This is a genomic window from Modestobacter sp. SYSU DS0657 (assembly GCF_054050925.1).
The window spans coordinates 57,672-110,248 of sequence record NZ_JBJHAG010000001.1 but is presented as its reverse complement, the minus strand read 5'-3'; the positions used below and the strand labels follow the sequence as shown (position 1 = coordinate 110,248).

General features: G+C 75.9%; 65 protein-coding genes and 1 riboswitch (1 of these 66 only partly in view). Of the genes, 43 read left to right on the top strand and 22 right to left on the bottom strand.

Annotated elements, in window-relative coordinates:
- The first annotated feature begins 37 nt into the window (after nucleotides 1-37).
- Nucleotides 38-871, top strand: coding sequence for a sulfurtransferase (locus tag ACI79A_RS00595; RefSeq protein ID WP_457078814.1), 834 nt, complete (start codon nucleotides 38-40; stop codon nucleotides 869-871).
- Nucleotide 872: 1 nt separating this feature from the next.
- A complete protein-coding gene (locus ACI79A_RS00590) occupies nucleotides 873-1,166 on the top strand; it encodes a DUF1416 domain-containing protein (RefSeq protein WP_457078812.1) in 294 nt (97 codons plus the stop codon).
- 103 nt (nucleotides 1,167-1,269) lie between these two features.
- On the opposite strand, the gene ACI79A_RS00585 is transcribed toward ACI79A_RS00590, so the two are convergent.
- Entirely contained in the window at nucleotides 1,270-1,956 is a 687-nt protein-coding gene (locus tag ACI79A_RS00585) for a TetR/AcrR family transcriptional regulator (protein ID WP_457078810.1), read from the bottom strand.
- Between the two features lie 127 nt (nucleotides 1,957-2,083).
- Between ACI79A_RS00585 and ACI79A_RS00580 the strand changes: the two genes are divergently transcribed.
- The 3 genes from ACI79A_RS00580 to ACI79A_RS00570 all read left to right on the top strand — a co-directional run bounded on the left by ACI79A_RS00580 (nucleotide 2,084) and on the right by ACI79A_RS00570 (nucleotide 5,450).
- Nucleotides 2,084-3,052, top strand: coding sequence for an NAD-dependent epimerase/dehydratase family protein (locus tag ACI79A_RS00580; protein WP_457078808.1), 969 nt, complete (start codon nucleotides 2,084-2,086; stop codon nucleotides 3,050-3,052).
- 119 nt (nucleotides 3,053-3,171) lie between these two features.
- Nucleotides 3,172-3,744 (top strand): FABP family protein, encoded by a 573-nt coding sequence (locus ACI79A_RS00575; protein ID WP_457078806.1) that lies wholly within the window; start codon nucleotides 3,172-3,174, stop codon nucleotides 3,742-3,744.
- Between the two features lie 2 nt (nucleotides 3,745-3,746).
- Nucleotides 3,747-5,450, top strand: a complete 1,704-nt coding sequence (locus tag ACI79A_RS00570) for a DUF885 domain-containing protein (RefSeq protein WP_457078804.1) — start codon at nucleotides 3,747-3,749, stop codon at nucleotides 5,448-5,450.
- A 64-nt stretch (nucleotides 5,451-5,514) separates the two neighbouring features.
- Here the strand turns inward: ACI79A_RS00570 and ACI79A_RS00565 are convergent, their stop codons facing one another.
- From ACI79A_RS00565 to ACI79A_RS00555, 3 genes are all read right to left on the bottom strand, one after another.
- Complete coding sequence (locus tag ACI79A_RS00565; RefSeq protein ID WP_457078802.1) at nucleotides 5,515-6,240, bottom strand: hypothetical protein; 726 nt, start codon at nucleotides 6,238-6,240, stop codon at nucleotides 5,515-5,517.
- A gap of 339 nt (nucleotides 6,241-6,579) precedes the next feature.
- A complete protein-coding gene (gene nhaA, locus ACI79A_RS00560) occupies nucleotides 6,580-7,977 on the bottom strand; it encodes a Na+/H+ antiporter NhaA (protein WP_457078800.1) in 1,398 nt (465 codons plus the stop codon).
- Nucleotides 7,978-8,086: 109 nt separating this feature from the next.
- Nucleotides 8,087-8,932, bottom strand: a complete 846-nt coding sequence (locus ACI79A_RS00555) for an aminotransferase class IV (protein WP_457078798.1) — start codon at nucleotides 8,930-8,932, stop codon at nucleotides 8,087-8,089.
- A gap of 38 nt (nucleotides 8,933-8,970) precedes the next feature.
- On the opposite strand from ACI79A_RS00555, the gene ACI79A_RS00550 reads away from it, so the two are divergent.
- From ACI79A_RS00550 to ACI79A_RS00515, 8 genes are all read left to right on the top strand, one after another.
- Nucleotides 8,971-9,450 (top strand): Fur family transcriptional regulator, encoded by a 480-nt coding sequence (locus ACI79A_RS00550; protein WP_457078796.1) that lies wholly within the window; start codon nucleotides 8,971-8,973, stop codon nucleotides 9,448-9,450.
- Nucleotides 9,447-10,571, top strand: a complete 1,125-nt coding sequence (ygfZ, locus tag ACI79A_RS00545; RefSeq protein WP_457078794.1) for a CAF17-like 4Fe-4S cluster assembly/insertion protein YgfZ — start codon at nucleotides 9,447-9,449, stop codon at nucleotides 10,569-10,571. Before ACI79A_RS00550 ends, ygfZ begins: the two co-directional genes overlap by 4 nt.
- Nucleotides 10,568-11,446 (top strand): 3-keto-5-aminohexanoate cleavage protein, encoded by an 879-nt coding sequence (locus ACI79A_RS00540; RefSeq protein ID WP_457078792.1) that lies wholly within the window; start codon nucleotides 10,568-10,570, stop codon nucleotides 11,444-11,446. The genes ygfZ and ACI79A_RS00540 overlap by 4 nt, the downstream gene beginning before the upstream one ends.
- Nucleotides 11,443-12,006 (top strand): RsiG family protein, encoded by a 564-nt coding sequence (locus tag ACI79A_RS00535; protein WP_457078789.1) that lies wholly within the window; start codon nucleotides 11,443-11,445, stop codon nucleotides 12,004-12,006. The genes ACI79A_RS00540 and ACI79A_RS00535 overlap by 4 nt, the downstream gene beginning before the upstream one ends.
- The gene (locus ACI79A_RS00530; protein WP_457078787.1) at nucleotides 12,003-12,971 is read left to right on the top strand and encodes an asparaginase; all 969 of its coding nucleotides are present in this window, start codon (nucleotides 12,003-12,005) and stop codon (nucleotides 12,969-12,971) included. The genes ACI79A_RS00535 and ACI79A_RS00530 overlap by 4 nt, the downstream gene beginning before the upstream one ends.
- Nucleotides 12,972-13,127: 156 nt before the next feature.
- Complete coding sequence (locus ACI79A_RS00525; protein WP_457078785.1) at nucleotides 13,128-13,634, top strand: helix-turn-helix domain-containing protein; 507 nt, start codon at nucleotides 13,128-13,130, stop codon at nucleotides 13,632-13,634.
- Nucleotides 13,631-14,485 carry a hypothetical protein gene (locus ACI79A_RS00520; protein ID WP_457078783.1) on the top strand — a complete coding sequence of 285 codons (855 nt, stop codon included), beginning with the start codon at nucleotides 13,631-13,633 and terminating at the stop codon, nucleotides 14,483-14,485. The genes ACI79A_RS00525 and ACI79A_RS00520 overlap by 4 nt, the downstream gene beginning before the upstream one ends.
- Before the next feature lie 149 nt (nucleotides 14,486-14,634).
- A complete protein-coding gene (locus tag ACI79A_RS00515; protein ID WP_457078781.1) occupies nucleotides 14,635-14,925 on the top strand; it encodes a DUF2516 family protein in 291 nt (96 codons plus the stop codon).
- A 9-nt stretch (nucleotides 14,926-14,934) separates the two neighbouring features.
- Here ACI79A_RS00515 and ACI79A_RS00510 read toward each other — a convergent pair whose 3' ends face one another.
- The 3 genes from ACI79A_RS00510 to ACI79A_RS00500 are packed head-to-tail and all read right to left on the bottom strand — an operon-like array spanning nucleotide 14,935 to nucleotide 16,915.
- Entirely contained in the window at nucleotides 14,935-15,138 is a 204-nt protein-coding gene (locus ACI79A_RS00510) for a PspC domain-containing protein (protein WP_457078779.1), read from the bottom strand.
- Between the two features lie 59 nt (nucleotides 15,139-15,197).
- The gene (locus ACI79A_RS00505; RefSeq protein ID WP_457078777.1) at nucleotides 15,198-16,073 is read right to left on the bottom strand and encodes a spermidine synthase; all 876 of its coding nucleotides are present in this window, start codon (nucleotides 16,071-16,073) and stop codon (nucleotides 15,198-15,200) included.
- Nucleotides 16,070-16,915, bottom strand: coding sequence for a class I SAM-dependent methyltransferase (locus ACI79A_RS00500; protein WP_457078775.1), 846 nt, complete (start codon nucleotides 16,913-16,915; stop codon nucleotides 16,070-16,072). Before ACI79A_RS00500 ends, ACI79A_RS00505 begins: the two co-directional genes overlap by 4 nt.
- Before the next feature lie 40 nt (nucleotides 16,916-16,955).
- On the opposite strand from ACI79A_RS00500, the gene ACI79A_RS00495 reads away from it, so the two are divergent.
- Nucleotides 16,956-17,984 (top strand): UDP-N-acetylmuramate dehydrogenase, encoded by a 1,029-nt coding sequence (locus ACI79A_RS00495; protein ID WP_457078773.1) that lies wholly within the window; start codon nucleotides 16,956-16,958, stop codon nucleotides 17,982-17,984.
- The gene (locus tag ACI79A_RS00490) at nucleotides 17,981-18,265 is read left to right on the top strand and encodes a hypothetical protein (RefSeq protein ID WP_457078771.1); all 285 of its coding nucleotides are present in this window, start codon (nucleotides 17,981-17,983) and stop codon (nucleotides 18,263-18,265) included. Before ACI79A_RS00495 ends, ACI79A_RS00490 begins: the two co-directional genes overlap by 4 nt.
- Before the next feature lie 8 nt (nucleotides 18,266-18,273).
- Here the strand turns inward: ACI79A_RS00490 and ACI79A_RS00485 are convergent, their stop codons facing one another.
- Nucleotides 18,274-18,465, bottom strand: coding sequence for a hypothetical protein (locus ACI79A_RS00485; RefSeq protein ID WP_457078769.1), 192 nt, complete (start codon nucleotides 18,463-18,465; stop codon nucleotides 18,274-18,276).
- Nucleotides 18,466-18,568: 103 nt separating this feature from the next.
- Nucleotides 18,569-18,634: riboswitch (guanidine-III (ykkC-III) riboswitch) on the top strand.
- Nucleotides 18,635-18,644: 10 nt separating this feature from the next.
- On the opposite strand from ACI79A_RS00485, the gene ACI79A_RS00480 reads away from it, so the two are divergent.
- Nucleotides 18,645-18,959, top strand: coding sequence for a DMT family transporter (locus ACI79A_RS00480; protein WP_457078767.1), 315 nt, complete (start codon nucleotides 18,645-18,647; stop codon nucleotides 18,957-18,959).
- Nucleotides 18,960-19,046: 87 nt separating this feature from the next.
- Here ACI79A_RS00480 and ACI79A_RS00475 read toward each other — a convergent pair whose 3' ends face one another.
- Both ACI79A_RS00475 and ACI79A_RS00470 read right to left on the bottom strand, forming a co-directional pair.
- The gene (locus ACI79A_RS00475; protein WP_457078764.1) at nucleotides 19,047-19,169 is read right to left on the bottom strand and encodes a hypothetical protein; all 123 of its coding nucleotides are present in this window, start codon (nucleotides 19,167-19,169) and stop codon (nucleotides 19,047-19,049) included.
- Between the two features lie 203 nt (nucleotides 19,170-19,372).
- Complete coding sequence (locus tag ACI79A_RS00470) at nucleotides 19,373-20,158, bottom strand: SDR family oxidoreductase (protein WP_457078762.1); 786 nt, start codon at nucleotides 20,156-20,158, stop codon at nucleotides 19,373-19,375.
- Between the two features lie 85 nt (nucleotides 20,159-20,243).
- Between ACI79A_RS00470 and mshA the strand changes: the two genes are divergently transcribed.
- From mshA to ACI79A_RS00455, 3 genes are all read left to right on the top strand, one after another.
- The gene (mshA, locus tag ACI79A_RS00465; RefSeq protein ID WP_457078760.1) at nucleotides 20,244-21,611 is read left to right on the top strand and encodes a D-inositol-3-phosphate glycosyltransferase; all 1,368 of its coding nucleotides are present in this window, start codon (nucleotides 20,244-20,246) and stop codon (nucleotides 21,609-21,611) included.
- The gene (locus ACI79A_RS00460) at nucleotides 21,608-22,123 is read left to right on the top strand and encodes a YbjN domain-containing protein (RefSeq protein WP_457078758.1); all 516 of its coding nucleotides are present in this window, start codon (nucleotides 21,608-21,610) and stop codon (nucleotides 22,121-22,123) included. The genes mshA and ACI79A_RS00460 overlap by 4 nt, the downstream gene beginning before the upstream one ends.
- Nucleotides 22,124-22,330: 207 nt before the next feature.
- Nucleotides 22,331-23,614 (top strand): aminotransferase class I/II-fold pyridoxal phosphate-dependent enzyme, encoded by a 1,284-nt coding sequence (locus tag ACI79A_RS00455; protein ID WP_457078756.1) that lies wholly within the window; start codon nucleotides 22,331-22,333, stop codon nucleotides 23,612-23,614.
- Nucleotides 23,615-23,634: 20 nt separating this feature from the next.
- On the opposite strand, the gene ACI79A_RS00450 is transcribed toward ACI79A_RS00455, so the two are convergent.
- Complete coding sequence (locus tag ACI79A_RS00450) at nucleotides 23,635-24,402, bottom strand: class I SAM-dependent methyltransferase (protein ID WP_457078754.1); 768 nt, start codon at nucleotides 24,400-24,402, stop codon at nucleotides 23,635-23,637.
- Between the two features lie 38 nt (nucleotides 24,403-24,440).
- Between ACI79A_RS00450 and ACI79A_RS00445 the strand changes: the two genes are divergently transcribed.
- Together ACI79A_RS00445 and ACI79A_RS00440 are read left to right on the top strand one after the other, a co-directional pair.
- Entirely contained in the window at nucleotides 24,441-24,743 is a 303-nt protein-coding gene (locus tag ACI79A_RS00445; protein ID WP_457078752.1) for a hypothetical protein, read from the top strand.
- A 24-nt stretch (nucleotides 24,744-24,767) separates the two neighbouring features.
- Nucleotides 24,768-25,535 carry a phosphoglyceromutase gene (locus ACI79A_RS00440; protein ID WP_457078750.1) on the top strand — a complete coding sequence of 256 codons (768 nt, stop codon included), beginning with the start codon at nucleotides 24,768-24,770 and terminating at the stop codon, nucleotides 25,533-25,535.
- Here the strand turns inward: ACI79A_RS00440 and ACI79A_RS00435 are convergent.
- The 3 genes from ACI79A_RS00435 to phoU form a co-directional block, all read right to left on the bottom strand.
- On the bottom strand, nucleotides 25,513-25,725 hold the full coding sequence (locus tag ACI79A_RS00435; protein WP_457078748.1) for a hypothetical protein: 213 nt from the start codon (nucleotides 25,723-25,725) through the stop codon (nucleotides 25,513-25,515). The genes ACI79A_RS00440 and ACI79A_RS00435 overlap by 23 nt on opposite strands.
- A complete protein-coding gene (locus tag ACI79A_RS00430) occupies nucleotides 25,722-25,847 on the bottom strand; it encodes a hypothetical protein (RefSeq protein WP_457078746.1) in 126 nt (41 codons plus the stop codon). Before ACI79A_RS00430 ends, ACI79A_RS00435 begins: the two co-directional genes overlap by 4 nt.
- Nucleotides 25,848-25,949: 102 nt before the next feature.
- Entirely contained in the window at nucleotides 25,950-26,615 is a 666-nt protein-coding gene (gene phoU / locus ACI79A_RS00425; protein ID WP_457078743.1) for a phosphate signaling complex protein PhoU, read from the bottom strand.
- A 258-nt stretch (nucleotides 26,616-26,873) separates the two neighbouring features.
- Between phoU and ACI79A_RS00420 the strand changes: the two genes are divergently transcribed.
- Both ACI79A_RS00420 and ACI79A_RS00415 read left to right on the top strand, forming a co-directional pair.
- Nucleotides 26,874-28,169 carry a sensor histidine kinase gene (locus tag ACI79A_RS00420; RefSeq protein ID WP_457078741.1) on the top strand — a complete coding sequence of 432 codons (1,296 nt, stop codon included), beginning with the start codon at nucleotides 26,874-26,876 and terminating at the stop codon, nucleotides 28,167-28,169.
- Nucleotides 28,166-28,846, top strand: coding sequence for a winged helix-turn-helix domain-containing protein (locus ACI79A_RS00415; RefSeq protein ID WP_457078739.1), 681 nt, complete (start codon nucleotides 28,166-28,168; stop codon nucleotides 28,844-28,846). The genes ACI79A_RS00420 and ACI79A_RS00415 overlap by 4 nt, the downstream gene beginning before the upstream one ends.
- Before the next feature lie 208 nt (nucleotides 28,847-29,054).
- Here ACI79A_RS00415 and ACI79A_RS00410 read toward each other — a convergent pair whose 3' ends face one another.
- Both ACI79A_RS00410 and ACI79A_RS00405 read right to left on the bottom strand, forming a co-directional pair.
- Nucleotides 29,055-29,270 (bottom strand): DUF3072 domain-containing protein, encoded by a 216-nt coding sequence (locus ACI79A_RS00410; protein WP_457064044.1) that lies wholly within the window; start codon nucleotides 29,268-29,270, stop codon nucleotides 29,055-29,057.
- Between the two features lie 10 nt (nucleotides 29,271-29,280).
- Nucleotides 29,281-29,511, bottom strand: coding sequence for a hypothetical protein (locus ACI79A_RS00405; protein ID WP_457078737.1), 231 nt, complete (start codon nucleotides 29,509-29,511; stop codon nucleotides 29,281-29,283).
- Between the two features lie 81 nt (nucleotides 29,512-29,592).
- On the opposite strand from ACI79A_RS00405, the gene ACI79A_RS00400 reads away from it, so the two are divergent.
- The gene (locus tag ACI79A_RS00400; protein ID WP_457078735.1) at nucleotides 29,593-30,684 is read left to right on the top strand and encodes a helix-turn-helix domain-containing protein; all 1,092 of its coding nucleotides are present in this window, start codon (nucleotides 29,593-29,595) and stop codon (nucleotides 30,682-30,684) included.
- Here the strand turns inward: ACI79A_RS00400 and ACI79A_RS00395 are convergent.
- Nucleotides 30,580-31,419, bottom strand: a complete 840-nt coding sequence (locus ACI79A_RS00395) for a hypothetical protein (RefSeq protein ID WP_457078733.1) — start codon at nucleotides 31,417-31,419, stop codon at nucleotides 30,580-30,582. The two genes, ACI79A_RS00400 and ACI79A_RS00395, sit on opposite strands and share 105 nt — an antisense overlap.
- Nucleotides 31,420-31,461: 42 nt before the next feature.
- Here ACI79A_RS00395 and ACI79A_RS00390 point away from each other — a divergent pair, with 42 nt between their 5' ends.
- Both ACI79A_RS00390 and ACI79A_RS00385 read left to right on the top strand, forming a co-directional pair.
- Nucleotides 31,462-32,406: a Ppx/GppA phosphatase family protein gene (locus tag ACI79A_RS00390; RefSeq protein ID WP_457078731.1), complete on the top strand. Its 945-nt coding sequence runs from the start codon at nucleotides 31,462-31,464 to the stop codon at nucleotides 32,404-32,406.
- Nucleotides 32,406-33,470, top strand: coding sequence for a hypothetical protein (locus ACI79A_RS00385; RefSeq protein ID WP_457078729.1), 1,065 nt, complete (start codon nucleotides 32,406-32,408; stop codon nucleotides 33,468-33,470). Before ACI79A_RS00390 ends, ACI79A_RS00385 begins: the two co-directional genes overlap by 1 nt.
- Nucleotides 33,471-33,484: 14 nt before the next feature.
- Here ACI79A_RS00385 and ACI79A_RS00380 read toward each other — a convergent pair whose 3' ends face one another.
- Nucleotides 33,485-34,027: a type 1 glutamine amidotransferase domain-containing protein gene (locus ACI79A_RS00380; RefSeq protein WP_457078727.1), complete on the bottom strand. Its 543-nt coding sequence runs from the start codon at nucleotides 34,025-34,027 to the stop codon at nucleotides 33,485-33,487.
- Nucleotides 34,028-34,087: 60 nt separating this feature from the next.
- Here ACI79A_RS00380 and proC point away from each other — a divergent pair, with 60 nt between their 5' ends.
- The 5 genes from proC to ACI79A_RS00355 all read left to right on the top strand — a co-directional run bounded on the left by proC (nucleotide 34,088) and on the right by ACI79A_RS00355 (nucleotide 38,022).
- Complete coding sequence (proC, locus tag ACI79A_RS00375; protein WP_457078725.1) at nucleotides 34,088-34,912, top strand: pyrroline-5-carboxylate reductase; 825 nt, start codon at nucleotides 34,088-34,090, stop codon at nucleotides 34,910-34,912.
- A 368-nt stretch (nucleotides 34,913-35,280) separates the two neighbouring features.
- Nucleotides 35,281-35,697 carry a helix-turn-helix domain-containing protein gene (locus ACI79A_RS00370; RefSeq protein WP_457078723.1) on the top strand — a complete coding sequence of 139 codons (417 nt, stop codon included), beginning with the start codon at nucleotides 35,281-35,283 and terminating at the stop codon, nucleotides 35,695-35,697.
- 196 nt (nucleotides 35,698-35,893) lie between these two features.
- Nucleotides 35,894-35,992 (top strand): 30S ribosomal protein bS22, encoded by a 99-nt coding sequence (locus ACI79A_RS00365; RefSeq protein WP_012854759.1) that lies wholly within the window; start codon nucleotides 35,894-35,896, stop codon nucleotides 35,990-35,992.
- A gap of 10 nt (nucleotides 35,993-36,002) precedes the next feature.
- Nucleotides 36,003-37,121 (top strand): NAD-dependent epimerase/dehydratase family protein, encoded by a 1,119-nt coding sequence (locus ACI79A_RS00360; RefSeq protein ID WP_457078721.1) that lies wholly within the window; start codon nucleotides 36,003-36,005, stop codon nucleotides 37,119-37,121.
- Nucleotides 37,114-38,022: a lysophospholipid acyltransferase family protein gene (locus tag ACI79A_RS00355; RefSeq protein WP_457078719.1), complete on the top strand. Its 909-nt coding sequence runs from the start codon at nucleotides 37,114-37,116 to the stop codon at nucleotides 38,020-38,022. The genes ACI79A_RS00360 and ACI79A_RS00355 overlap by 8 nt, the downstream gene beginning before the upstream one ends.
- A gap of 11 nt (nucleotides 38,023-38,033) precedes the next feature.
- Here the strand turns inward: ACI79A_RS00355 and ACI79A_RS00350 are convergent, their stop codons facing one another.
- The 4 genes from ACI79A_RS00350 to ACI79A_RS00335 form a co-directional block, all read right to left on the bottom strand.
- Nucleotides 38,034-38,303, bottom strand: a complete 270-nt coding sequence (locus ACI79A_RS00350) for a hypothetical protein (RefSeq protein ID WP_457078717.1) — start codon at nucleotides 38,301-38,303, stop codon at nucleotides 38,034-38,036.
- 151 nt (nucleotides 38,304-38,454) lie between these two features.
- Nucleotides 38,455-39,369 (bottom strand): HAD family hydrolase, encoded by a 915-nt coding sequence (locus ACI79A_RS00345; RefSeq protein ID WP_457078714.1) that lies wholly within the window; start codon nucleotides 39,367-39,369, stop codon nucleotides 38,455-38,457.
- Between the two features lie 56 nt (nucleotides 39,370-39,425).
- Nucleotides 39,426-40,607, bottom strand: coding sequence for a DUF5667 domain-containing protein (locus tag ACI79A_RS00340; protein ID WP_457078712.1), 1,182 nt, complete (start codon nucleotides 40,605-40,607; stop codon nucleotides 39,426-39,428).
- 114 nt (nucleotides 40,608-40,721) lie between these two features.
- Nucleotides 40,722-41,453, bottom strand: coding sequence for a sigma-70 family RNA polymerase sigma factor (locus ACI79A_RS00335; protein WP_457078710.1), 732 nt, complete (start codon nucleotides 41,451-41,453; stop codon nucleotides 40,722-40,724).
- 146 nt (nucleotides 41,454-41,599) lie between these two features.
- Here ACI79A_RS00335 and ACI79A_RS00330 point away from each other — a divergent pair, with 146 nt between their 5' ends.
- The 12 genes from ACI79A_RS00330 to ACI79A_RS00275 all read left to right on the top strand — a co-directional run.
- Nucleotides 41,600-43,177 carry an AMP-binding protein gene (locus tag ACI79A_RS00330; RefSeq protein WP_457078708.1) on the top strand — a complete coding sequence of 526 codons (1,578 nt, stop codon included), beginning with the start codon at nucleotides 41,600-41,602 and terminating at the stop codon, nucleotides 43,175-43,177.
- On the top strand, nucleotides 43,170-43,421 hold the full coding sequence (locus ACI79A_RS00325) for a glutaredoxin family protein (RefSeq protein ID WP_457078706.1): 252 nt from the start codon (nucleotides 43,170-43,172) through the stop codon (nucleotides 43,419-43,421). The genes ACI79A_RS00330 and ACI79A_RS00325 overlap by 8 nt, the downstream gene beginning before the upstream one ends.
- 236 nt (nucleotides 43,422-43,657) lie before the next feature.
- Entirely contained in the window at nucleotides 43,658-44,362 is a 705-nt protein-coding gene (locus ACI79A_RS00320; protein WP_457078704.1) for a redox-sensing transcriptional repressor Rex, read from the top strand.
- Entirely contained in the window at nucleotides 44,359-45,807 is a 1,449-nt protein-coding gene (locus tag ACI79A_RS00315) for a glutamyl-tRNA reductase (protein ID WP_457078702.1), read from the top strand. The genes ACI79A_RS00320 and ACI79A_RS00315 overlap by 4 nt, the downstream gene beginning before the upstream one ends.
- Nucleotides 45,804-46,745, top strand: a complete 942-nt coding sequence (gene hemC, locus ACI79A_RS00310; protein WP_457078700.1) for a hydroxymethylbilane synthase — start codon at nucleotides 45,804-45,806, stop codon at nucleotides 46,743-46,745. The genes ACI79A_RS00315 and hemC overlap by 4 nt, the downstream gene beginning before the upstream one ends.
- A gap of 88 nt (nucleotides 46,746-46,833) precedes the next feature.
- Nucleotides 46,834-48,393: a uroporphyrinogen-III synthase gene (locus tag ACI79A_RS00305; protein ID WP_457078698.1), complete on the top strand. Its 1,560-nt coding sequence runs from the start codon at nucleotides 46,834-46,836 to the stop codon at nucleotides 48,391-48,393.
- Nucleotides 48,390-49,403 (top strand): porphobilinogen synthase, encoded by a 1,014-nt coding sequence (gene hemB, locus ACI79A_RS00300; RefSeq protein WP_457078696.1) that lies wholly within the window; start codon nucleotides 48,390-48,392, stop codon nucleotides 49,401-49,403. The genes ACI79A_RS00305 and hemB overlap by 4 nt, the downstream gene beginning before the upstream one ends.
- Nucleotides 49,404-49,416: 13 nt before the next feature.
- Nucleotides 49,417-49,935, top strand: a complete 519-nt coding sequence (locus ACI79A_RS00295) for a hypothetical protein (RefSeq protein ID WP_457078694.1) — start codon at nucleotides 49,417-49,419, stop codon at nucleotides 49,933-49,935.
- Nucleotides 49,932-51,299, top strand: coding sequence for a glutamate-1-semialdehyde 2,1-aminomutase (gene hemL / locus ACI79A_RS00290; RefSeq protein WP_457078692.1), 1,368 nt, complete (start codon nucleotides 49,932-49,934; stop codon nucleotides 51,297-51,299). The genes ACI79A_RS00295 and hemL overlap by 4 nt, the downstream gene beginning before the upstream one ends.
- Nucleotides 51,296-51,931, top strand: a complete 636-nt coding sequence (locus ACI79A_RS00285; protein WP_457078690.1) for a histidine phosphatase family protein — start codon at nucleotides 51,296-51,298, stop codon at nucleotides 51,929-51,931. Before hemL ends, ACI79A_RS00285 begins: the two co-directional genes overlap by 4 nt.
- On the top strand, nucleotides 51,924-52,499 hold the full coding sequence (locus tag ACI79A_RS00280; RefSeq protein WP_457078688.1) for a TlpA family protein disulfide reductase: 576 nt from the start codon (nucleotides 51,924-51,926) through the stop codon (nucleotides 52,497-52,499). The genes ACI79A_RS00285 and ACI79A_RS00280 overlap by 8 nt, the downstream gene beginning before the upstream one ends.
- A gap of 1 nt (nucleotide 52,500) precedes the next feature.
- Nucleotides 52,501-52,577 carry the start of a cytochrome c biogenesis CcdA family protein gene (locus ACI79A_RS00275; RefSeq protein ID WP_457078686.1) on the top strand. Its footprint extends 790 nt past the window's final position, so 77 of the gene's 867 nt are visible here — the first part of the coding sequence; its start codon is at nucleotides 52,501-52,503; its stop codon lies beyond the right edge, outside the window.

Sequence of the window (52,577 nt, the reverse complement as noted above, 5' to 3'; positions counted from 1 at the left end):
GCGCACCATCCACCTATCCGATGGAGGAACCGCACCCATGAGCCGTAGCGACGTGCTCGTCACCGCCGACTGGGCCCAGGAGCACCTGGGTGACCCCGGCATCGTCTTCGTCGAGGTCGACGAGGACACCAGCGCCTACGACAAGGGCCACCTCGAGGGCGCTGTCAAGCTGGACTGGAAGACCGACCTGCAGGACGCCGAGTCCCGCGACTTCGTCGACCGCGAGGGCTTCAGCGCCCTGATGTCGGCCAAGGGCATCAGCAACGACGACACCGTGGTGCTGTACGGCGGCAACAACAACTGGTTCGCCGCCTACGCCTACTGGTACTTCAAGGTCTACGGGCACCGTGACGTCAAGCTGATCGACGGTGGCCGCAAGAAGTGGGAGCTGGACAGCCGCCCGCTGTCCACCGACGCCGTCGAGCGCCCGGCCACCCAGTACCAGGCCGCCGAGCCCGACACCTCGATCCGCGCGTTCCGCGACGAGGTCGTGGCCGCGATCGGCGCGCAGAACCTGGTCGACGTCCGCTCGCCCGACGAGTTCTCCGGCAAGCTCACCGCCCCGGCGCACCTGCCGCAGGAGGGTGCCCAGCGTCCCGGCCACGTCCCCAGCGCGATCAACGTGCCGTGGAGCAAGGCCGCCAACGAGGACGGCACCTTCAAGAGCGACGACGAGCTGCGCAAGCTCTATGAGGACGCCGGGCTGGACAGCGGCAAGGACACCATCGCCTACTGCCGCATCGGCGAGCGCTCGAGCCACACCTGGTTCGTGCTGCGGGAGCTGCTGGGCCAGGAGAACGTCAAGAACTACGACGGTTCCTGGACCGAGTACGGCTCGCTGGTCGGCGTCCCGATCGCGAAGGGCGCCTGACATGTGCGGCGCCCCGAAGCAGGGCGGTGCCCTGGCCGGGATCGACCTGACCACCCAGACGGTGATCCAGGGTTCGGTCTGGCACGACGGCTCCCCGGTGGCCGGCGCCTACGTGCGCCTGCTCGACGCCACGGGCGAGTTCACCGCCGAGGTGGTGACCAGCCCCGAGGGTGAGTTCCGGTTCTTCGCGGCGCCGGGTACGTGGACCCTGCGCACGCTGGCTCCGGTGGGCCGCGCCGAGCGCACGGTCGACGCCGAGGTCGGGCTGAACGAGACCACCCTCGCCATTTCCTGACGGCGGGCCCCGCGCGGGGCCGGTCAGCGCCCGTCCCGGCTCCGGCCGGGGCGGGCGCTGTCGCGTTCCCGCCCGGGTCGACCCGCTGGGGTGGGCGGCGGACTCAGGTGTCCCGGATGCCGACGAGCCCGGCGAGGTCGCGCATCCCGTCGTCGAAGAACGCGTCGGCGTCGGCCACCGAGCCGACGAAGTGGCCGAACAGCTCGAAGCTGATCATGCCGAACAGGCCGCTCCACGCGCGCAGTCCACGCGCGCGCACGGTGTCGTCGATCGCCGGGTGCTCCCCGCCCAGCACCGGGGTGACGTCGGCGCTGACCGTGCCGGTCGGCCGGCCGGTCGCCGGGGCCAGCGACCCGGCGCGGGCGGCGTCGCCCAGCACCCCGCCCAGTACGGCACCCACCCGGGCGGCCGCCGGGACGGTGTCCCGCGGCGCCCGGTAGCCGGGCACGGGGGAGCCGTAGAGCAGGGCGTACTCGTGCGGGTGGTCCCGGGCCCAGCGGCGCACGGCCCGGCAGATCCCGAGCCACCGGGTCATCGGCGGCGCCGTCGGGTCGTCCGCCTGCTCGGCTGCCTCCCCGAGGGCGTCGTAGCCGTCGATGATCAGCCGGGTGAGCAGGTCGTCGCGGCTGGGGAAGTACCGGTAGACCGCCGAGGACACCATGCCCAGCTCCCGGGCGACGGCGCGCAGCGACAGGCCGGCGGCGCCCACGGTGGCCAGCTGGGCGCGGGCCAGTGCGGTGATCTCCTCGGTCAGCTCGGCGCGGGCGCGCTCACGGGCGGTCGGGGGCACGGGTCGATCGTGCCACTGGGAGAGCATCGATCACAACCGAGAGCGGCGCTCTTGACAGGATCCGACGAAGGGGTCATCGTCGGCATCGACGAGAGCACCGCTCTCGCACGAGCTCCCTGGAGGGGACATGGCGCGACACGTGGTGGTCGGCAAGGGCCCGGTCGGTTCGGCGACGGCCCGGCTGCTGGCCGAGCAGGGGCACGAGGTGGTCGTGCTCTCCCGCAGCGGCGGCACCAGCACCGATGCCGTCCGGCACGCGGCCGTCGATGCGGCCGATGCCGAGGCGCTGGTGCGCGCCGTCGGCCGGGCCGACGTGCTCTACAACGCGGTCAACCCGCCCAGCTACACGACCTGGGCCCGGGACTGGCCGCCGGTGGCCGCCGCGCTGCTGACCGCCGCCGAGCGCTCCGGTGCCGGGCTGGTGATCATGGGCAACCTCTACGGGTACGGCCGCCCGTCCGGCCCGATGACGCCGCAGACCCCGCTGGCCGCCACGGACGTGAAGGGCCAGCTGCGGGCCCGGATGTGGACCGACGCGCTCGCCGCGCAGCAGGCCGGGCGGGTGCGGGTCACCGAGGCCCGGGCGTCGGACTTCGTCGGGCCCGGCGTCCCTGCCGCCCAGTCGCACCTGATCCGCCAGCTGGACACCCTGCGCCGCGGCCGGCGGGCGTGGGTGATCGGGAACCCCGACGTCCCGCGCAGCTGGACCAACGTTCCCGACGCCGCGGCCACCCTGGTCGCGCTGGGCAGCGATGACCGGTCCTGGGGCCGCGCGTGGCACGTGCCCAGCTCCGCGCCCCTCTCCCAGCGGCGGGCGCTGACCGACCTGGCCCGGGCCATGGGTGCACCGCCGGCCAAGGTCACCGGAACCCCCTGGCCGGTGCTGCGCGCCGCGGGGCTCGCCGTCCCGCTGATGCGGGAGATCGTGGCGATCCGGCACCAGTGGGACCAGGAGTTCGTGCTGGACGCGTCCGAGACGACGGCGACCTTCGGGCTGACCGCGACGCCCTGGGACGACGTCGTCCGGACGACGGTGCAGAGCTGGTCGGCGGCCCAGGACGGGGCCGCGGGAGCCGGCATGGGAGCGCGCGGATAGCGTGGCCCCATGGGTCTGTTCTCCGCCTGGTTCCTGGTGGCGTGCACCGCGCTGACCGCCGTCGGCTGCGCGGCGTCCGCGTGGCGGCTGACGCGCCGCGCACGTCCGGAGCGCGCCCGATGACCGCGCCCACGCCGCCGGGACTGCCCCCGCAGCCGGCCAGCGGCCCGACCGAGCTCCCGGTGCCCGACACCGTCGACGTCCGCGAGGGCCCGGAGGTCGCCCACGAGCTGCTGTCCCTGCTCCCGCTGCTGGGCGAGTGGCACGGCGAGGGGCAGGCCGCCGGGTCCGGCGGCGACCACCGCTTCGGGCAGTGGGTGCGCTTCGCCCACGACGGCCGGGGGTTCCTCTTCTACGAGTCGCGCACCTGGCGGCTGAGCGACGACGGCGAGGTCGTCGGCGCCGACCAGCGGGAGACCGGCTTCTGGCGCCCGCGCGGCGAGGACGAGGTGGAGGTGCTCGTCGCCTCCCCGGCCGGCCTGGTCGAGATCTACGCCGGCACGGCCCGGACGACGACGAGCTGGGAGCTGGTCAGCGACGTGCTGGCCCGCACCCCCGACCACCCCGACACCAGCCGCGCCACCCGGCTCTACGGGATCGTCGACGGCGCGCTGATGTACGCCATCGACCGGGCTGCCGGCGACCAGCCGCTGCGGCCGACCATGTCCGCCCGCCTGGAGAGGATCCGCTGACCGTGCCCAGCCCCGCGCCCCGCACCCCGCGGCAGGTCGCCGACGCCTACGTCGAGGCGATCTCCGACCTCGACCCGCTCGTGGCCACCGCCTTGGGCACCCGGCCCGGTGACGACCGGCTGCCGGACACCAGCCCCGCCGGTGCCGAGGCGGAGGCGGAGCTGGTCCGCCGCACGCTCACCGAGCTCGACCGGGTGCTGGCCGAGGACCCGGCGCTGGCCGAGGACCCGGTCGAGCGGCGGTGTGCCCGGCTGCTGCGGGAGCGGCTGACCGCCGCCCTGGATTTGCACGAGGCCGGCGAGCACCTCCGTTCGGTGTCCAACCTGTTCTCCCCGGTGCACTCCATCCGGCAGGTCTTCTCGCTGATGCCGACCGCGAGCACCGAGGACTGGGCGGTGCTGGCGCGGCGGCTGGCCCGGGTGCCGGAGGCCTACCGCGGCTACCGCGCGTCCTTGTCCGCGGGTGCGGCCCGCGGGCTGTTCGCCGCGCCGCGTCAGGTGCAGACCGTCGTCGGCCAGCTCGACGAGTGGCTGACCGGCCCGTACTTCGCCGGCCTGGTGGCCGCGGGCCCCGACGAGCTGCGCGCTGAGCTGGACGCCGCCGCGCAGGCCGCCGACGCCGCCGTCGCCGAGGTCCGGGACTTCCTCCGCGACGAGTACGCCCCGCAGACCGAGGGGACGCCGGACGCCGTGGGCCGCGAGCGGTACGCCCGCTTCGCCCGGTCCTGGAACGGGAGCGACCTCGGCGCGAACGGTGGCCTCGAGGAGGCCTACGCCTGGGGCTGGGCCGAGCACCAGCGGATCCTCGCCGAGCAGCGCACGCTGGCCGAGCTGGTCCTGCCGGGCAGCACGCCGATGGAGGCGATGCGCTGGCTCAACGAGCACGGCGAGGCGGTCGAGGGCGTCGAGGCCATCCGGCAGCGGCTGCAGACCATGATGGACGAGGCGATGGACGCGCTCGACGGGGTGCACTTCGACATCGCCGAGCCGGTGCGCCGGGTCGAGGCGATGATCGCGCCCCCGGGCAGCGCCGCCGCGCCCTACTACACCCGCCCCACGCAGGACTTCTCCCGGCCCGGCCGCACCTGGCTGCCCACCTTGGGGAAGGACCGCTTCCCGCTGTGGGACCTGGTCTCCACCTGGTACCACGAGGGCGTTCCCGGCCACCACCTGCAGCTGGCCCAGTGGGCCTACGTCTCGGGCGAGCTGTCGACCTACCAGACCTCGCTGGGCATGGTGAGCGCGAACGCGGAGGGCTGGGCGCTCTACGCCGAGCGGCTGATGGACGAGCTGGGCTTCCTGAGCGACACCGGCGCGCGGCTGGGCTACCTGGACGCGCAGCAGATGCGCGCCGTCCGCGTGGTCATCGACATCGGCATGCACCTGGAGCTGCCCATCCCCGAGGACGTCACGGGCTCGATCGCCGGGCACGGCGGGGAGCCGTGGACGCCGGAGCTGGCCCGCGCCTTCTTCGGCGACTTCTGCGGCCGCGCCCCGGAGTTCCTGGACAGCGAGCTGGTGCGCTACCTCGGCATGCCCGGGCAGGCGATCAGCTACAAGCTGGGGGAGCGGGCCTGGCTCGCCGGCCGGGCGGCCGCCCAGCAGGCCCGCGGCGCCGGCTTCGACCTCAAGGCCTGGCACATGGCCGCGCTCTCCCAGGGCAGCCTGGGCCTCGACGACCTCGAAGCCGAGCTCGCCCAGCTCTAGCTGTTCCGGCCCCCTCCCAGGGGCCCGCCGCGAGCGTGCGAGCGGTGAGGGCGAGGGGGTCCTTCTAATCGGGGGCGTCGGCGGGGACGGGGTTGACCTCGTCGGCGTCCCAGGTGGTGCGGTCGGTGGCGGCGGCCGGTGCGGTCTCCAACTCCGGGAGTTCGAGCAGCTCGGCGATGCAGGCCGTGCTGCCTCCGACGTAGGTGGTCACCAGGTCGATGTCGGTGGCCACGCACCAGGCCCGGTCGGCCGGCCACCACAGGTTGGCGCTCTGCTCGTAGGGCTCGGCGGCGAAGTTCTCCGCGGCCAGCGACACGGGTCCGTTGACCAGCCAGTACTCCCGGTCGGCGAGGGTCAGGGTCGGGTGGTCGGTGATCACCGCGCCGCCCAGCGCGACGCCGAACCAGCAGACGTCGGGGGTGCGGGTGTACCGGCTGAGCACCTCGACCAGGCGCTCGGCGACCGGTACGGGCAGGTGCCCGCGGGCGGGGGCGCCGTGCCACAGCGGGGCCTGGTCGTCGTTCTCGAAGTAGTCCATGGCCCCGGTGACCGAGCCCCACTGCATCAGCGGGTGGGCGGCGGTGCCGTTGGCGGCGGCGACGGAGGACCAGGGGACCTCGACGTCGTCGTCCCCGGCGTAGCGGACGGCGGGGTGGAAGACCCGGGCCAGCGCCGGGAAGCCGGCGGGCACGAGCGCGGCCACGGTCTCCGGGCGGGCGCTCCGGGCGGCCTCGGCAAGCCACAGGCCCGCGGTGGTGTCCAGCGCGACCGCGCGCCCGGCGAACTGCACGGCGTCGAGTCTCCCCAGGGAACGGACAACCCCCGGGCTGCTCCGCGGCGCTGGACCCGCCGGAGCGGGGAGCTGCACACGGGCCGACTGGACAACGGTCGGCGGCCCGGGGGTCGGGTGACTGTCCGGTTCTCGCTCGCCGCCGTACGACGGACGGGCGGGATTGCCGTCGTTCAGTTCCTGCCGGTCTTCGACAGTGCCTGAACGGGCGGCCCATCTGGACGGCGGCTAGCGGACAGCCACCTCACGAGTCCTGAACGTATGCAACTTTCGGACCACCTCCTCTCTCGTGTACCTGAGACGGTACGACCGGTTCCGGAGGTCGGCAACGACATTTGTTCAGCTGTCGGCGGACGGGCCGACCGTGCGCCCGGGCGGAGGGGTGTCCTCCCAGTCCGGGTCGTGCATGGCCTTGTCGTCGACGGTGCGGATCGTGCGCCCGTCCTCGGTCTGGTAGACGTCGGGCACGCCGTCCTGGTTGCGGTCGGCCACCTCGATCGCGGCGATCCGGCGGTACCGGCGGTCGCGCGACTTCAGCAGGATCGAGGCCAGCAGGGCCGCCGTCAGGGTGCCGACGAGGACGCCGACCTTCACGTGCTCGTCGCGCAGCGAGCCCTCGCCGTACGCGAGCGCGCCGATGAGCAGCGAGACGGTGAACCCGATCCCGGCGAGCATGGCCAGCCCGATGACGTCGGGCCAGCCCAGCGACTCGTCGAGCTCGGCGCGGGTGAACCGGGAGACCAGCCAGGTGGCGCCGGTGATGCCGACCGTCTTGCCGGCCACCAGGCCGACCACGATGCCGATGGCGACCGGGTCGGACAGCGACTCGACCAGGCCGGACAGGCCGCCGATCGTGACGCCGGCGGCGAAGAAGGCGAACACCGGGACGGCGAAGCCGGCGGAGATGGGGCGGATGCGGTGCTCGAAGTGCTCGGCCAGACCCGGCCCGGCCTCCGGCCCACCGCCCGCCGCGCTGCGCACCACGGGCACGGTGAAGGCCAGCAGCACCCCGGCGACCGTGGCGTGCACCCCGGACTCGTGCACGAGCACCCAGGTGATCACGGCGAGGGGGATGAGCAGCCACCAGGACCGGATGCGCTTCTGCACCAGGAACCCGAAGACGGCCAGCGGGATCAGCGCCAGCAGCAGCGGGGTGATCGCCAGGCTGGACGTGTAGAACACCGCGATCACGGTGATGGCCAGCAGGTCGTCGACGACCGCCAGGGTCAGCAGGAAGGTGCGGAGTGCGGTCGGCAGGTGGGTGCTGATGACGGCCAGGACGGCGAGGGCGAAGGCGATGTCGGTCGCCGTGGGGATGGCCCAGCCGCCCAGCGCGCCGTCGCCGGTGCGCAGGTTCACCAGCACGAAGAACAGTGCGGGGACGACCATGCCGCCGACCGCCGCGGCGACCGGGAGGGCCGCGCGCCGGGGGTCGCGCAGGTCACCGGCGACGAACTCGCGCTTGAGCTCCAGCCCGACCACGAAGAAGAAGATCGCCAGCAGCCCGTCGGCCGCCCAGGTGCCGAGGGTGAGGTCGAGGTGCAGCGACTCCGGCCCCACCCGGGTGTCGCGCAGCGACTCGTAGGCCTCCGACCACGGCGAGTTCGCCCAGACCAGGGCGATCACGGTGCCCACCAGCAGCAGCGCCCCGCCGATGGTCTCCTTGCGGAGGATCGCGGCGATCCGCGTCGCCTCCGGGTAGGACCCGCGGCTGAACAGGCGGGTGGGGTTGCTCACGTGGCGGCTCCGTTGTGCGGGGTCGGGAAGGAAGTTGCCGACCAGACTTCCCGGCGCACCCTTTGACCACACTACCGGGGACGCGGATCACTCCGGCCGGGGTCGTGGCTCAGCGGGCCAGCAGCTCGCGCACCCGGGTGGTCAGCCCGCGGTCCCCCCGCGCCACCCCGTCGACCCGGACGACGGCCGTGGCGCCGCGGATCCCGGACAGCAGCCAGACCGCGTCGGCGGTGTGCAGGTCCGCGACCGTCCCGCGGGTGACCGCGGTGGGCCAGCCGTCGGCCTCCGCGGCGGCGAACAGCCGCGCCTGGGTGGTGCCGGCGAGGATGCCGGTCTCGGCGGGTGGGGTGTGCAGCCGCCCGCCGGCGGCCCAGACGACGGTCGACGTCGGCCCCTCCAGCAGCTGCCCCTCCACCGAGGTGAAGACGACGTCGTCGGCGCCGCGCCGGTGGGCCTCGCGCAGCGCGGCCATGTTGACGGCGTAGGAGAGGGTCTTCGCCCCGCCCAGCAGCCACGGGGAGCCCGCCCGGACGTCGGCGGAAAGGCCCAGGGTGAGGGTCACCACCGCCACCCCCTGCTCCCGCTGGCGCAGCGTCTCCGCAGGCACCGGGGCCAGCAGGGCGAGCAGCGTGGGCGGGGTGCCGTCGCCGAGCCCGCGGGTGAGGAACACCCGGCAGGCGCCGTCGACCTCGGCCGGCCAGCCCGCGACGAGCGCGCCGACGACCGCGCGCACCGCGTCGTCGCCGGGGTGCGAGAGCTCCATCAACGCGGCCGAACGGCGCAGCCGGGAGAGGTGCCCGGCCAGCTGCGGGGTCGCCCCGCCGGTCACCAGCACCGACTCGAAGCAGCCGTCGCCCCGCCCCAGACCGAGGTCCAGCGCGGTCACCACCGGCTGGGTGGGGTCGACCACCCGGGCTCCGCCGTCCTGCCAGACCGCCACGCGCGTGCTCGTCACGGCTCCACCCTGCCGTACGGCGGTCCTAGGCTGGCGGCGTGTCCGAGGAGCTGAGTCCGTCCGGGGAGCCCGGCACCGCGCCGCTGGCCGAGCAGCTGCGGGCCCGGGGACTGCGGCTGACCACCCAGCGCCAGCGGGTGCTCGCCGCCGTCACCGCGCTCTCGCACGGCACTCCGGAGGACATCAGCTCGCGCTTGCGGGCCGAGGCCGGCCCGGACGGCGCCGCCCCGGACACCTCCACGGTCTACCGGACCCTCGAGCTGCTCGAGCAGCTCGGCCTGGTGTGGCACACCCACCTGGGCAAGGGCGCCCCGATCTACCACGCGGGCCAGCAGCACCGGCACGTGCACGTGGTCTGCCAGGCCTGCGGTGAGATCAGCTCGGTCGACCCGACGGTGCTCGACGGCGCCGCGGAACGTCTGGGGGCCGAGCTCGGTTTCACGCTGGACGTGGGCCACGTGGCGCTGTCGGGCACCTGCCGGGCCTGCGCCGACACGATCCGGACGGAGCACTCATGACCACCCCCTCCCCGTTGCTGTCCCGGCCGGGCGCCGTCGCGCTCGCCCTCCCCGACGGCGGTACCGGCACGGTCGCCGCGCACTACGGCGAGCCGCTGCCCGAGCAGCGCCGTCTGGCCGAGGGTGCCGGGCTGGTCGACCGCAGCGACCGGGACGTGCTGACCGTGACCGGCGCGGACCGGCTGTCCTGGCTGCACGACCTCAGCTCCCAGCACCTGCGGGAGCTCGCCGACGGCACCGGCACCGAGGCGCTGTTCCTGGGGCCCAACGGGCACGTGGAGCACCACGTCGTCCTCGCCGAGCTGGCCGGCAGCACCTGGGCCGACGCCGAGCCCGGCGCGGGTGCCGCGCTGGCCGAGTGGCTGCAGAAGATGCGGTTCATGCTCCGCGTGGAGCCGGCGCTGGTCACCGACGCCTGGGCGCTGCTGAGCCTGGCCGGGCCGCGGGCCGACGAGGTGCTGACCGCGGCCGGCTGGCCCGTCCCGGCCGCCGAGCACGCCGTCGTCCCGCTGCCCGGCGGCGGCTGGGCCCGCCGGTCGCCCGCGATCGGCGACGGGAGCGCCGCGGTCGTCGACCTGCTCGTGCCGCGCGCCGAGCTGGCCGCCCGCGCCGGCGAGCTGTTCGCCGCCGGCGCCGTGCCGGCGGGGCTGGACGCGTTCGAGGCGCTGCGCGTGGAGGCCCGCCGCCCGCGCGCCGGCGTCGACACCGACCACCGCACCATCCCCAACGAGCTGCCCTGGCTGCGCACCGCCGTCCACCTGGACAAGGGCTGCTACCGCGGCCAGGAGACGGTCGCCCGGGTGCACAACCTGGGCCGCCCGCCGCGGCGGCTGGTGCTGCTGCACCTGGACGGCATGAGCGAGGCGCTCCCCGCCCCCGGCACGCCGGTCACCTCCGGCAGCCGCGACGTCGGCCGGGTCGGCACCGTGGTGCGCCACCACGAGCTCGGGGTGATCGCCCTCGCCCTGGTCAAGCAGTCCGTGGCCCCGGACGCGGCGCTGCACGTCGGCGACGCCGTCGCCGGTATCGACCCCGACGACGGGCCGCAGGAGGTCGACGCCGACGTGGCTGCGGCCCGGAACCGGGTCCGGGCCGTGCGGTCTGCGACGATGCGGGCGTGAGCACTGCCGGCGGCGTCGAGGGGACTCTGATCACCCTCGCCCCCACCGGGGCGGAGTCGGCCAAGGCCGACGTGCCGGCGCTGCCGGTCACCGTCGAGGAGGTCGTCGCCACGGCCCGCGACTGCCAGGCGCTCGGCGCCGCCGTCCTGCACCTGCACGTCCGGGACGTCGACACCCGTCCCACGCTCGACCTGCCGCGGGTGCGTGAGGTGGTCGCCGCGGTGCGGGAGGCCACGGACCTGGTGGTGCAGCTGTCCACCGGCGGGGCGGTCACCGACCCGGCCGAGGCGCGCCTGGCCGTCCTGGACGCCGGGCCGGACGCCGCATCGCTGTCGCTGGGCACGGTGAACTTCGGCCGGGACGTGTTCCTCAACCCCTGGGACCTGATCGTCGAGCTGCACACCCGGATGCAGGAGCGCGGCATCGTCCCCGAGTACGAGGTGTTCGACCTCGGCCACCTGGCCACCCTGGCGCGCCTGCTCGACCGGCACGGCCCGCCGCACGGTGGGCACGTGCACGTCGACCTGGTCATGGGCGTGCCCGGCGGCATGCCCGGGACGACGGCGGCGCTGGCCGCCTGCCTGCCCGCGCTCCCGCCCGGTGCGACGTTCGCCGCCACCGGCGTGGGGCGCACCTCGCTGCCGGTGATGCTGGCCGCGCTGTCGGCCGGCGGGCACCTGCGCGTCGGCATGGAGGACACCCTCACCTACGCACCGGGCGAGCCGGTGCGCGACAACGCCCAGCTGGTGGCGCGTGCGGCCGGGCTCGCCCGGATCGCCCAGCGTCCGCCGCTGTCCCCGGTGCAGGCCCGGCAGCTGCTGGGCATCGGCGCCACTGACCCCGTCCAGCACACCCCCGTGGAGGTCGCCCCGTGACCAGCCCGACCGCTGCCGGCGGCGCCGCCGTCGACGCGCTGCTCGACCCGTCCTTCCTGGACGGGGTGGAGCAGCTGCCGATGAGCGAGGTCCGCGCACTGCGCCAGCAGGCCGAGCAGGCCGAGGTCAACCTCTCCTACACGCGCCGCCTGCTGCAGGGCCGGCTGGACATCGTCCGCCGGGAGCTGCAGCGCCGCGCCGAGCACGACGGCCGCTCGCTGGTCGACCTGCTGCCGGAGATCCTCGCCGAGAAGGGCCGGGGCCCCGCGCACGGCCTGGGTCGCCACCAGACCGTGCAGCCCACCGACCCCGGGCAGCACGAGCACTGGGTGAACGGCCTGGCTCCCGGGGTCGACCTCTCCGACGTCCCGGCGCTGCCCGACGACCAGCTCGAGCGCGCCGCGCGGGCGCTGGGCGAGGGCGAGCGCAGCCTGTCGGAGCGCCGGCGCGGGGTGCAGCAGGTGATGGACGCCCTGGCCGGGGAGCTCGGCCGGCGCTACCGGGACGGCCTGGCCGACGTCGCCCAGCTGCTCGCCGACGAGTCGCGGCACCGCCCATGACGACGGGCTGGCCGGGCTCGCCGGTGCTGGTCGAGGTGTGGCGCTCGGGGTTCCTGGAGTCGGTGCACCGCGGTTCGCTCGTCGTGCTGGACGCCGCGGGCGCCCCGCTGCTCGAGGTGGGCGACGTCCGCCGTCCGGTGCTGCCGCGCTCGGCGAACAAGCCGGTGCAGGCCACGGCGCTGCTGGACGCCGGCTGGCGCCCCCGGGACGACCGGGAGCTGGCCCTCGGCGCGGCCTCGCACAGCGGCGAGGACGGGCACCGCGAGCTCGCCGCCCAGCTGCTGGCCGGAGCCGGGCTGGAGCCCGGCGACCTGGGTTGCCCGCCCGCGCTGCCGCAGCACGAGGGCACCCGGGCGCAGTGGCTGGTGGCGGGGCGGGCGCCCGACCGGCTGGCGATGAACTGCTCGGGCAAGCACGCCGCGATGCTGTCGGCCTGCGTGGCCGCGGGCTGGCCGACCGAGGGCTACCTCGCCCAGGAGCACCCGCTGCAGCAGGCGATCGAGGCGCGGCTGGGAGCGGCGGCCGGGGAGCCGGTCAGCGCTGTCGTCGTCGACGGCTGCGGCGCGCCCCAGCACGCCCTGTCGCTGACCGGGCTGGCCCGCGGGGTGCTCTCGCTGGTGCAGGCCGACCCGGGCAGCCCCGGCCGGCTGGTCGCCGACGCGATGCGTGCCCACCCCTGGCTGGTGGCCGGCACCGGACGGGACGACACCGAGCTCATGCAGGGCGTGCCCGAGCTGCTGGTGAAGGGGGGCGCCGACGGGGTGCACGTCGCCGCCCTGCCCGGCGCCGGTGCCGTGGCGCTCAAGCTGGACGACGGCGGCGACCGCGGGCGGCTGCCCGCGCTGACCGCGGGGCTGCTGCGCCTGGGCGTGCCGGCCGAGGTGCTGTCCCGCTGGCAGCTCACGCCGGTGAGCGGTGGCGAGGGCGTGGTCGGCGAGGTGCGGGCGGCGGCGTCGCTCGCCTGATTCGGGGCGGGTGCCGACCCGGAGGGTGGAGCCGCCTGGTCGACCGTCGGGCCGGGCCACGACGCGGCGGCACGGTCGGTGCGGTGGGTCGACCCGCGCGGACCGGGTGCTAGCGGCGCGCTTGCAAGAGCTAGCACTGCTGGTTACGGTGGAACGGTGCCCCGTCCCACGGAGTTCGTCCGCGAGCAGGTGAGCGCTGTCCGCGAGACGGTCACCTCGGCCGCGGCGGAGGCCGGCCACGTGCCGGGGAACGTGGGGTCCCACGTGGGCGAGTTCATCCGTACGCAGCGCAGCGCCGCCCAGGTGTCGCTGCGCGAACTGGCCCGCGCCGCGGGGGTGAGCAACCCCTACCTGTCCCAGGTCGAGCGCGGGCTGCGCAAGCCGTCGGCGGAGATCCTGGCCCAGATCGCCCGGGGCCTGAAGATCTCCGCGGAGACCCTCTACGAGCAGGCCGGCTTCCTCGACCGCCGGTCGGGCACCGCCGGCACCGTCGCGGCGATCCGCGCCGATCCGGCGCTCTCCGAACGGCACAGGGCCGTTCTCCTGGAGCTCTACGAGACCTACGCCCGGGAGCACGCCCGCGAGCAGGCGGAGACCGCCCCGGTGCCCCACCCGCCCGCCCCCCAGCCACCCACCCAGTCACCCCAGGAGGAGACGGCATGAGCCGCACCGACACCCTGAAGCACTACGGCGAGACCCTCGTCGACACCGGCCGCACCGGCCTGCTGGCCGCACTCGGCGCCGGCGACGTCGCCGTCGACCGGGCCCGCACCGTCGTCGGCCAGTTCCGCTCGCGCACCGAGGCGCTGCCCGGCGAGGCCCAGGTGCAGGCCGACCTGGCCGGCAAGGAGGCCCGCACCCGGGCCGAGCAGGCCCGCGCCCGTGCCGCTCAGGCCGCCGCCGAGGCCCGCGTCCGCGCCGCGCAGGCCCGCGAGCAGGCTGCCGCGGCGGCCGAGCAGGCCCGCGTCGCCGCCGCCCAGGCCCGCACCGCGGCGGTCGACGCCGCCGCGACGGTGCGGCCGGACACCGTCATCGGCACGGTCACCGGGCTCGTCGAGACCGCCCGCACCCAGGCGCTGACCACGATCGGCGAGCTCGCCGATCGGGGTGCGACGCTGGTCGGCCCGACGTTCCAGCGGTTCGCCGGGCGGGCCGAGCAGGCCGTCGACACCGTGGAGGGCGCCGTCGCCGAGGCCGCCGGGACCGCGCAGGAGACGGTCGACGCCGCGTCGAACGAGGTGACCTCGGTCGCGCAGAAGTCCGCGGCCCGCGCCGACGACGCGCTCGACACCGTCGCCGCCGAGACCGCCGAGGCCGCCGAGACCACCAAGCGGCGGGTCCGCGCCGGCTCCGCGACGGCCACGGAGGAGACCGCCGGGAAGCCCGCGAAGAAGGCGACCGCGCGCAAGGCGCCCGCGAAGAAGGCGAGCGCCGAGCGCGGCACGGCGGTGGAGAGCACCACCCCCGTGCCGGACCCGCTCGCCGTCCCGGCCAAGAGCGACGACGCCGGCTGAGCACGCCGGCCCGGCAGCCCCACGCCGCCCCGGCGCCCGCGATCGACGCGGGCGCCGGGGCGGTGCCGTCTCACCCGGGAGGGGCAGGAGCCCGCCGGGGCGTGGGTCGACCCACCGGGAGCGCCTCCGGGACGCCTATCCTCTGCGGCATGGGCTTCGACGGGTTCGTCTACGAGCTGGTCCGTCTGGGCACGCTGGCGCTCGCGCTGTGGGCCTTCGTCGACGCGATCATCCGCCCGACGGCGGCCTTCGTGGCGGCCGGCAAGCTGACCAAGCCCGGCTGGATGGCGATCACCGGCATCTCCGCGCTGGCGCTCTGGTGGATGGGCCCGCTGAGCCTCTTCGGGCTGCCCGCGGTGATCGCGGCCGTCGTCTACCTGGTCGACGTGCGCCCCGCGGTGCGCGGGCTGCGGCGGGGCGGCAACGACACCAGCTGGTGAACCGGCGGGTCAGTACCCGCGGTCGGACGGCATGACGACCCACAGCGCCAGGTAGGCGATGAACTGCGGGCCCGGCAGCACGCAGCTGATGACGAACGCCAGCCGCAGGCCGTTGCGGGACAGGCCGAACCGCCGGGCCAGGCCGGCGCACACCCCCGCGATCACCTTGTGGCGGGAGTCGCGGGTCAGGCGGCGGGATGCAGGAGCTGTCATGCACCGACCCTAGGGGCCCCGGCACGACCTGTGCAGCCCCTCGTCCCCGGCTGGACGCCTCAGCCGAAGACGCCGGCCGGTGGCTGCGGCGACGGCTGCGCGTCGGCGTCGGTGACCGGCGCCTGCTGCCCGACGAAGGTCCGCAGCAGGTCACCGGTGACCAGCCGGGCGGGCATCGGGTCGGCCAGGCACCGGCGGGTCAGCTCGGCCACCGGCAGCTCGCCGTCGGAGGCGACGGCGACCAGGTTGCCGAACCGGCGGCCCTTGAACGTGCTCGGCTCGGCGACCAGGGCCAGGTGCCCGAACACCGCGGCCAGCGTCGCGGCCTCGGTCCGGGCGAAGCGCAGCGGCGGGCCGTCGGAGACGTTCCACGCCGTCGTGCCGCCCGGGCGGAGCACCCGGGCGACGTCGGTGGCGAACTCCACCGTGGTCAGGTGCGCCGGGGTGCGGGCGCCGGCGAAGACGTCGACCAGCACCAGGTCGGCGCTGGCGTCCGGCAGCGCGGCCAGCCCGGCCCGCGCGTCGATCGCCCGCACCCGGACCCGCGCGCCCCGGGGCAGCGGCAGCCGGGCGCGGACCAGGTCGGTGAGCCGCTCGTCGAGCTCCATCACCCGCTGCGCGGAACCGGGCCGGGTCGCGGCCACGTACCGGGCCAGGGTCAGCGCCCCACCGCCCAGGTGGACGACGTCCAGCGGCTCGCCCGCGGGCGCGACCAGGTCGACGACGTGCCCCATCCGGCGGACGTACTCGAACTCCAGGTGGGTGGGGTCGCCGAGGTCGACGTGCGACTGCGGCACACCGTCCAGGTGCAGCTCCCACGCGCCGTCCCGGTCGGCGTCGGCCAGCAGCTCGGCCGTCCCGCCGCCGACCTCCACCGGCCCGGGCAGGGCGGTGAGGGTGGGGCGGTCGTCCCGGGAGCGTCCCCGCCGGCTCACGTGGGCGCGACGGCGGACCAGCGGACGGTCACCTCGCCGTGCCTCCAGCGGCGGGTCGGCGCGACCAGCGGCCAGCCCTGCTCGGCCAGGGCCTCCACCGCCGCGGCCCAGCGCTGGCGCGGGCCGAAGGCGGACAGCCCGGCGGCCGAGGCCCAGGCGGCGTCGAAGGCGGTGAGGAAGGCCTGCACCGGCTGGCCGGGCACGTTGTGGTGGATCAGCGCCTTGGGCAGCCGCTCGGCCAGGTCCGACGGGCGCTCGAGCTCGGCGACCCGGGCGGCCAGGGTGAGGGTCAGCGGGCCGTCCTCGTCCAGCGCCACCCAGGTCGCCCGCCGTCCCCACTCGTCGCAGGTGCCCTCGACCAGCAGCCCGCCGGGGGCCAACGCGGCGCGCATGGTGTCCCAGGCGCGGGCGGCGGACTCCTCGTCGTACTGGCGCAGCACGTTGAACGCGCGCACCAGCACCGGCTGCAGCCCGGCCAGCTCGAACCCGCCCACCCGGAAGTCGACCCGCGGTGGGTCGCGGTGCTCGGCGACCGCGGCCACCCGCTCCGGGTCGATCTCCAGGCCGACCACCTCCAGGCCGGGCACCTCCGGGGCCAGCCGTTCGGCCAGCTCCAGGGTGGTCACCGCCGAGGCGCCGTAGCCCAGGTCGACGACCAGCGGGCGGGCGGCGTCCCGCAACCGCGCGACCTGGGTGGCGACCAGCCAGCGGTCGACCCGGCGCAGCCGGTTGGCGTTGGTGGTGCCGCGGGTCGGCAGGCCGAGGGCCCGGGCGCGGCCGGCGGCCAGCCGGGGCGCCTTCCGGACGGGCGGCAGCGACGCACGCTGGGTGTGGTCGCTCACGGTGGACGAGGTTAGCCGCGGGGCGCACTACGGTGGTCGGGTGCAGGTACGCCGCGACGCCCGCTTCGCGGAGCTGACCACCCTCGGGGTCGGTGGCCCGATCGACCGCCTGGTCGAGGTCACCACGAGGGAGGAGCTGGTCGCCGCCGTCCGGGACGCCGACGACGCCGGCCGCCCGCTGCTGGTGCTCGGCGGGGGCTCCAACCTGATCGGCCCGGACGCCGGCTGGCCCGGTGACGTGGTGCTGGTCCGCACCCGCGGCGTCGCCCGCCGCGACGCCGGTGAGCAGGTGGAGCTCGAGGTCGAGGCGGGCGAGCCGTGGGACGACCTGGTCGCCGCCACCGTGGCGCAGGAGCTGGCCGGGCTGGAGGCGCTGTCGGGCATCCCCGGCTCGACCGGCGCGACCCCGGTGCAGAACGTCGGCGCCTACGGCCAGGAGGTGGCCGCGCTGATCACCTCGGTGCGCACCTGGGACCGCGCCGCCCGCGCCGAGCGGGTGTTCGGTCCCGAGGAGTGCGGCTTCGCCTACCGGGACAGCCGGTTCAAGGCCCAGCCCGGTGCCCACGTCGTGCTCGCGGTGACCTTCGCGCTGCGGCCCTCGGCGCACTCGGGCGCGGTGAGCTACGCGGAGCTGGCGCGCACCCTCGGCGTCGAGCTGGGGGAGACCGCGCCGCTGACCGCCGTGCGCGAGGCGGTGCTCGGCTTGCGCCGCGGCAAGGGCATGGTCTGGGACCCGGCCGACCCCGACACCCGCAGCGCCGGGTCGTTCTTCACCAACCCGATCGTGCCGGTGGCCGCCGCGGTGCCGGGCTGCCCGAGCTGGCCGGCCGGGATCGGCGCCGACGGCGCGGAGCAGGTCAAGCTGTCGGCGGCCTGGCTGGTGCAGTCGGCCGGCTTCGGCAAGGGCACCCGGGACGGGCGGGTCGGTACCTCGCCGCGGCACAGCCTCGCGCTGACCACCGAGCCCGGCGCCACCTCCGCGGAGCTGATGGCCTTCGCCGGGCGGGTCGTCGACGCGGTGCGCGACCGGTTCGGCGTGACGCTGGTGCCCGAGCCGGTGCGCCCGTGAGCGTGCGCCCGGACGACGCCCGGCGGCTCGGGGGGCTGTACGAGACGCTGCGCGCGCCCGCGGTGCCGGCCGGGGGCGGCCCCGGGGCGATGCAGGCGTGGCTGGCCCGGGTCGAGGCCGACGGCGCGCTGGCCGGGCTGATCTCCCGGCTGCTGAACGGTGGTGACCTGCTCCGCGCCGACGTCGAGGCAGCCCAGGCGCTGACCGCCTCGGCCGGCACCTCCGCCGACCAGGCCCAGGTGGCCGCCGCCTACGAGCTGCTGCGCGACCACAGCGCCTGACCGTCGGCTCACTCGAGCAGGAGGGCGAGCCCCACTGCGAGTGCGGTCAGCACGGCGAGGGTGACGGCCAGCCACAGCAGCATGCGCAGCGCGCGCTGCCGGCCCCGGGGGTTGGTGACCCAGCCACCGGTCAGCTCGCCCAGCTTCCCGACCGTGCCGGCCGGGGAGTACTGGTTCGTCTCACGACCGTCTCCGTGCATGCCGCGAGGGTGCCCTCGGTGACGCCGTGCGTCGACCCCTCCCGCGGGAACCCGTCTGACCGCCGTCCTGGTGGCTGCGTCGGCGGGTCCGTGCGAACGTGGGAGTGAGCCCGCAGCGGAGCTCCCGGACGAGCGGCGCCGTACCCGGACAGCGACAAGACGGCGTTCCGGGAGTGGTCATGGCCTGGCTCGTCCTCGTCGTATCCGGCGCGCTGGAGGCCGTCTGGGCCACCGCCCTCGACCGCTCGCACGGCTTCTCCCGCCTCGTGCCGAGCGTCGTCTTCGCCGTCGCCCTGGCCGGGAGCATGGGCGGCTTGGCGTTCGCCATGCGCACCCTGCCGCTGGGCACGGCCTACGCGGTGTGGGTGGGCATCGGCGCCGTGCTGACCGCGGGCTGGGCGATGCTCACCGGCGCCGAGCCGGTCTCGGTGGTCCGGGTGCTGCTGCTGGCCGGCATCGTCGGCTGCGTCGTCGGGCTCAAGCTCGTGCACTGAGCCGGCGCGCACGTCACCGAGTCCCCAGAGCAGCAGGACCGTGACGCCCCACCAGCCTGCCGGCGGCCACCGCACCCCAGCGCCCGCTCACGGGAGCAGCCGGGTCAGCGTGACCTGCTCCTCGGCGTACCCGAGCCGGGCGTAGAGCGCGCGGACCGCGGGATGGTCGGCGGGCTCCGCGGGCCGAACGGTGACCTGCTCGGACGACATGCCCCAGCCTCCCGGACGGACCCGCATCGAAGCGCACTCCGACCACTCCCGGCTGCCCGCGCCCGAAGGTGCTCGGTGGGGGCTTGTGCTTTGCTCACCCCTGGTGAGCAGAGCACAAGCGCCCAGGACCCCGGTCCCCCGCCCGGATCCGCGGCGCCCCGACCCACGGGAGGGCCGGACCGGCCGAATCGCCCCGGCGGCGATCACTCCGGGTCGCGGGCGACCTTGTGCTGGGCGGCCTGGGCGCGGGGCCGGACGACGAGCAGGTCGACGTTCACGTGGTGCGGGCGGGTGACCGCCCAGGCGATCACGTCGGCGACGTCCTCGGCCACCAGTGGCTGGCGCACCCCCCGGTACACGGCGTCGGCCTTCTCCTGGCTGCCGGTGCGGTTGAGCGAGAACTCCTCCGTCCTCACCATCCCCGGGGCGATCTCGATCACCCGCACCGGGTCGTGCACCAGCTCCAGGCGCAGCGTCTCGGCCAGCGTGTGCACGCCGTGCTTGGCGGCGGTGTAGCTGGCGCCGCCCTCGTAGCTGACCAGCCCGGCGGTGGAGCCGACGAACACCAGGTCGCCGGCGCCGGACGCCTGCAGCGCCGGCAGCAGCGCCTTGGTCAGCCGCACCGGCCCCAGCACGTTGACGTCGTAGGTGCGCTCCCAGGAGCCCAGGTCGGCCTCGGCCACCGGGTTGGCGTCGAACGCGCCACCGGCGTTGTTCACCAGCACGTCGACCCGGTCCAGCGAGGCCGCCAGCGCCGTGACCGACGCGGGGTCGGTCACGTCCAGCTGCGCGGCGCGGCCACCGATCCGGGCGGCCAGCTCGGTCAGCCGGTCCAGCCGGCGCGCGGCCAGCACGACGTCGAACCCCTCGGCCGCCAGCCGCTCCGCGGTCGCGGCGCCGATCCCGCTGGAGGCGCCGGTGACGACGGCGACCCGGCCGGAGCCGGGGAAGGGCACTCGTGCGGGGGAGGGCGCAGCAGGGCTGGACATGTGCCCATCCTGGCCTTGTTGCAGACTGAACCACCGACAGGGTGTCCGCCGCGGGCGCCACGCACGCCCGAGCGGAGGTGGCACCGTGCCTGGTCGACGGCCCGGTCGCCCCGGCGTCCTGTGGCGCAACTCCCCGGCCCGGGTGCTCCCGCGCCGGGTGGCGACCCTCTCGGTGCACACCAGCCCGCTGGAGCAGCCCGGCGCCGGGGACGCCGGCGGGATGAACGTCTACGTGGTCGAGGTGTCCCGCCGCCTGGCCGAGCGCGGCATCGCCGTCGACGTCTTCACCCGCGCCACCTCCAGCGACCAGCCGCCGGTGGTCGAGATGAGCCCGGGGGTCACCGTCCGGCACGTCAGCGCCGGCCCGTTCGAGGGGCTGGGCAAGAACGAGCTCCCCGCCCAGATGTGCGCCTTCACCGCAGCCGTGCTGCGCGAGGAGGCCCAGCACGAGCCGGGGCACTTCGACGTCGTCCACTCCCACTACTGGCTGTCGGGCCAGGTCGGCTGGCTGGCCCGGGACCGGTGGGGCGTGCCGCTGGTGCACTCCGCGCACACCCTGGCCAAGGTGAAGAACGCCGCGCTCGCCGAGGGCGACGAGCCCGAGCCGCGCGCCCGGGTGATCGGCGAGGAGCAGGTCGTCGCCGAGGCCGACCGGATGGTCGCCAACACCGCCGAGGAGGCGCGCCAGCTCGTCGACTTCTACGGCGCGGACCCGCGCCGCACCCTGGTCGTGCCCCCCGGGGTCGACCTGCGCACCTTCCGGCCCGGGGACCGCCAGCGCGCCCGGGAACGGGTGGGCGTGCCCGCCGACGCCGTCGTGCTGCTGTTCGTCGGGCGGATCCAGCCGCTCAAGGCCCCGGACATGCTGCTGCACGCCGCCGCCCGGATGCTCGCCGCTGACCCGGCGCTGCGCGCCCGGCTGCAGGTGCTGGTGGTCGGCGCACCCAGCGGATCCGGGCTGGCCGAGCCGCAGCGGCTGCAGGAGCTGGCCGTGCGCCTGGGCGTCACCGACGTCGTCCGGTTCGTGCCGCCGCAGCCGCCGGCGCAGCTGGCCGACCACTACCGCGCGGCCGACGTCGCCGTCGTGCCCAGCCACAACGAGTCCTTCGGCCTGGTGGCGCTGGAGGCGCAGGCCTGCGGCACGCCGGTGGTGGCCGCGCGGGTCGGGGGCCTGCCGACCGCGGTCGACGACGGCGTCTCCGGCCTGCTGGTCACCGGCCGCGAGCCCGACGACTACGCCGCCGCGATCACCCGGGTGCTCGAGCGCCGTGAGCTGCTCGCCGCCGGCGCCCGGCGGCACGCCGCCGCCTTCAGCTGGGACCGCACGGTCGACTCGCTCGTCGACGGCTACGCCGCGGCGATGGCCGAGATGGCCCGGCGGCCGGTGCCGCTCGCCCGGCCGCGCAGCGCGGACGCGGTGCGGCTGCTCTCCGGAGGCACGGCGGGCCGATGAGCCGGCGGAGCGTGGCGGAGCTCGACGGGGTCGTCGAGGAGACCCTGCGCGCCGCGGAGCTGGAGTACGAGCACCCGGGCACGGGTCGCTTCGTGGTGACCCTCCCCGGGGTGAAGAAGTTGCGCACCCTGGTCGGGCTCACCATCGGCGCGCACGGGTTCCGGGTCGAGGCGTTCGTCTGCCGCCAGCCCGACGAGAACCGCGAGCGGCTGTGGGCCTGGCTGCTGCAGCACAACGCCCGGATGTACGGGGTCGCGTACTCGATCGACAGCGTCGGCGACATCTACCTGACCGGCACCCTCGGGCACGACGCGGTGAACCCCGAGGAGATCGACCGGGTCCTCGGCTCGGTGCTCACCTACGCCGACGAGCACTTCAACACGATGCTGGAGATCGGCTTCGGCAGCTCGATCCGCCGGGAGTGGGAGTGGCGGGTCAAGCGCGGGGAGTCGCTGCGCAACCTGGAGGCGTTCGCGGCCTTCGCCGACCCCACGCGGCGGCCGCCCGCCTGACCGGCCCCTGAAGCGCGGCCGGGTGTCACCCGGTGGCGTCTGCACGGGTGGACCGGCGCGCACGCTGCGTCGACCAGTGACCCCGCCCACGCCCGGTCAGGTGACCCCCGAGGGGACCGTGTGACACCCGTTGACCACGGAGCGTGTCGAACGCCAGGGTCGGGGGACCGCGGCCACCCACGACCGCGCCGACCACCCGGAGTCCCCGTGCCCGACGCCCCGCCCGCCCGACGTGACGCCTTCGCCCCGCTGCTGGACAGCCCGCGGGCGGAGGTGATGCGGCGGCACGCCGGCGAGGGGCGGGCGACCCACTCGGTGCCCACCGGCGGGGCGCCCGAACCGGTCACCGTGTTCGACGACGGCCGGGCCCGGATCAACCTGGGTACCAACAACTACCTCGGCCTGGCCGGTGACCCGCAGGTGGTCGAGGCCGCGGTCGCGGCGCTGCGCCGCTACGGCACCAGCGCCGCCGGCAGCCGGGTGCTCAACGGCACCACCCGCCTGCACCTCACGTTGGAGGAGGAGCTGGCCGACCACTACGGCACCGAGGACGCCGTCCTCACCTCCGCCGGCGTCAACGCCAACGTGGCGGTGCTGGCCAGTGCCGGCGCCCCCGGCGACGTCCTGCTGGTCGACGCCCACGCGCACGCCAGCCTGCACGCCGCGGCGGCCGCCAGCCGGGCCACCGTGCAGCGGTTCACCCACAACTCCGTCCCGTCCCTGGAGCGCCGGCTGGCGCGGCTGGCGCCCGACGCCGGTGCCGTGGTCGTCGTGGACGGCGTCTACTCGATGAGCGGGGAGGCCGCGCCGCTGGCCGCCCTCGCCGGGATGTGCCGGCGGTTCGGTGCCCGGCTGGTCGTCGACGAGGCGCACGGCCTGGGCGTGCTGGGGGAGCACGGCCGCGGTGCCGCCGAGGTGGCCGGGGTGCTCGACCGGGTCGATGCGGTCACCGTCGCGTTCAGCAAGTCGCTGGCCAGCGTCGGGGGTGCGGTGCTGACCTCCCGCGCGGTGGCCGACGGCATCCGGGCCACCGCCATGCCCTACGTGTTCAGCGCCGCCGGCGACCCGGCGGCCGTCGCGGCGGCGCTGGCCGCGCTGCGCGTGCTGCGCCGCGAGCCCGAGCGGATGCAGCGGCTGCGGGACAACGGGGCGCTGCTGCGCCGGGTGCTCACCGAGCACGGTGCCGCACCGCTGCCCGGGTCCGGTGCGGTGATCGCCGTCCCCACCGGCGACGACGAGCCGACCCGCGCTGCCTGGGCCGCTGCCCACGACGCCGGGGTGTACACCAACGCCGTCGGCTGGCCGGCCGTCCCGCGCGGCCAGGGTGTGCTGCGGCTGGCGGTCATGGCGACGCACACCCCCGAGCAGCTGCAGTTGGCCGGCGAGCTCGTCGCCACCGCCGTCCGCAGCGCCCGCGCCGCCGGGCTCGCCGACGCCGTCACCGACTCGACGAGGGGCGAACCGGCGATGTCCGGATCAGCGATGGCCTGACCGGGGCCGGCTGGAAGGCCTCAGCTCGCTCCGCCGGGCCACCAGAAGGTGGTCGCGGTGCGCGGCCGGTCGTCGGGGGAGCGGCGCATCGCCGCGGCCACCTCCGGCTCGCGCTCCACCGGCAGGCACAGCCGCCGGCGGGTGAAGGCCAGCACCACGTCGTCGGGGGCGTCGCGCCACGGGTCGGCCCGCGACCAGGTGCGCTGCTGCGCGGCGATCCCCAGCTCGTCGAGCACCTCGGCGAACAGGGCAGCCGTGGGGCCGCTGGGCCGCTCCTGGCCGTGGAAGTGCCGCCACAGCCCGCCCAGGGACGTCCACGGGTGGACGTCGGTCAGCTCGACCACCACCCGGTGGCGGGCGTGCGCGGTCAGCTCGGTGACGAACGCGGCGACGTCCGGCACGTTGTAGACGACGTTCGCGCACACCACGACGTCGGCCGGCGGCACCCGCTGGGCGACGTCCGGCCACCGCCCGACCCAGGTGCGCACCGTCGTCGCCGGGGAGGCGAGCGCCGCCGCGGTGAACCGGGCCAGCAGATCGGCGGACTCGTCGACGCCCAGCAGCTCCGGTGCTCCGGCGGGCACGCTGGCCGCCCCACCGCCGCAGCCGACGTCCAGCACGCTGCCCGGGCCGGCCTCCCGGACCGCGGCGAGGGTCGCCGCCGCGCCGCGGTCGGCGCCGAACAGGCCCGGCGGGAAGCCGTAGGGGGACTCCGGGGCGGCGGCCAGCAGCTCCGGGTCGATCGCCCACGCCGCCAGCTCCGCAGCCCACCGTCCGGTCGCACGCACGGGCCGATCCTCCCCCTGCCGGGCTAGCGTGGGCGGCGATGGTGGACCAGACACCGGCGCCGACCCGGCAGGGCCGGGCGCTCATCGGCCTGGTCGCCGCCTCCGCGCTGGCCTACCCGTTGCTGCTGTGCGCGGTCGAGCTGCTGGTCGTGCAGCTGTTCGCCCCGGACGCCGGGGCGCTCGCGCTCTGGGGCTCGGTGGCGGTCGCCTGCAGCCTGGGCATGGTCGCCGCCGTCCGCTGGGGCGCCGGACGTCGGTTCTGGAGCCCCTGGCTGCTGGTCGGGCTGGTGCCGCCGGCGCTGTTCGAGCTGTGGGTCTGCTGGCCACTGCTCACGCGCTGATCCGGAGTCGGGCAGGATGGCGGCGTGACTGAGACCGCGAGCCCCGCTGCGACCCTCGTCCTGCTCCGCCACGGCGAGAGCGAGTGGAACAAGGCCAACCTGTTCACCGGCTGGGTGGACGTCCCGCTGTCGGAGAAGGGCCGCGCCGAGGCGGCCCGCGGTGGCCAGCTGATGGCCGAGCAGGGCGTGCTGCCCGACGTCTGCCACACCTCCGTGCTCAAGCGTGCGATCGCCACCTCCGAGCTGGCCCTGGCCGCCGCCGACCGGCAGTGGATCCCGGTCAAGCGCTCCTGGCGGCTCAACGAGCGGCACTACGGTGCCCTCCAGGGGAAGGACAAGGCCGCCACCCTCGCCGAGTACGGCGAGGAGCAGTTCATGACCTGGCGCCGCTCCTACGACACCCCGCCGCCGCCGATCGAGCCCGGCAGCGAGTTCAGCCAGGACGGCGACCCGCGCTACGCCATGCTGCCGCCGGAGGTGCGCCCGGCCACCGAGTGCCTGGCCGACGTCGTCGTCCGGATGCTGCCCTACTGGTACGACGCGATCGTGCCGGACCTGCGGTCGGGGCGGACGGTGCTGGTCGCCGCGCACGGCAACAGCCTGCGGGCGCTGGTGAAGCACCTGGACGGCATGGGCGACGAGGAGGTCGTCGGCCTCAACATCCCGACCGGCGTCCCGCTGCGCTACGACCTGGACGCCGACCTGCGCCCGCTGCAGAAGGGCGGTCAGTACCTCGACCCCGACGCCGCGGCCGCCGCCATCGAGGCGGTCAAGAACCAGGGCAAGAAGTAGCCGCCGGACCGGGCTCACCCACCCTGGGGTGGGTGAGCCCGGTCAGCGCGGCCGGGTCGACGGCCACGCCCTCCCCGGCCTCGGCGTCGAAGACCTCCAGCTCGTGCACCCGGCCGTGCACCCGGCCGTGCACCGCGTGCAGGACGACGTGGACGACGTGCCCGTCCGGGCTGCGCCCGGTCGCGCTCACCGCGAGGACGTCGTCCCGGCCGCGGCGAGCCCGGACAGCAGCCGCTGCTCGTCGGAGGTCGGCGCCCGTGGGGTGTCGAGCGCGCGGAAGGTCGGCTGACCGGTGGGCGGGACGAACGGCATGCGGCGAGCATCCCGGTCCGCCGGGTGGCGGGCACCCGGATTCCGACCCGCAGACGCGACGAGGCCCCGGAGGTGTCGCCTCCAGGGCCTCGTCGCGCGTGCTCAGCTGTCGTGCGTGGCGGCCATCGAGTTCTCGCCGGTGACCAGGTAGACCACCCGGCGGGCCACGCTGACCGCGTGGTCGGCGAAGCGCTCGTAGTAGCGGCCCAGCAGCGTCACGTCGATCGCGGACTCGATGCCGTGCGGCCAGTCCTCGCTCAGCAGCTCGCGGAACATCTGCTTGTGCAGCTGGTCCATCACGTCGTCCTCGGCCTCCAGCTCGACCGCGGCCTCGACGTCACGCTTGGCGATGATCGTGCCGGCCTTGGCGACCAGGCCCTCCGCCACGTGCCCTGCCTCCAGGAACACCGGGCGCACCTCCTGCGGCACCGCGTGCTCCGGGAAGCGCATCCGCGCCACCTTCGCGACGTGCTCGGCCAGGTCGCCCATCCGCTCCAGGTCACCGACGATGCGCATCGCCGCGGTGATGGTGCGCAGGTCGGTGGCGACCGGCTGCTGTCGGGCCAGCAGGGTGAAGCAGCGCTCCTCGATGCTCTCGCGCACCGCGTCGATCCGCTCGTCGCCGGCGATGACCAGGTCGGCGAGCGCGACGTCGGCGTCGAGCAGGGCGGTGGTCGCGGTGCTCATCGCGGACCCCACCGAGTTGGCCATCTCCACCAGGCAGGCGTTGATGTCGTCCAGTTCCTCGCGGTAGCTCTCCCGCAGCACGCTTCCTCCGTCCACTTGCCGCGCCGGGTCCGGGCCCGGGTGGCCCGGCTGCTCGGCGCGTGGCGTCCCCGCCCACCGTTCGTGACGCCCGTGGCGGACGTCGGAACGCGTGTGCACACGAGCCTAAAGACGGTGCCACGCGCTGCAGGAGGCCGCCAGGTGAACGCCCGGGCACACCGCGGTGAACTGTCCCGCCCGGACGGGTGATGTGCCCCGGACCCGGCCGTGCGCTCGCCCTTCCTGTCTAGCATCGGCACCGTGGAACCGCTGGTCGCCCTGGTGGCGGGCCTCGCGACCGGCCTGCTGCTGGCGCTCACCGTGGTCCGCGCCCGACACCGTCCCGTCGACGAGGGGGGCGCGGTGCCCCCGCGCGGCCAGGTCGACCCGCGCGCCGACGAGGAGGCCGCGCTGTCCCGCCGGCTGGTCGACCTGATGGACCCCGCCGTCGTCGTGGTCGGCCCCGACGACGCGGTGCTGCTGGCCAACCCCTCCGCGCGGGCGCTGGGCATCGTCCGGGGCAGTCGCCTGCTGGTTCCCGGCCTGCTGGAGGTGGCCCGGGAGACCCAGACCGCCGGCAGCCGCCGGGCCGATGTCGCCCTCCCCGGCGACCTGGTCGGCGCGGGCCCCCGCACCGTGGGCGTGCACGGCATCCGGCTGGGCAGCGCACCGCTGAGCGGCAGCGGGCCGGTGGCGCTGGTGCTCCAGGACGTCACCGAGGCCCGCCGCGTCGAGGCCGTCCGACGGGACTTCGTCGCCAACGTCGGCCACGAGCTGAAGACCCCCGTGGGCGCGCTCGCACTGCTGGCCGAGGCGATCCAGGGTGCCGCCGACGACCCCGAGACGGTGCAGCGGTTCGCCGCCCGGATGAGCCACGAGGCCGACCGGCTCTCCCGCCTGGTGCGCGAGCTCATCGACCTGTCCCGGCTGCAGGGCGCGGAGCCGATGCCGGAGCTGGTGCCGGTCGCCGTCGCGACCGTCGTGGCCGAGGCCGTCGACCGCACCCGCGCCGCCGCGGCGGCCAAGGACATCCAGCTCGCCGTCGCCGCCCAGCCCGGCCTGGTGGTCCGCGGGGTCGAGGCGCAGCTGGCCACCGCCCTCACCAACCTGCTGGCCAACGCCGTCGCCTACAGCCCTGCGGGCACGACGATCGCGGTCGGCGCCCGGGCCCGCTCCGGTTTCGCCGAGATCGCCGTCACCGACTCCGGTATCGGCATCCCCCGCTCGGACCGCTCCCGGGTCTTCGAGCGCTTCTACCGGGTCGACCAGTCCCGGGCCAGCTCCACCGGTGGCACCGGACTCGGTCTGGCCATCGTCAAGCACGTCGCCAGCAACCACGGCGGATCGGTCACCGTGTGGAGCGAGGAGGGCCTGGGGTCGACGTTCACCCTGCGCATCCCCCTCGCCGCCGGGATCGACCAGCCCGTGGACGACGGCGCACCCGAGCGGCCGCCCGTGCCGCCGCTCCACCCTGCCCGCCCCCTCGACGTCGACGACGTCGCGGTCGGGTCCCACGACGACGGCCCCGCGGGGGCCGCGAGGAGAGGACGGTCATGACCCGAGTGCTCGTGGTGGAGGACGAGGAGTCCTTCAGCGACGCGCTGTCCTACATGCTGCGGCGAGAGGGCTACGACACGGTCGTGGCCGCCACCGGCACGGACGCGCTCGCCGAGTTCGACCGGGCCGGGGCCGACATCGTGCTGCTCGACCTCATGCTGCCGGGGCTCTCCGGCACCGAGGTCTGCCGCTCGCTGCGGGCCAGGAGCTCTGTGCCGATCATCATGCTCACCGCCAAGGACGCCGAGATCGACAAGGTCGTCGGGCTGGAGCTGGGCGCCGACGACTACGTCACCAAGCCCTACTCGGCCCGCGAGCTGGTCGCCCGGATCCGGGCCGTGCTGCGCCGCGGCACGGACGCCGAGCCGGTGGCCGACAGCACGCTGGAGGCCGGCCCGGTGCGGCTGGACGTCGAGCGGCACGTCGTCGCCGTCGACGGGCAGCCCGTCGCCCTCCCGCTCAAGGAGTTCGACCTGCTCGAGCTGCTGCTGCGCAACGCCGGACGGGTGCTCACCCGCGGCCAGCTCATCGACCGGGTCTGGGGGGCGGACTACGTCGGCGACACCAAGACCCTCGACGTCCACGTCAAGCGGCTACGGGCCAAGCTCGAGCCCGACCCGGCCAACCCCAAGTACCTGGTGACGGTGCGCGGGCTCGGCTACAAGTTCGAGGCGTAGCTGGTCGCGATCCTCCGGATCGCAACCGCCGCCAGGTGCCGGGGCGGCTTGCGCTGAGCCGTTCCTGTCGTCCCGGGGGTGGACCCTGCGGGCCCGCCGCCCGGGACGACCGCCTGCGGCGGGCCCCGTCGCCTGGCAGGGGACCCTCCGGGTCCCCGTGTCAGGCGACCACCGGTGGTGGTGGTCGCCTGGGGGTGGGGCACGGCCGCTACTGACCTCTCCCGGTCTCGTCCTGGAGCTCGTCGATCTTCTTCGACGCGTCGGCCTTGTTGATGTCGTCGGGGACGTCCTCCCCGGCTTCGCGCGCGAGCGTGTGCAGGTAGCTCTTCTGCGCGCCGGTGGCCGGCTCGTCGCCGGTCACCCAGTCCGACGGGTCCTTCTCGGTGCTGCGCGGGCTGTCGGGCCCGGTCTCCGCTTCGCTCATGTGTTCGAAGCTACGCGGGTGCCTGCTGCGGCGCAGCTCGAACGACGCCGGCGGTCGTGGCCGTCCGCGGCACCCTGGTGCGGGCCGCCTCCCACCGGCGTCCGGTGCGGTAGACGTGCTCGGCGCCGCAGGGGCAGGCGACGGTCAGCGCGATGTGCGTCGCGTGGTTGGCGACCGACCGGACGCGCCGGTCGGCCACCAGCTCGGTGGTCCGGGTGACGGGGCAGGTGATCAGGAACATGCCCGCAGCCTCTGCCGCTGCGGTCCACCGGACGAGTGGCAGGGGTGACGCGGACCGCGTGTTTCCTGCCATGCTGTCGCCGTGCTGCCGACCGACCGTCCGCTGGTGGTGAGCGCCGTCGTCGCCGACGGCCTGGTGGGCTCCTTCGGGCTGGGGGTCGCGGCCGAGGTCTTCGGCTACGACCGCCGTCACCTGGGGCTGCCACGCTTCGACTTCGCGCTCGCCGCCGTCCGGCCGGGGTCGGTCCGGACCGACACCGGCATCGGGCTGACCGTGGAGCACGGCCTGGAACGGGTGGCCGTCTCCGACATCGTCCTGGTGACCTCCTGGGAGGACCTGACCCAGCCCTCCCCGCCGGAGCTGCTGGCCGCGCTGGTGGCCGCGCACGACCGTGGTGCCCAGCTGGTGAGCCACTGCTCGGGGGCCTTCGTGCTCGCGCGCGCCGGCCTGCTCGACGGTCGCCGGGCCACCACGCACTGGCGGATGGCCGGGGAGCTCGCCGCGCGCTTCCCCCGCGTGCAGGTCGATCCGGCGGTGCTCTACGTGGACGCCGGCCGGGTCATCACCGGCGCCGGGACGGCCAGCGGCATCGACGCGATGCTCCACCTGGTCCGCCGGGAGTGGGGTGCGTCGGCGGCCAACGCGCTGGCCCGGGACATGGTGGTGCCCCCGCACCGCGACGGCGGCCAGGCCCAGTTCATCGACGAGCCGGTGGCCCGCTGCGAGGACGACCTGCTCGGCGTCGTCCTGGAGTGGGCCCGGGCGCACCTCGCCGAGGAGATCACCGTCGAGGTGCTGGCCCGCCGCGCGCTGATGAGCCCGCGCAGCTTCGCCCGCCGGTTCAAGGCCACCACCGGGACGACGCCGCACGCCTGGCTGCTCACCCAGCGGCTGGCCGCGGCGGAGTCGCTGCTGGAGGGCAGCGACGCCCCGGTGGAGGAGATCGCCCGGCTGGTCGGCTTCGGCACCGCAGCCGGTCTGCGGGAGCAGTTCGGCCGCCGTCGCGGCGTCTCCCCGCGGGCCTACCGGCAGACCTTCCGGGCCACCCGCGCCGGCGGCACGCCGGTCTCAGCCGGGCCGGCGTCGGTGCAGCTCGACGGGCACCGGCCGGGGGCTGGCCGGGTGCGGGGCGACGAGGCCGGCGTCCAGGCGCGCCTCGGTCAGCCGGCGTAGCTCGGCGTAGGCGGCCTCGCCCAGCAGCGCGGTCAGCTCCGGGCCGTAGGTCTCCACCAGCGGCTGCGCCGCGACGTGCGCGGTGGGGGAGCCGGTGCACCACCAGTGCAGGTCGTGGCCGCCCGGACCCCAGCCGCGGCGGTCGAACTCACCGATCGACGACACCAGCACCCGGGTGTCGTCGGGCCGGTCGACCCACTCCTGCTCCCGCCGGACCGGCAGCTGCCAGCACACGTCCGGCTTGGTCTCCAGCGGGTGGCGGCCCTGCCGCAGCGCCATCGCGTGCAGCGCGCAGCCGGCACCTCCGGGGTGCCCGGGCCGGTTGAGGAAGACGCAGGCGCCGTCGACGACCCGGGTGCGCAGCGCTTCCTCGGCGGCCTCCCCGGGCGCTGGCTCGTTCAGCGTGTCCGGCTCGGTCCACTCGTCCCGGGCCGGCGCCTGCCCGGGGTGGCGTTGCCAGTCGAGCGGGGTGAGCTCGGCCACGGAGGCGGCGACCCGCTCCAGGTCGTCGGTGTCGGTGAAGAACGCGCCGTGGTTGCAGCAGCCGTCCTCGGCCCGACCGGCGACGACGCCGGCGCAGCCGCGGCCGAACACGCACGTCCACGCGCTGGTCAGCCAGGTGAGGTCGGCCCGCACCAGGTGCTCGGGATCGGCCGGGTCGACGAACTCCACCCACTCGCGGGGGAAGTCCAGCCCCACCTCGGGCGGGGCGTCGGCGGGGGTGCTGGAGTCCACCGGCGCAGCGTAGGCGGCGGGTGACCCGGCAGACTCTCCCGCATGCGACTGGGCGTGCTGGATGTCGGCTCCAACACCGTGCACCTGCTGGTGGTCGATGCGCACCGCGGCGCGCACCCCACCCCGATGCACGACGACCGCTGGCTGCTGCGCCTGGCCGAGCACGTGGGGGAGGACGGCAAGCTGTCCAAGGCGGGGGAGAAGGCCCTGCTCACTGCGGTGCAGAAGGCCAAGCGGCAGGCCGCCGACCGGCGGTGCGACGAACTGCTGGCCTTCGTCACCTCGGCGATCCGGGACGCCGACAACGGGGCCGCGGTGCTCCGCCGGGTGCGCGAGCAGACCGGGGTGGAGCTGCAGGTGCTCAGCGGGGAGGACGAGGCCCGGCTGACGTTCCTCGCTGCGCGCCGCTGGTTCGGCTGGAGCGCCGGCCGGTTGCTCGTGCTCGACATCGGCGGCGGTTCGCTGGAGCTGGCCAGTGGCATCGACGAGGACCCCGACGTCGCCCTCTCGGTGCCCCTGGGTGCCGGGCGGATGACCCGGCGGTTCCTCCCCGACGCCGAGACCGGGGGACGCCCCGACCTCGCCGCGCTGGCCGAGCTGGAGGCGCACGCGGAGGAGGTGCTCGCCCCGGCCGGGCGCAAGTTGCGTGCCGCGGGTGAGCCCGACCTGGTGGCGGCGACCTCGAAGACGTTCCGCACCCTGGCCCGGCTCGCCGGCGCCGCGCCCTACGCCGCGGGCCTCCGGGTGCCGCGTGAGCTCAGCGCGACGGGGTTGGGGCAGGTCATCGGCTTCGTCTCCCGGATCGAGGCCGGCGCGCTGGCCGAGTTGCAGGGGGTCTCGGTGCAACGCGCGCACCAGGTACCGGCCGGTGCCGTCGTGGCGCAGGCTGCGATGCGCGCGGTGGACGTACCGTCTGTGCGGATCTGTCCGTGGGCGCTGCGCGAGGGGGTCATCCTCCGGCGCCTGGACTCGCTGGAGGGGGCGTGATGTCGCAGCCGTCGGGGGAGTACAGCGTCCGCTCGCTGGCCGAGATCCTGCGCGAGCACGGTCTGGAGAGCGAGCAGGGCACGCGCCCCGGTCGTCGTCGCCGGGGCCCCGACGAGGCGCCCACCGGCCGCTCGGCACCCGTGGACGTGGACGGCCGTCCGGCCGCCGTCGCCCCGCGGCCGGCGCCCGCCGCGCCGTCGCCACGTCCCGGCACGCCGGGGCGCCCGGCCGGCCCGGCACCCGGGGTCCGTCCCGTCACCGCGCGGGCCCAGTCCCCGGCCGCACCGTCCCCGGCGGCGGGGCGGGCGCCCGCCCGGGTGGAGTCCCCGCGCCGGGCCGACCCGACCCGCAACGGTGCGCCGGGGACACCGCGGGGCGGGTCGTCGGCGGCCGCCCCCTCCTGGGCCCCGGCCGAGGATCGCCCGCGCGGCAGCGGGCTGGGCGACCTGGCCGCCTCCGGGCCGGTGACCGGCCGGCCCGGGCCCACCGCTGCCCCGGTGCCGCAGGGGCGTCGGCACACCGACGCACCTGCCCGGGTCGCCCCGGAGCCGACGTCGTCACCCGCGGCCCCGTCGTCACCCGCGGCCCCGGCCGCCTCGGCGCCCAGCCCGTCACCGGCGCCCGCCACCGGCAGCGTGCCGGGTGGGCCGTCGACGGCGGCCATCCCGGCGCTGCAGACGTCGTCGGGTGCGCCGGCCACCGGTGAGCGCCGCACGGGCGCGCACCGCACCGGCCCGCAGCCGGCCGTGCCGGGCGAGGCGGACGTCGAACCGGCGAGCGGCCCGCAGGGCGTGCTGGCCTGGATCAGGTTCGTCGGTGAGCTCGTGGTGGCCCTGGCGGTCGGGATCGGGCTCTACTTCGCGTTCACGCTGCTGTGGGAGCTGATGCCCTACGCCGCGCTGGTCGCGGCACCGCTGGCCGTCACCGGGCTGGTCGCCGGAGTCGCCGCATGGCGGAAACGGCAGGGGCAGGGGCCGCTCGCCGTCCCGTTGCTGGCCGGCCTCCTGCTGGCCGGCACGGTGCTGGTGATCGCGCCGGCCGCGGGGCTGCTCGCGGGGTCCTGACCCGGCCGGCGGGTTCAGCCGCCGGCGAACTGCTCGACGAGCGTCCTGCTGAAGGCGTCGAGGTCGTCGGGCTTGCGGCTGGTGGTCAGGTTGCCGTCGACGACGACCTCCTCGTCCACCCAGTCCGCGCCGGCGTTGCGGAGGTCGGTCTGCAGCGAGGGCCAGGAGGTCATCCGCCGCCCCCGGACGACGTCGGCCTCGGCGAGCACCCACGGGGCGTGGCAGATCGCGGCGACCGGCTTGCCCGCGTCGAAGAACGCCTTCACGAAGGCCACCGCGTCGGTCTCGGCGCGGACGAAGTCGCCGTTGATGACCCCGCCGGGCAGGACGAGGGCGTCGAAGCCGTCGGGGTCGGCCTGCGACACGACCACGTCGACGTCCTTGGTGTCGCCCTTGTCGATGTGCTGGTACATGGTGATCGACCCGGGCTCCAGGCCCACCAGCTGCGGCTGGGCGCCGGCCTCGACCAGGGCCTGCCAGGGTCGCTCCAGCTCGATCTGCTCCACGCCGTCGGTGGCCAGCACGGCCACGCGCTTGCCGTTCAGATCTCCGGACATGGTCGCTGGCTACCCCGGTCGCCCCGGGGCACACGCGCGACGGGCGCTACCGTCGCGGGCATGATCACTGGGAGTCGTCACGGGCTGGCCGTCGTCGGTGGGGGGAAGATCGGCGAGGCGCTGCTGGCCGGGCTGGTCCGGCAGGCGGGGAGCGGGGACGGCATCCGCGTCGTCGAGCGCAGCCCGGAGCGGGCCGCCGAGCTGGCCGCGCGGTACGGCGTGGACGCGCTCGACCTGGCCGAGGCGGCCGCGCAGGCCCGGGTGCTGCTGCTCGCGGTCAAGCCGCAGGACCTCGACGCGCTGCTGGGCCTGCTGGCCCCGCACGTGGCCGCCGACGCGCACCTGGTCGTCTCCGTCGCGGCCGGGGTGTCCACCGGGCGGATCGAGGCGGCGCTGCCCGCCGGCACCCCGGTGGTCCGGGTCATGCCCAACACGCCCGCGCTGGTCGACGCCGGGATGAGCGTGCTGTCCGCTGGAGCGCACGCCACCGACGCGCACCTGGACGAGGCCGAGGCGCTGCTCACGCCGGTGGGGCAGGTCCGGCGGGTGCCGGAGAGCCAGCAGGACGCGGTGACCGCGCTGTCGGGCAGCGGCCCGGCGTACTTCTTCTTCCTGGTCGAGGCGATGATCGACGCCGGCATCCTGCTGGGCCTGCCGCGGTCGGTGGCCGCGGACCTGATCGTGCAGACCGCCTACGGCTCGGCGGTGATGCTCCGCGACTCCGGTGAGCACCCGGTCCAGTTGCGCGAGGCGGTCACCAGCCCCGGTGGGACGACGATCGCCGCGATCCGCGAGCTGGAGCGGCACGGGGTGCGGGCGGCCCTCATCGCCGCGATCGAGGCCGCGCACGACCGTTCGGTGGAGCTGGGCCGCCCCCGGCACTGAGCCGCGTCCCGGCCACTCGGCCACTCGGCGACTCGTCGGCTTGTCGACATGTGCCCACGAGGACGGTCGGCCGGCGTCCACCCGGCCGACCCCGGGTGCGCGACCAGGTCGCCCACTCCCCACACGGGCTCCCCAGGGTGGTCCCCAGGGTCGGCACCCGCACCGCCCGGCGTGAATCACACCGATGTGTTTTTCCACAGATTCTGTGGACAAGGGGTGCGCACAGGCGAGTCGACTTGGGGACAACACGCCGTGACGGGTGTGTCACGGGTTGTCTCTGTCCACTTGTGCCCAGGACGGACCGGTCCGCCTGTTCGTTTCACCCATCGCTTCTGTCACTCCGGTCCCCTTACGCTCGGTACCAGCACATGAGCGTTCTGTTCGCCGGTGGGGAAGCCGGTGGCCGCGAAGATGTGCTGATACCGGAGATGATCGACGTGACCATGCCCCACCGCGCACCGCTCCAGCAGACCGCTCGCCCGGGTGTCCCGGCGCCGCGACAGATGGGCCGGCCGGTCTCGGCCGCCGCCATGTCGCGCCCGGTCCCGGCCGCCCACCCGGCCGCCGCCCCGGTCGGGCGCCCCGCCGCGGTCCCGGCCCCCCGCGCCGCGGTCGCGTTCCTGACCGTCGCCGAGGTCGCCGCGCTCATGCGGGTCTCGAAGATGACCGTCTACCGCCTCGTGCACGGCGGCGAGCTCTCCGCCGTCCGCGTCGGCCGTTCCTTCCGGGTGCCCGAGCGCGCCGTGCACGACTACCTGCGCGACGCCTACACCGACATCGCCTGAGGAAGGACCCCGCTGCCCTGCGGCGGGGCCGTTCCGGAAGGGCACCAGGTAGTCTCGGGCGCTGAGCGGTGCCACCCCCCGGCCGGGGGTGGCCCGCGCTGGAGCTGAACACCTCGCACGGTGCCCGGATCAGGAACCGCGTGGCCACCCGGTCACCGCCCCCGGCGCCGCGTGACCACGACGTCGGGAGCAGGACATGGGTTCGGTCATCAAGAAGCGCCGCAAGCGGATGGCGAAGAAGAAGCACCGCAAGCTGCTCAAGAAGACCCGCGTGCAGCGCCGCAACAAGAAGTGAGCTGACGCTCGTGCCGCCTGCGGTCGTCCTGGTCACCGGCGTGAGCCGGTGGCTGGGCGGCGCGCTGGCGGCCGAGCTCGCAGCCGACCCGGGCATCGACCGGGTCATCGGGGTGGACACCGTCCCCCCGGCCCCCGGGGTGCTCCGCCGCCTCGGGCGGACCGAGTTCGTCCGCGCCGACATCCGCAACCCGTTGATCGGGAAGGTGATCGAGTCGGCCGCGGTGGACACCGTGGTCCACATGAACATCAGCGCCACCCCGGCCGGCGCGGGTGGGCGGGTGTCGATGAAGGAGCTCAACGTCATCGGCTCCATGCAACTGCTGGCCGCCTGCCAGCGGTCGCCCCGGGTGCGCCGGCTGGTGCTGAAGTCGACCAGCGCGGTCTACGGGGCCAGCCCCCGTGACCCGGCGGTGTTCACCGAGACGATGCAGGCCCGGCGGGTCCCCGGTGGGGGCTTCGCCAAGGACAGCCTGGACATCGAGGGCTACGTCCGCTCCTTCGCCCGGCGTCGTCCCGACGTCGGGGTGGCCGTGCTGCGGTTCACCAACCTCATCGGCCCGCGCATCGACTCGCTGCTGTCGGGCTTCTTCCGGATGCCGGTGATCCCCACCGCCCTCGGGTACGACGCCCGCGTGCAGCTCCTCCACGAGGACGACGCCGTGGCGGTGCTGGCCCGGGCGGCCACCGGGGACTTCGTCGGCACGGTCAACGTGGGCGCCTCGGGCACCGTCCTGCTCTCCCAGGCGATCCGCCGGCTGGGCCGGGTGCAGCTGCCGCTGCCCGAAGCCGCGATGGGCTCCCTCGGCCGGCTCACCCGCCGGCCCGGGTTGGTCGACTGGTCCCCGGAGCAGATGCGCTTCCTCAACTTCGGCCGGGTCGTCGACACCCGGGTGCTGCGCGAGGAGTTCGGCTACACCCCGCACTACTCGACCGCCGAGGCCCTGGCCGACTACGGCCGGACCCTCCCGCCGGTCGTCCGCCCGGAACTGGTCGAGGGCGTCACCGGCGGGGCCCGCTCGGCGGTGACCCGGTTCGCCGGTGGGCTGGCCGCCGCCTCCGCCGTGCTCACCCCGCGGCACCGGCCGGCGCCGTCGGTGCCCGGCCTGCGGGCGGTGCGCGATGCCTGAGGCCCGGGTCATCCCGCTGCGCCCGGACGACGATCCGGTCCCCCCGCCTCCCGCGTCCGCGCCCACCTGGGATCAGGAGGTCGTGGGCGGCCTGGACTTCCTGCGGCGCCGGCTCACCGGCGAGTACGACACCGACGAGTTCGGCTTCGACCCCGACCTGACCGACCACCTGTTCCTGCCCCTGCTGCGGCCGTGGTTCGAGCGCTGGTTCCGGGTGGAGGTCCAAGGGCTGGAGAACGTGCCCGACACCGGCGGCGCGCTGGTGGTGGCCAACCACTCCGGCACCGTGCCGGTCGACGCGCTGATGGAGACCGTGGCGCTGCGCGACCAGCACCCGGCCGGGCGCCGGCTGCGTCTGCTCGGTGCCGACCTGGTGTTCCAGGTGCCGTTCATCGGGTCGCTGGCCCGCAAGCTGGGCGTCACCCTCGCCTGCAACGAGGACGCCGAGCGGCTGCTGTCGGCGGGGGAACTGGTGGGCGTCTTCCCCGAGGGCTTCAAGGGCGTGGGCAAGCCGTTCAGCGAGCGGTACACGCTGCAGCGGTTCGGCCGGGGCGGGTTCGTCAGCGCCGCGCTGCGCACCGGCGTGCCGATCGTGCCGTGCGCGATCGTCGGCGCCGAGGAGATCTACCCCATGCTCGGCAACGCGAAGACCGCCGCCCGGCTGCTCGGCCTGCCGTACTTCCCGATCACCCCGACCTTCCCGCTGCTCGGCCCCCTCGGTGCGGTGCCGTTGCCCTCGAAGTGGTTCATCGCCTTCGGCGAGCCGATCGAGACCGCCTCCTACGGGCCGGCCGCCGCCGACGACCCGATGATCGTGTTCAACCTGACCGACCAGGTGCGCGAGACGATCCAGCACTCCATCTACCGGCTCCTCCTGCAGCGCCGCAGCGTCTTCAGCTGAGGCGGCCCGGCTCACCGCGGTGACTCGCCCGGACCGGCGGGTGCGCCCGGTGCGTCGCCGCCCCGTGGGCCGGCCGCGGCCCGCCGGAGGAGGGCCGGGTTCCGGGCGAGGGGGCGGCGCGCGCCCCGGCGTGGGCGTTCGGCGGCCTCCGCGGCCAGCTGCCGCGCGGCGGTGAGCGAGGCCGGCTGGGCCAGTGCCTGCAGCTGCTGCTCGAGCGGGGCAGACCGCCTGGTCACCGGCGGGGCTGATCCCTGCAGCAGATCGTCGAGCGGGTCCGTCATCGCGCCGAGCTCCGTCCGTCGCGGGTCCGTCACCCCCTACGTGTCCGGACGCCGCCCGAACGTCCACGTGGACCGCCGCGGGTCTCCCGACAGCGGCATTCCGGACAGCGGCACTCCGGACTGCGGCCTCGCGGCCGGCGGGCGCGGCAGGTCAGAACGGCCAGCGGTTGCGGCGGCGCAGCGCGACCAGCCCGCCGACGACGCCCCCCGACACGGCTGCGGCGCCGACCGTGGGGACGCCGATCTTGGCGGCCTTGCGCCCGGTGCGGAAGTCCTTGATCGTCCAGCCGCGGGACCGGGCGATGGCCCGCAGCTCGGAGTCGGGGTTCACCGCGACCGCGGTGCCCACCAGGCTGAGCATCGGCAGGTCGTTGCTGGAGTCGCTGTAGGCGCTGCAGCGGGCCAGGTCCAGGCCCTCCCGCTCCGCGAGCACCCGCACCGCCTGGGCCTTCGCATCGCCGTGCATCAGCTCGCCGACCAGCCGCCCGGTGAACCGCCCGTCGACCACCTCCGCGACCGTGCCGAGGGCGCCGGTGAGCCCCAGCCGGTGGGCGATGATCGAGGCCAGCTCGACCGGGGTGGCGGTGACCAGCCAGACCCGCTGCCCGGCGTCGAGGTGCTGCTGGGCGAGCAACCGGGTGCCCGACCAGATGCGGTCGGCCATCAGCTCGTCGTAGATCTCCTCGCTGGCCTGCTTGATCTCCTCGACCGGCCGGCCCGCGACGAAGGCGAGCGCGTTGTCCCGCACGGTGTGCATGTCGATGCTGCTCTCGCTGCCCGCGATCCGGAACTTGGCCTGCTGCCAGATGAAGGAGGCCACGTCGCGGGAGGTGAAGTACTTGCGGGCGGCCAGTCCGCGGGCGAACCAGAACAGCGAGGCGCCCATCATCATCGTGTTGTCGACGTCGAAGAACGCGGCGCCGGTCGGGTCGGGGCGCGGCACGGGTGCCGGCGCGGTCTCGGCGGCCGCGGCCGACGCGGTGCCGGCGACGAGCGCGCGGGTCTCCTCGTCGGCCAGCCCACCGGGGAGGCGCGCAGCCCGCCCGCGGAAGGGGATTCTGACCACGGGTCACCTCCCGGTGTGGGCTGTGCTGGGCACCCGACCCTAGCGAGCCGGGCTGCTCAGCCGGCGGCAGGTCGACAGTTGACCGAGATCAGCGGCGGCAGGCAGACCCGGAGGCCCGGGACGACCGGGGGCAGCTCGACGACCGTGCCCGGCCGGGACGGCGCCGCGGTGCTGGGCGACGCGGGTGCGGCGGGCACCGGCAGCCCCGGCCGCTCACCGGGCGCCGGCCCGGCCGGCGCGGCCGGTGTGGCCGGTGCGGCGGCCGAGGGCGTGGGTGCCGGAGCCGGGGACGGGGTCGCCGTCCCGGCCGCGGGTGCCGCGGTGGTCACCGGAGAGGTGGACGGCGCCGCCGGCGCGGCCCCACCCGGGGCCGGCGCTCCTCCCGACGCGACCGGGGGCGCCGACGGCGTACCGGGGGCGGGGCGCTGCGCCGCCGGTGCGCCGGTTGGGCAGGGGGTGGGCCGCGGGCCGAGCTCGTCGGCGGCGGTGACGGCCGGCCCGCCGGCGCAGGCCAGCGCGGTACCGAGCGCCGCGGCGCGGTCGGCGACCGCGGAGACGAGCCGCCGGGAGCCGGACAGCGCCTCGTCGACGCCGGCGGGGAGGTCGTCGGGCAGCGCGTCCAGACCGGTGCGCTGCCCGGTGGTCCACGTGGCGAGCGCCTGCAGCGCCGCGGTGTCGCCGTCGGCCACCGCCCGGGTGGTGAACCACGAGGCGCCCTCGGTGGTCTGCCGGTCCATGGTCCGCAGCGTGTCGAGCACGGGCGACGCGTCGCCGGCGGCGGCCAGCTCGGTCAGCTCGCCGAGCCGGGTGCTGGCGAAGTCCAGCAGCGTCGCGCCGCGACTGCTGTCACCGGCGAGCACCAGCTGGGTCGCCTCGCCGCCGCGCTTCACCTCGTACAGCAGGTCGCCGGGCGCCGCGCCCTGGGCGGCGGCCAGCAGGCCCCCGAGGGCGGCCACGGTGAGCGTGGCGCCGGCGAGCCCGGCGGTGAGCCGACCCCGCCGGGGCGGGGTGCGGGCGGCCAGCAGGCGCCGCAGGCCCCGGCGCCGGGGCGAGGGTTGCCGGACGGCGGCCATCGCGACGAGCCGGGCCCGGGTGGCCGCGCGGAACACCGGGTCCGGCCGGACGGCGTGCTCGTCCGCCAGGCCCTCCAGCCGGGCCAGCACCAGGTCCTCGGCGGTGCCGGGCGGGCCGGCGGCACGGCGGGCGGCACCCGTCGCGTCGTCGTGCTGCACCGTCACCGTCGTCCTCCGCGTACCGCCCCGGTCCCGCGTCGTCGGTCGGCGCGGCGATCCGCTCTGGTCAACGACGGCGCGGGCCCGGCGTTACGCAGCGCGGCCGGGCGATCACACCCGTCACCGCAGTCCCGGGTGCACCAGCGCAGCGAGCCGGCGCACCGCGCGGTGCTGCAGCGCCTTGATCGCGCCGTCCTTCCTGCCCATCGCGGCCGCGGTCTCCGCGACGGTGAGGTCCTGCAGGAAGCGCAGCTCCAGGCACTCGCGCTGGTCGGCGGAGAGCTGCTGCATGCAGGCGATGAGCTCGGCGTTGGTGAGCCGCTGCACCACCGTGTCCTCCGGGCTCTCGGTCGCCCGGTCGGCGTCGCGCACGTCCGCGGTGGTCACCTCCAGCCGGTGGCGGCTGCTCTTCACGTGGTCCAGCACGATGTTGCGGGCGATCGTGATCAGCCAGGCGCCCACGTCGCGGCCCTGGAAGGTCAGCGAGTCGATCCGGCGCAGCGCCCGGACGAACGTCTCGCTGGTGAAGTCCTCGGCCGTGGCCCGGTCGCCGACCCGGAGCAGCACGAACCGGTAGACCAGGTCGACGTACCGGTCGTAGAGCTGGCCGAAGCCCTCGGCGTCGCCCTGCTGTGCCCGGCGGACGAGCTCCCAGACCGCGTCCTGGTCGGCGGGGGGCCCGGGGTCCGGGGAGCCGCCGGCCTCGACGGGGGCCGGCGCCGGGACCGCCTCGTCGGCGGAGCTCGCCGGGCTGGTCGCCAGGGGCTGCTCGAGCCGGGGACGGGGGACCGGTCGGAGGCGCCGGTCGGTGGCGGGGGCAGCCGGGGGCGCGGAGGGGTGGGGACGGGTCATGCCGTGCAGCTCCTCCACCCCCGGTCCGGCCGGCTCGCCCGGCGGAGGGGAACCCGCTGCGGGCGGCTCACCGGGATGACACCATCGTGCCCCGGGGGCGCTGTCGCCGCTGGTCGGGGGCGGTCCGTGGGTCCAGGGAGGTCCGTGTGACGGAAGAGAGCGTCCCGGTGGCGCCGACCGCGCCGGTGGAGTCCCTCGCGGCGCTGGTGCGCCGCGCGGCCGCGACCTCCGGGGAGTCCCCGGCCCTGGTGCACGGCGCACGCCGGCTGACCTGGGCGGAGCTCGACGCGCTCGTCGACCGGGCCGCCGCGGGCTACCGCGCCCGTGGGCTGGCCGCCGGCGACCGGGTGGCGGTCCAGCTGCGCAACGGGGTCGACTGGGTGGTGGCGGTGACCGGCGCCCTGCGGGCCGGCCTGGTCGTCGTCCCGGTCAACACCGCCTACACCGACCCCGAGGTGTCGTACCTGCTCACCGACTCCGGGGCGCGGCTGCTGGTGACCGCCGACGCCCGGGCCGAGCTGGCCGGTGTGCCGGTGCACGCCGGCCCGCCGGACGACGACGGCCCGGCTCCGGTCGACCCCGCGGACCCGGCCGCGCTGGCGCTGCTCGCCTACACCAGCGGCACCACCGGCCGGCCGCAGGGCGCGATGCTCACGCACGCCGCACTGCTGGCGAACCAGCAGCAGTGCCTGGCCCTGGACCCGCCGCCGGTGCGCGCGGGTGACCGGGTGCTGGTCGTCCTCCCGCTGTTCCACGTCTACGGCTTCACCGGCGCCTGGGGGCTCGTCGCCGCGACCGCCGCCTGCGCCGTGCTGGTCGAGGAGTTCGCCCCGCTGGCCACCCTCCGGCTGATGGCCGAGGAGGAGATCACCGCCGTCCCCGCCGCCCCGCCGATGTACGCGGCCTGGCTGGCGGCCGCCGACGCCGCCGGCTCCGACGCGGTGCTGCGGCGCGGCTTCGCCGCCGTCCGCACGGCCAGCTCCGGGTCCGCCCCGCTGCCGGCCGCCGTGCTGACCGCGATGCGCGAGCGGGCCGCGGTCACCGTGTGGGAGGGGTACGGGCTGACCGAGGCCGGCCCGGTGCTGGCCAGCACCCTGGTCACCGGCCGGTCCAAGCCGCGCTCCATCGGCGGGCCGCTGCCCGGGGTCGAGCTGCGCCTGCGGGACACCGCGGGCGGCCCGACGGCCGGCGACGACCCGGCCGACGACCCGGTAGACGACGCGGAGGAGGCCGGCGAGATCTGCGCCCGCGGGCCCAACCTGTTCAGCGGGTACTGGCCCGACGGCACCGACGGGCCGGACGCGCGGGGGTGGCTCGCCACCGGTGACATCGCCTACCGGGACGCCGACGGCGACCTGGTCCTGGTCGACCGCCGGCGGGACCTGGTCATCGTCAACGGGTTCAACGTCTACCCGGGCGAGGTCGAGCGGGTGCTCGACGCCCATCCTGCGGTCGCCCAGAGTGCGGTCATCGGGCTGCCCGACCCGCGCACCGGCGAGGCGGTGCACGCCGTCGTGGTGGCGGCGCCGGGCGCCGAGCTCGACGAGGCGGAGCTGCGCGCGCACGCCGCGGCGTCGCTGGCCCGGTTCAAGGTGCCGGTGGCGGTCCACCTGGTGCCCGAGCTGCCGCACTCGCTCACCGGCAAGGTCAGCCGGGCCCGGCTCCGCGAGCTCGGGATGGAACGGGCGGCGCGCGCCGCCCTCTGGGAGGACACCGGTGACTGACCCCGCACGACGCCTGCAGCTGCTCACCCGGGCCGGGTGCCACCTGTGCACCGTGGCGGAGGAGACGCTCACCCGCATCGGCGGGGAGGCCGGCCTGACGCCGGTGCTGGTCGACGTCGACGCGGACGAGGAGCTGCGCGCCGAGTACGGCGACCGCGTCCCGGTGGTGCTGCTCGACGGCCGGGAGCACAGCTACTTCACCGTCGACGTCCCTCGCCTGCGGCGCGACCTCGGCGTCGGCTGAGGCGTCGGCTGAGGCGCCGGTCGCACCCGACCGGGTGGCGCGCGGCGTGGCATCCGACACAGCGGGGGCCGGTGACCTGCGCGGACGGGGTCGGCGACTTTGTTCAGGCCTTCACAAGCGGTTACCGTGAGATGGCCGGGCGCTGACGTGCCCAGGTCCGTCGAGTTCCCTTGCCCTGAGTCCCCCGAACGTCCGGCCCTGGCCGGGGCGTGTTCGGATCGCTGGAGAGTCTGCCCGTGACCCAGTCGCGGCCCCGGAACATCCCGGAGGCCACCGTCGCCCGGCTGGCCGTGTACCTGCGGGTGCTGGCCGGTCTCGCCGACGACGGTCGCAGCCACGTCTCCTCCGGCGAGCTGGCCTCCGCCGCCGGGGTCAACCCCGCCGGGCTCCGCAAGGACCTGTCCCACCTGGGCCCGTGCGGTGTCCGCGGGGTGGGCTACTCGGTGGCCGGGCTGCGTGCCCGGCTGTCCGAGGCACTGGGCGGCGAGCGGTCCCGGCCGTGCGTGCTGGTCGGGCTCGGCCGCCTGGGCTCCGCGCTGGCCGACTACACCGGCTTCGCCAGCCGCGGTTTCACCTTCGTCGGCCTGCTGGACAGCGACCCCGCCACGGTGGGGACCCGGGTGGGCGGGTGCACGGTCCGCCCGGTGGCGGAGCTCGAGGCGGTGGTGCGCGCCACCGCCGCCACGATCGGGGTCATCACGACACCGGCCGAGGTGGCGCAGTCGGTCTGCGACCGGCTCGTCGCGGCCGGGGTGAGGAGCATCTTGAACTTCGCGCCGGTGGCGTTGTCCGTGCCCGCGGGGGTCGACGTCCGCAAGGTCGACCTGTCCGTCGAGCTGCAGGTGCTGGCCTTCCTCGATCAGCAGAGGGACGGGGACCAGCAGCGCGCCGACGTCCCCTCGCCGGCGGCCGAGCTGCACACCGCAGGGAGCCCGAGATGAGCCTGCTCGCCGTCGGCATCAGCCACCAGACCGCTCCGGTCGCTCTGCTGGAGCAGGTCAGCATGAGCGGTGACGACACGGTCAAGGCGCTGCACGAGCTGGTCGACAGCGACCACGTCAGCGAGGCGATGGTCCTGGCCACCTGCAACCGGATCGAGGTCTTCGCCGAGGTCGACCGCTTCCACGGCGGCGTCACCGACGTCAGCCGGGTGCTCGCCCGGCACGCCGGCGCCACGGTCGAGGAGCTCTCGCCCTACGTCACCGTCTACTACGAGGACCAGGCGATCGGCCACCTGTGCACCGTCGCCGCCGGTCTGGACTCGATGGTCGTCGGGGAGACCCAGGTGCTCGGGCAGCTGCGCGCCGCCTACGCCCTGGCGCAGGAGGAGGGCACCGTCGGGCGCGAGCTGCACCCGATCGCCCAGCGCGCGCTGCGGGTCGGCAAGCGGGTGCACGCCGAGACCGGCATCGACAAGGCCGGTGCGTCGCTGGTCTCGGTCGCCCTGGACCGCGTCACCGACGTCCTCGGTGACCTCGCCGGCCGGCCCGTGCTCGTCGTCGGCGCCGGCTCCATGGGGGCGCTGGCGGCCACCACGCTGGCCCGCCGCGGCGCCGCGGTCACCGTCAGCAGCCGCACCCCGGCCAGCGCCGCGAGACTGGCGGAGTCCGTCGGCGGCCGGCAGGCCGACCTGGACCGGCTCCCCGAGGAGCTCGCCGCCGCCGACGTGCTGGTCACCTGCACCGGCGCCACCGGCACGGTGATCGGTGAGGAGCTGGTCGCCACCGCGATGGCCGGCCGCGGCGGGCGGCGCATGGTCGTCGTGGACCTCGCCCTGCCCCGCGACGTCGAGGCCGCGGTCGCCGGCCTGCCCGGCGTGCACGTCGTCGACCTGGCGATGCTGCAGGGCGAGCGGGCCGCCCACCCGGGGCAGCCGGTGGCCGGCTCGGTCGCCGCCGACGACATCGCCGCCGCGCACGCGCTGGTCGAGCTGGAGACCTCGCTGCTGCGCGCCGAGCGGCAGGCCGCCGCGGTCGCCCCCACCGTCTCCGCGCTGCGCAGCCAGGCCGCCGAGGTCGTCGACGCCGAGCTGCTGCGGCTGTCCACCCGGCTGCCCGACCTCGACGCCAAGGCCCGCAGCGAGATCGCCCGCACCGTGCGCCGCGTCGTCGACAAGCTGCTGCACGAGCCGACCGTGCGGGTGAAGGAGCTGGCCAGCGCCCCGGGGGGCACCGACTACGCCGACGCGCTGCGTGCGCTGTTCGGCCTGGGCCTGTCCGGCGCCACCGACGGCGACCGGGCCACCCTCTCCGACGCGGTCACCGTCGACCCGCAGCTGCCCGCCGGCACCCCGCTGTCGGCCCTGGACCCGCGGATCGAGGCCGCCCGCGACGGGCGCGCCGGCGGCTCTGCCGCCCGCGACCGGCGCACCGGGGGTGCCCCGTGACCGCCGCCCTGCCGCTGCGGCTGGGCACCCGCGCCAGCCAGCTGGCGCTCACCCAGTCCTCCCACGTCGCCGACGCGCTGACCGCGGCCACCGGCGTGGCGGTGGAGCTGGTGCACGTGAGCACCTACGGCGACCGGTCCACCGAGGCGATCAGCCAGCTCGGCGGCACCGGCGTCTTCGTCGCCGCGCTGCGCGAGGCCCTGCTGCGCGGCGAGGTCGACGTCGCGGTGCACAGCTACAAGGACCTGCCGACCGCGCCCGCCCCGGGGCTCACGCTGGCCGCCGTCCCCCAGCGGGAGGACGCGCGCGACGCGCTCGTCGCCCGCGACGGGCTCACCCTGGGCGAGCTGCCCCCGGGTGCCCGCGTGGGCACCGGAGCCCCGCGCCGGATGGCGCAGCTGCGCGCGCTCGGCCTCGGCCTGGACGTCGTGCCGATCCGCGGCAACGTCGACACCCGGATGGCGCGGGCGCTGGGACCGGACGCCGACCTGGACGCCGTCGTGCTGGCCCGCGCCGGGCTGGCCCGGATCGACCGGCTCGCCGCGATCACCGAGGTGCTCGACCCGCTCCAGGTGCTGCCCGCGCCGGCCCAGGGCGCGCTCGCCGTCGAGTGCCGCACGGAGGACACCCGGGTGCGCGAGCTGCTCGCCGTGCTGGAGCACCCGGCCACGCGGGCCTGCGTCGCCGCGGAGCGCGCCGTGCTGGCCGCGCTGGAGGCCGGGTGCAGCGCCCCGGTGGCCGCCTCCGCCGAGCTGGCCGAGGACGAGGACGGCGCCGCCGAGCTCTACCTGCGCGCCTCGGTCACCGCGATCGACGGCAGCGACGGCGTCCGCGGCTCGCTCACCGGCCCGGCCGTCGAGGCCGAGGCGCTGGGCCGGCAGCTGGCCGCCGAGCTGCTCGAACGCGGCGCCGCCGCGCTGATGGCGGCACCCCGGTGACCCGCCGTCCCGGGCGGGTGCCCGCCCGCCCCCACGACCCCGTACCACCCGCAGCGACCCCCTCCGGGGGCAGGAACAGGAGCACGCGATGACGCGCTCACGCAAGCAGAACGGCAGCAGCAAGGGCACCGTGGTGTTCGTCGGTGCCGGCCCCGGCGACCCGGAGCTGCTGACCGCCCGGGCGAGCGCAGCGATCGCCGGCGCCGACACGGTGCTGGTCGACCCGGACGTCTCGGCCGCGGTCACCGAGGCCGTGCGCGAGGCGCACCCGGACCTCGAGCTGACCCCGGTCAGCGGTGAGCCGGCCGACGTCGCCAAGGGCGCCGTCGCCGCGGCCAAGAACGGCAACGTGGTGGTCCGGCTCGTCGCCGGCGACCCGTTCACCAGCGACGCCGTGGTCAAGGAGGCGCTCGCGGTCACCCGGACCAGCGTCCCGTTCGACGTCGTCCCCGGCGTCGCGGTGAGCACCGCGGTGCCGGGTTACGCCGGCGTCCCGCTGGGCGGCACCTCGGTGACCGCCGACGTGCGCCCGGGCGCGGACGCCCCGGCCGACCTCACCGCGCTGGCCTCCGCCGCCTCGGGCACCGGCGCCGCGCTGGTGCTCCAGGCGTCCGCCGAGCAGCTGCCCACCCTGGCCGCCGGCCTGGTCGAGGGCGGGCTCCCCGGCTCCACCCCGGTCCTGGTGACCGCCGGGGGCAGCAGCACCGCGCAGAAGAGCGTGGCCGGCAAGCTGGCAGCGGTGGCGGAGAAGTCCGCCGGACTCGACACCCTCACCGGCCCGGTCGTGGTGACCGTCGGTGCCGCCGTCGACAAGCGCGGCAAGCTGTCCTGGTGGGAGAGCCGCCCGCTGTTCGGCTGGCGCGTGCTGGTGCCGCGCACCAAGGAGCAGGCGGGGGAGATGAGCGATCGGCTGCGTGCCTACGGCGCCGTCCCGGTCGAGGTGCCGACGATCGCCGTCGAGCCGCCGCGCAGCCCCGCGCAGATGGACCGGGCGGTCAAGGGCCTGGTCACCGGCCGGTACGGCTGGATCGTCTTCACCTCCACCAACGCCGTCCGCGCGGTGCGGGAGAAGTTCGTCGAGCTGGGCCTGGACGCCCGCGCCTTCGCCGGGGTCAAGGTCGCCTGCGTCGGCGAGCAGACCGCCCAGGCGGTCCGCGACTTCGGGATCGTGCCGGAGCTGGTGCCCACGGGTGACCAGTCCAGCGAGGGCCTGCTGGCCGACTTCCCGCCCTACGACGACGTCTTCGACCCGATCGACCGGGTGCTGCTGCCCCGCGCCGACATCGCCACCGAGACCCTCGCCGCCGGGCTGCAGGAGCGCGGCTGGGAGATCGACGACGTCACCGCGTACCGCACGGTCCGGGCTGCGCCGCCGGCGGCCGCGGTGCGCGAGGCGATCAAGGGCGGCGGCTTCGACGCGGTCTGCTTCACCTCCTCGAGCACGGTGCGCAACCTGGTCGGCATCGCCGGCAAGCCGCACGCCAAGACGGTCGTCGCGGTGATCGGCCCGGCCACCGCCGCCAGCGCCACCGAGTTCGGCCTGCGGGTCGACGTGCAGCCGGAGACCGCCGCGGTCGGCCCGCTGGTCGACGCCCTCGCCGCGTTCGCCGAGGCCCGCCGGGCCGAGGCCGAGGGTGGCGAGAAGTGACCGACGCCGACGTACGTCGCGCAGCCGGCGGGGCGAACCCCGGGTTCGCCCGGGGCCGCCGGCTGCGCTCCACCCCCGCGATGCGCCGGTGGACGGCGCAGACCCGGCTGGCCCCGGCCGACCTGGTGCTGCCGGTCTTCGTGAAGGAGGGCATCGCCGAGCCGCAGCCGATCAGCTCCATGCCCGGCGTCGTCCAGCACACCCAGGACTCGCTGCGGAAGGCGGCGGCCGAGGCGGCCGAGGCCGGGATCAGCGGCCTGATGCTGTTCGGCATCCCGGCCGACAAGGACCCGGTGGGCTCCCAGGCCGACGCCGCCGACGGCGTGGTCAACCGCGCGTTGCAGCACCTTCGCGCCGACCTGGGCGACGAGCTGGTGCTGATGGCCGACCTCTGCCTGTGCGAGTACACCGACCACGGCCACTGCGGCGTGGTCACTCCCGCGGGCGTCGTCGACAACGACCCGACGCTGGACCGGTACGCCGCGGTCGCGATCGCGCAGGCGCAGGCCGGGGCGCACGTCATCGCCCCCAGCGGGATGATGGACGGCCAGGTCGCGGCGATCCGGGCGGGGCTGGACAGCGCCGCCTACACCGAGACGCCGATCCTCGCCTACGCCGCGAAGTACGCCTCCGGCTTCTACGGCCCGTTCCGCGAGGCCGCCGAGGGCGCTCCGCAGTTCGGCGACCGGTCGACCTACCAGATGGACCCGCCGAACGCCGACGAGGCGCTGCGCGAGGTCGCGCAGGACCTCGCCGAGGGTGCGGACGCGGTCATGGTCAAGCCGGCGCTGCCCTACCTGGACATCGTGGCCCGGGTCGCCGACGCCGTCGACGTCCCGGTGAGCGCCTACCAGGTCAGCGGTGAGTACGCGATGCTCGAGGCGGCCGCGGCCAACGGCTGGGTCGACCGGCAGCGGGCGATCCTGGAGACGCTGACCGCCGTCCGCCGGGCCGGCGCGGGGTCGGTGCTGACCTACTGGGCGGTCGAGGCCGCCCGCTGGCTTCGCTGAGCAGCGCCCCGAGATGACCGACCCCGAGCCCCCGGACGACCCGACCTACGTCGAGCCCGGGGGCTCGTGGCGTCCGTTCTGGCTGGCCGCCGCGGTGCTGGCCGCGCTGCTCGTGGTCGCCGCGCTGGTGCCCGGACTGTCGGCCGGGGTGGTCGCCGCCGCCGCCGGGCTGGTGCTGGGCGTGCTGGCCGCCGGCACGCTGTCGGCGCGCCGGGCCTGGACGGTGCGGGTCGGCGGCCGCGGCTCGGACGCGGCGCTGAGCGTCGGCCGGGAGCGGATCCCGCTGGCCGACGTCGACGCCGCCCACCTGCGCGCGGTGCAGGCCGGCACGGCGGGGGTGGACGCCGGCGCACCCGTCCTCGGCGGCGGCTGGTCGCTGCCCCGGGGCCGCACCGGGCTGCCGCTGCGGCGGAACGACGGCGGCACTGTGCTGGTGCCGACCCGCGCGCCGCAGGCTGTGACCGCTGCCATCCTGGCCGGGCACCCCGGGGGCGGCGGTTCCACAGATCGGCCTGGGAGAGTGGAGCCGTGACCGAGCCCTACCCGTACGAGGCGCCGGCGTCGGCGCAGTTGTTCGACCGGGCCCGGCAGGTGACGCCGGGCGGGGTCAACTCCCCGGTGCGCGCCTTCCGCGCCGTCGGTGGCACCCCCCGGTTCATGGCGTCGGCGTCCGGCCCGTGGCTGACCGACGCCGACGGCCGCCGCTACGTCGACCTGGTGGCCTCCTGGGGGCCGATGATCCTGGGCCACGCCCACCCCGAGGTGGTCGCCGCCGTCACGGCCGCCGCCCGCAACGGCTTCACCTTCGGCACGCCCACCGCCGGCGAGGCCGAGCTGGCCGAGGAGATCGCCGGCCGGGTCGCCCCGGTCGAGCGGGTGCGGCTGGTCAACTCCGGCACCGAGGCCGTGCTGTCGGCCCTCCGGCTGGCCCGCGGGTTCACCGGCCGGCCGCTGGTGGTCAAGTTCGCCGGCTGCTACCACGGCCACGTCGACGCGCTGCTGGCCTCCGCCGGCTCCGGCGTCGCCACCCTCGGCCTGCCCGACACCCCGGGGGTGACCACGGGGGCCGCCGCGGACACGATCGTGCTCCCCTACAACGACGTCGCCGCGGTCGAGGCGGTCTTCGCCGAGCGCGGCCACGAGATCGCCGTCGTCGTCACCGAGGCCGCGCCGGGCAACATGGGCGTCGTCCCGCCGCTGGACGGCTTCAACGCCCAGCTGCGGCGGATCACCGCCGAGCACGGCGCGCTGCTGCTGGTCGACGAGGTGATGACCGGGTTCCGGGTGTCCCGGTCCGGCTGGTACGGCTTGGACCCGGTGGACGCCGACCTGTTCACCTTCGGCAAGGTCATGGGCGGCGGCATGCCGGCCGCGGCGTTCGGCGGTCGCGCCGAGGTGATGGAGCAGCTCGCCCCGGCCGGGCCGGTCTACCAGGCGGGCACGCTGGCCGGGAACCCGGTCGCCGTCGCCGCCGGGCTCACCACGCTGCGGCTGTGCACCGACGAGGTCTACGCGCACTGCGACGAGGTCGCCGCCACGCTGCGCGGCGCGGCCAGCGCCGCGCTCTTCGCCGCCGGCGTGCCGCACCGGGTGCAGCAGGCCGGCTCGATGTTCTCGGTGTTCTTCGTCCCCGACGAGCGGCAGGTGCGCGACTACGACGACGCCCGCAGCCAGGACGTCGCGGCGCACACCGCGTTCTTCCACGCCATGCTCGCCCGCGGGGTGTACCTGCCGCCGTCGGCGTTCGAGGCCTGGTTCGTCAGCGCCGCCCTCGACGACGAGGCCGTGGAACACGTGCTCGCCGCGCTGCCCGCCGCCGCCGCGGCCGCGGCGGCCGCCGCCGGGGGCCCCGCGCCGTCCCCCGTCTCGACCGACGCCCAGGAGCTGCAGCCGTGACCGAGACGACCGTCGTCCACGTGATGCGGCACGGTGAGGTGCACAACCCCAGCGGGGTGCTCTACGGCCGGCTGCCCGGCTACCGGCTGTCCGAGGCCGGCGAGGGCATGGCCCGCACCGCAGCCGCCTGGTTCGCCGACAAGGGCGTGACCCACCTGGTGGCCAGCCCGCTGGAGCGCGCCCAGCAGACCGCGCAGCCCATCAGCGACGCGCTGGGGCTGGAGATCGCCACCGACGAGCGGCTGATCGAGGCCGGCAACTCCTTCGAGGGCAAGGCCTTCGGCGTCGGCGACGGCGCGCTCAAGCACCCGGGCAACTGGTGGCGGCTGCGCAACCCGTGGACGCCGTCGTGGGGCGAGCCGTACCGGGAGATCGCCGCCCGGATGCTCGGCGCCGTCGCCACCGCCCGCGACGCCGCCCGCGGGCACGCCGCGGTCTGCGTCAGCCACCAGCTGCCGATCTGGACGCTGCGGCTGCACCTGGAGGGACGCCGCTACCTGCACGACCCGCGGAAGCGGGAGTGCGGCCTGGCCAGCGTCACCTCCTTCACCTACTCCGGTGACCGGCTGGTCGGCATCTCCTACGCCGAGCCCGCGGGCGCGACCGACCCCGACGCGGTGCCCGGTGCGTAGGACCCTGACCGCGGCGCTCGCGCTGAGCGGCGCGCTGCTCGCGGGGTGCAGCACCGGCCCCGACGCCGTGGATGTCGCGAACGGCGGGGAGTTCCGGTTCGTCGAGAGCACCCCGGAGGGCGAGGTCATCCCGGAGGCCGAGCGGAAGAGCGCGCCGGAGTTCTCCGGCACGTTGCTCGACGGCGGGGAGTGGGACTCCGGCGAGCTGGCCGGGGACGTCGCGGTGCTCAACTTCTGGGGCTCCTGGTGCGCGCCCTGCCGCGTGGAGACCCCGCAGTTCCAGGAGGTCTACACCGAGGTCGCCGACGACGGCGTGCAGTTCCTCGGGCTGAACGTCAAGGACACCGAGCAGCTGGCCACCCGGTTCCTGGAGAGCAAGGGCATCACCTTCCCCTCCCTGTTCGACCCGCGCGGTGAGGTGGCGCTGGCCTTCCGCGACTACCCGGCGGCGGCGATCCCCTCGACGATCGTGCTCGACCGCGACGGCCGGGTCGCGGCGGTGTACACCGGTGAGGTGCGCCAGGACGACCTGCGCGCGGTGCTGGCGCAGCTCACCGGGGAGGCCTGAGGTGGTCGACGCGGTCAAGGAGCTGGTCGCCGACGGCCCGCTGCTGGTGGCTGCGCTGGTGTCCGCGCTGGCCGGGCT

What these genes read in the sequence shown, in the direction of transcription:
- ygfZ (WP_457078794.1), top strand. Translation starts at nt 9,447, where the DNA reads ATGACCACCCCCTCCCCGTTGCTGTCCCGGCCGGGCGCCGTCGCGCTC.
- ACI79A_RS00380 (WP_457078727.1), bottom strand. Translation starts at nt 34,027, where the DNA reads ATGTCCGGAGATCTGAACGGCAAGCGCGTGGCCGTGCTGGCCACCGAC.
- ACI79A_RS00365 (WP_012854759.1), top strand. Translation starts at nt 35,894, where the DNA reads ATGGGTTCGGTCATCAAGAAGCGCCGCAAGCGGATGGCGAAGAAGAAG.
- ACI79A_RS00385 (WP_457078729.1), top strand. Translation starts at nt 32,406, where the DNA reads ATGTCGCAGCCGTCGGGGGAGTACAGCGTCCGCTCGCTGGCCGAGATC.
- ACI79A_RS00575 (WP_457078806.1), top strand. Translation starts at nt 3,172, where the DNA reads ATGACCGCGCCCACGCCGCCGGGACTGCCCCCGCAGCCGGCCAGCGGC.
- ACI79A_RS00580 (WP_457078808.1), top strand. Translation starts at nt 2,084, where the DNA reads ATGGCGCGACACGTGGTGGTCGGCAAGGGCCCGGTCGGTTCGGCGACG.
- ACI79A_RS00595 (WP_457078814.1), top strand. Translation starts at nt 38, where the DNA reads ATGAGCCGTAGCGACGTGCTCGTCACCGCCGACTGGGCCCAGGAGCAC.
- ACI79A_RS00430 (WP_457078746.1), bottom strand. Translation starts at nt 25,847, where the DNA reads ATGCCGTTCGTCCCGCCCACCGGTCAGCCGACCTTCCGCGCGCTCGAC.
- ACI79A_RS00370 (WP_457078723.1), top strand. Translation starts at nt 35,281, where the DNA reads ATGAGCGTTCTGTTCGCCGGTGGGGAAGCCGGTGGCCGCGAAGATGTG.
- ACI79A_RS00460 (WP_457078758.1), top strand. Translation starts at nt 21,608, where the DNA reads ATGAGCCGGCGGAGCGTGGCGGAGCTCGACGGGGTCGTCGAGGAGACC.
- ACI79A_RS00295 (WP_457078694.1), top strand. Translation starts at nt 49,417, where the DNA reads ATGACCGACCCCGAGCCCCCGGACGACCCGACCTACGTCGAGCCCGGG.
- ACI79A_RS00510 (WP_457078779.1), bottom strand. Translation starts at nt 15,138, where the DNA reads ATGACAGCTCCTGCATCCCGCCGCCTGACCCGCGACTCCCGCCACAAG.
- ACI79A_RS00410 (WP_457064044.1), bottom strand. Translation starts at nt 29,270, where the DNA reads ATGAGCGAAGCGGAGACCGGGCCCGACAGCCCGCGCAGCACCGAGAAG.
- ACI79A_RS00305 (WP_457078698.1), top strand. Translation starts at nt 46,834, where the DNA reads ATGACGCGCTCACGCAAGCAGAACGGCAGCAGCAAGGGCACCGTGGTG.
- ACI79A_RS00515 (WP_457078781.1), top strand. Translation starts at nt 14,635, where the DNA reads ATGGGCTTCGACGGGTTCGTCTACGAGCTGGTCCGTCTGGGCACGCTG.
- ACI79A_RS00350 (WP_457078717.1), bottom strand. Translation starts at nt 38,303, where the DNA reads ATGACGGACCCGCTCGACGATCTGCTGCAGGGATCAGCCCCGCCGGTG.
- ACI79A_RS00475 (WP_457078764.1), bottom strand. Translation starts at nt 19,169, where the DNA reads ATGTCGTCCGAGCAGGTCACCGTTCGGCCCGCGGAGCCCGCCGACCAT.
- ACI79A_RS00520 (WP_457078783.1), top strand. Translation starts at nt 13,631, where the DNA reads ATGAGCCGCACCGACACCCTGAAGCACTACGGCGAGACCCTCGTCGAC.
- proC (WP_457078725.1), top strand. Translation starts at nt 34,088, where the DNA reads ATGATCACTGGGAGTCGTCACGGGCTGGCCGTCGTCGGTGGGGGGAAG.
- ACI79A_RS00335 (WP_457078710.1), bottom strand. Translation starts at nt 41,453, where the DNA reads ATGACCCGTCCCCACCCCTCCGCGCCCCCGGCTGCCCCCGCCACCGAC.
- ACI79A_RS00415 (WP_457078739.1), top strand. Translation starts at nt 28,166, where the DNA reads ATGACCCGAGTGCTCGTGGTGGAGGACGAGGAGTCCTTCAGCGACGCG.
- ACI79A_RS00405 (WP_457078737.1), bottom strand. Translation starts at nt 29,511, where the DNA reads ATGTTCCTGATCACCTGCCCCGTCACCCGGACCACCGAGCTGGTGGCC.
- ACI79A_RS00315 (WP_457078702.1), top strand. Translation starts at nt 44,359, where the DNA reads ATGAGCCTGCTCGCCGTCGGCATCAGCCACCAGACCGCTCCGGTCGCT.
- ACI79A_RS00390 (WP_457078731.1), top strand. Translation starts at nt 31,462, where the DNA reads ATGCGACTGGGCGTGCTGGATGTCGGCTCCAACACCGTGCACCTGCTG.
- ACI79A_RS00470 (WP_457078762.1), bottom strand. Translation starts at nt 20,158, where the DNA reads ATGTCCAGCCCTGCTGCGCCCTCCCCCGCACGAGTGCCCTTCCCCGGC.
- ACI79A_RS00530 (WP_457078787.1), top strand. Translation starts at nt 12,003, where the DNA reads ATGACGACGGGCTGGCCGGGCTCGCCGGTGCTGGTCGAGGTGTGGCGC.
- ACI79A_RS00485 (WP_457078769.1), bottom strand. Translation starts at nt 18,465, where the DNA reads ATGCACGGAGACGGTCGTGAGACGAACCAGTACTCCCCGGCCGGCACG.
- ACI79A_RS00590 (WP_457078812.1), top strand. Translation starts at nt 873, where the DNA reads ATGTGCGGCGCCCCGAAGCAGGGCGGTGCCCTGGCCGGGATCGACCTG.
- ACI79A_RS00355 (WP_457078719.1), top strand. Translation starts at nt 37,114, where the DNA reads ATGCCTGAGGCCCGGGTCATCCCGCTGCGCCCGGACGACGATCCGGTC.
- ACI79A_RS00445 (WP_457078752.1), top strand. Translation starts at nt 24,441, where the DNA reads ATGGTGGACCAGACACCGGCGCCGACCCGGCAGGGCCGGGCGCTCATC.
- ACI79A_RS00480 (WP_457078767.1), top strand. Translation starts at nt 18,645, where the DNA reads ATGGCCTGGCTCGTCCTCGTCGTATCCGGCGCGCTGGAGGCCGTCTGG.